This window comes from Pseudomonas acericola (SeqCode) (genome assembly GCF_053456465.1).
Map to the genome: position 1 here is coordinate 17,029 of NZ_JBRFJB010000013.1, position 57,671 is coordinate 74,699.

Annotated in this window: 47 protein-coding genes, 1 tRNA gene, 2 pseudogenes and 1 riboswitch (1 of these 51 running past the window's edge); of the genes and pseudogenes, 15 read left to right on the forward strand and 35 right to left on the reverse strand. The window is 61.8% G+C overall.

From position 1 onward, the window contains the following. The first annotated feature begins 2 nt into the window (after positions 1–2). Positions 3–89: transfer RNA gene (locus ACU688_RS27345), tRNA-Leu, on the forward strand. A 46-nt stretch (positions 90–135) separates the two neighbouring features. Here ACU688_RS27345 and ACU688_RS27350 read toward each other — a convergent pair. From ACU688_RS27350 to ACU688_RS27360, 3 genes are read right to left on the reverse strand one after another with little or no spacing between them, the layout of a single operon-like run. After that, positions 136–1,671: a surface lipoprotein assembly modifier gene (locus tag ACU688_RS27350; protein ID WP_448187129.1), complete on the reverse strand. Its 1,536-nt coding sequence runs from the start codon at positions 1,669–1,671 to the stop codon at positions 136–138. A 28-nt stretch (positions 1,672–1,699) separates the two neighbouring features. Further along, a complete protein-coding gene (locus ACU688_RS27355) occupies positions 1,700–2,533 on the reverse strand; it encodes a Slam-dependent surface lipoprotein (protein ID WP_448187130.1) in 834 nt (277 codons plus the stop codon). A gap of 58 nt (positions 2,534–2,591) precedes the next feature. Then, on the reverse strand, positions 2,592–5,669 hold the full coding sequence (locus tag ACU688_RS27360) for a TonB-dependent receptor domain-containing protein (protein WP_448187131.1): 3,078 nt from the start codon (positions 5,667–5,669) through the stop codon (positions 2,592–2,594). 211 nt (positions 5,670–5,880) lie between these two features. On the opposite strand from ACU688_RS27360, the gene ACU688_RS27365 reads away from it, so the two are divergent. Together ACU688_RS27365 and ACU688_RS27370 are read left to right on the forward strand one after the other, a co-directional pair. Beyond that, entirely contained in the window at positions 5,881–6,894 is a 1,014-nt protein-coding gene (locus tag ACU688_RS27365) for an extracellular solute-binding protein (RefSeq protein WP_017734966.1), read from the forward strand. After that, on the forward strand, positions 6,894–8,459 hold the full coding sequence (locus ACU688_RS27370) for an ABC transporter permease (protein ID WP_448187132.1): 1,566 nt from the start codon (positions 6,894–6,896) through the stop codon (positions 8,457–8,459). The genes ACU688_RS27365 and ACU688_RS27370 overlap by 1 nt, the downstream gene beginning before the upstream one ends. A gap of 99 nt (positions 8,460–8,558) precedes the next feature. On the opposite strand, the pseudogene ACU688_RS27375 reads toward ACU688_RS27370, so the two are convergent. The 13 genes and pseudogenes from ACU688_RS27375 to ACU688_RS27435 all read right to left on the reverse strand — a co-directional run. Beyond that, a pseudogene (locus ACU688_RS27375) lies at positions 8,559–9,074 on the reverse strand (methyl-accepting chemotaxis protein); the annotation flags it as partial. A 390-nt stretch (positions 9,075–9,464) separates the two neighbouring features. Next, a pseudogene (locus tag ACU688_RS27380) lies at positions 9,465–10,520 on the reverse strand (methyl-accepting chemotaxis protein); the annotation flags it as partial. Between the two features lie 112 nt (positions 10,521–10,632). Next, the gene (locus ACU688_RS27385; protein WP_124525554.1) at positions 10,633–11,922 is read right to left on the reverse strand and encodes an adenylosuccinate synthase; all 1,290 of its coding nucleotides are present in this window, start codon (positions 11,920–11,922) and stop codon (positions 10,633–10,635) included. Between the two features lie 54 nt (positions 11,923–11,976). Further along, positions 11,977–13,164, reverse strand: a complete 1,188-nt coding sequence (locus ACU688_RS27390) for an ATP phosphoribosyltransferase regulatory subunit (RefSeq protein ID WP_448187133.1) — start codon at positions 13,162–13,164, stop codon at positions 11,977–11,979. Positions 13,165–13,457: 293 nt separating this feature from the next. After that, entirely contained in the window at positions 13,458–14,324 is an 867-nt protein-coding gene (gene hflC, locus ACU688_RS27395; RefSeq protein ID WP_448187134.1) for a protease modulator HflC, read from the reverse strand. Then, on the reverse strand, positions 14,324–15,499 hold the full coding sequence (gene hflK, locus ACU688_RS27400; protein ID WP_017734960.1) for an FtsH protease activity modulator HflK: 1,176 nt from the start codon (positions 15,497–15,499) through the stop codon (positions 14,324–14,326). Before hflK ends, hflC begins: the two co-directional genes overlap by 1 nt. Before the next feature lie 96 nt (positions 15,500–15,595). After that, positions 15,596–16,897 (reverse strand): ribosome rescue GTPase HflX, encoded by a 1,302-nt coding sequence (gene hflX / locus ACU688_RS27405; protein ID WP_017734959.1) that lies wholly within the window; start codon positions 16,895–16,897, stop codon positions 15,596–15,598. A gap of 12 nt (positions 16,898–16,909) precedes the next feature. Beyond that, positions 16,910–17,170 carry an RNA chaperone Hfq gene (gene hfq, locus ACU688_RS27410; protein WP_016976904.1) on the reverse strand — a complete coding sequence of 87 codons (261 nt, stop codon included), beginning with the start codon at positions 17,168–17,170 and terminating at the stop codon, positions 16,910–16,912. 94 nt (positions 17,171–17,264) lie between these two features. Continuing rightward, complete coding sequence (gene miaA, locus ACU688_RS27415; RefSeq protein WP_207041114.1) at positions 17,265–18,236, reverse strand: tRNA (adenosine(37)-N6)-dimethylallyltransferase MiaA; 972 nt, start codon at positions 18,234–18,236, stop codon at positions 17,265–17,267. Continuing rightward, positions 18,236–20,152 carry a DNA mismatch repair endonuclease MutL gene (gene mutL / locus ACU688_RS27420; RefSeq protein WP_448187135.1) on the reverse strand — a complete coding sequence of 639 codons (1,917 nt, stop codon included), beginning with the start codon at positions 20,150–20,152 and terminating at the stop codon, positions 18,236–18,238. The genes miaA and mutL overlap by 1 nt, the downstream gene beginning before the upstream one ends. Continuing rightward, on the reverse strand, positions 20,152–21,573 hold the full coding sequence (locus tag ACU688_RS27425; protein WP_026136555.1) for an N-acetylmuramoyl-L-alanine amidase: 1,422 nt from the start codon (positions 21,571–21,573) through the stop codon (positions 20,152–20,154). Before ACU688_RS27425 ends, mutL begins: the two co-directional genes overlap by 1 nt. 15 nt (positions 21,574–21,588) lie before the next feature. Next, positions 21,589–22,059 carry a tRNA (adenosine(37)-N6)-threonylcarbamoyltransferase complex ATPase subunit type 1 TsaE gene (gene tsaE / locus ACU688_RS27430; RefSeq protein WP_448187136.1) on the reverse strand — a complete coding sequence of 157 codons (471 nt, stop codon included), beginning with the start codon at positions 22,057–22,059 and terminating at the stop codon, positions 21,589–21,591. Then, positions 22,047–22,907, reverse strand: coding sequence for an NAD(P)H-hydrate dehydratase (locus ACU688_RS27435; protein WP_448187137.1), 861 nt, complete (start codon positions 22,905–22,907; stop codon positions 22,047–22,049). Before ACU688_RS27435 ends, tsaE begins: the two co-directional genes overlap by 13 nt. Positions 22,908–22,970: 63 nt before the next feature. On the opposite strand from ACU688_RS27435, the gene queG reads away from it, so the two are divergent. Next, positions 22,971–24,035, forward strand: coding sequence for a tRNA epoxyqueuosine(34) reductase QueG (gene queG, locus ACU688_RS27440; RefSeq protein WP_448187138.1), 1,065 nt, complete (start codon positions 22,971–22,973; stop codon positions 24,033–24,035). On the opposite strand, the gene ACU688_RS27445 is transcribed toward queG, so the two are convergent. Together ACU688_RS27445 and orn are read right to left on the reverse strand one after the other, a co-directional pair. After that, complete coding sequence (locus ACU688_RS27445) at positions 24,032–24,649, reverse strand: TRIC cation channel family protein (protein WP_207041344.1); 618 nt, start codon at positions 24,647–24,649, stop codon at positions 24,032–24,034. The genes queG and ACU688_RS27445 overlap by 4 nt on opposite strands. A 181-nt stretch (positions 24,650–24,830) precedes the next feature. Beyond that, positions 24,831–25,373, reverse strand: coding sequence for an oligoribonuclease (orn, locus tag ACU688_RS27450; RefSeq protein WP_099583682.1), 543 nt, complete (start codon positions 25,371–25,373; stop codon positions 24,831–24,833). Between the two features lie 109 nt (positions 25,374–25,482). Between orn and rsgA the strand changes: the two genes are divergently transcribed. Further along, positions 25,483–26,514, forward strand: coding sequence for a small ribosomal subunit biogenesis GTPase RsgA (gene rsgA, locus ACU688_RS27455; protein WP_448187139.1), 1,032 nt, complete (start codon positions 25,483–25,485; stop codon positions 26,512–26,514). Between the two features lie 92 nt (positions 26,515–26,606). Here the strand turns inward: rsgA and motB are convergent, their stop codons facing one another. Both motB and motA read right to left on the reverse strand, forming a co-directional pair. Beyond that, a complete protein-coding gene (gene motB, locus ACU688_RS27460; protein WP_207041122.1) occupies positions 26,607–27,623 on the reverse strand; it encodes a flagellar motor protein MotB in 1,017 nt (338 codons plus the stop codon). Positions 27,624–27,626: 3 nt separating this feature from the next. Beyond that, a complete protein-coding gene (gene motA, locus ACU688_RS27465; protein ID WP_010213623.1) occupies positions 27,627–28,478 on the reverse strand; it encodes a flagellar motor stator protein MotA in 852 nt (283 codons plus the stop codon). A gap of 167 nt (positions 28,479–28,645) precedes the next feature. Here motA and ACU688_RS27470 point away from each other — a divergent pair, with 167 nt between their 5' ends. Genes ACU688_RS27470 through asd form a run of 3 tightly spaced genes read left to right on the forward strand, consistent with a single transcriptional unit; the run spans position 28,646 to position 31,931 of the window. Next, entirely contained in the window at positions 28,646–30,181 is a 1,536-nt protein-coding gene (locus ACU688_RS27470) for an HDOD domain-containing protein (protein WP_124525543.1), read from the forward strand. Between the two features lie 57 nt (positions 30,182–30,238). Further along, positions 30,239–31,054, forward strand: a complete 816-nt coding sequence (locus ACU688_RS27475; protein ID WP_448187140.1) for a rhodanese-like domain-containing protein — start codon at positions 30,239–30,241, stop codon at positions 31,052–31,054. Between the two features lie 16 nt (positions 31,055–31,070). Further along, on the forward strand, positions 31,071–31,931 hold the full coding sequence (gene asd / locus ACU688_RS27480; protein WP_448187141.1) for an archaetidylserine decarboxylase: 861 nt from the start codon (positions 31,071–31,073) through the stop codon (positions 31,929–31,931). 137 nt (positions 31,932–32,068) lie between these two features. On the opposite strand, the gene serB is transcribed toward asd, so the two are convergent. Beyond that, positions 32,069–33,283: a phosphoserine phosphatase SerB gene (serB, locus tag ACU688_RS27485; RefSeq protein WP_017734945.1), complete on the reverse strand. Its 1,215-nt coding sequence runs from the start codon at positions 33,281–33,283 to the stop codon at positions 32,069–32,071. A gap of 133 nt (positions 33,284–33,416) precedes the next feature. Between serB and ACU688_RS27490 the strand changes: the two genes are divergently transcribed. Further along, the gene (locus ACU688_RS27490; protein ID WP_448187142.1) at positions 33,417–34,925 is read left to right on the forward strand and encodes an AhpA/YtjB family protein; all 1,509 of its coding nucleotides are present in this window, start codon (positions 33,417–33,419) and stop codon (positions 34,923–34,925) included. Positions 34,926–35,112: 187 nt separating this feature from the next. On the opposite strand, the gene ACU688_RS27495 is transcribed toward ACU688_RS27490, so the two are convergent. The 8 genes from ACU688_RS27495 to ACU688_RS27530 form a co-directional block, all read right to left on the reverse strand. Further along, a complete protein-coding gene (locus ACU688_RS27495) occupies positions 35,113–35,823 on the reverse strand; it encodes a PqiC family protein (RefSeq protein ID WP_026136553.1) in 711 nt (236 codons plus the stop codon). Positions 35,824–35,998: 175 nt separating this feature from the next. Next, a complete protein-coding gene (parC, locus tag ACU688_RS27500; RefSeq protein ID WP_448187143.1) occupies positions 35,999–38,263 on the reverse strand; it encodes a DNA topoisomerase IV subunit A in 2,265 nt (754 codons plus the stop codon). 70 nt (positions 38,264–38,333) lie between these two features. Further along, the gene (locus ACU688_RS27505) at positions 38,334–39,329 is read right to left on the reverse strand and encodes an esterase-like activity of phytase family protein (RefSeq protein WP_448187144.1); all 996 of its coding nucleotides are present in this window, start codon (positions 39,327–39,329) and stop codon (positions 38,334–38,336) included. After that, complete coding sequence (parE, locus tag ACU688_RS27510) at positions 39,329–41,233, reverse strand: DNA topoisomerase IV subunit B (protein WP_017734940.1); 1,905 nt, start codon at positions 41,231–41,233, stop codon at positions 39,329–39,331. Before parE ends, ACU688_RS27505 begins: the two co-directional genes overlap by 1 nt. Before the next feature lie 45 nt (positions 41,234–41,278). Further along, the gene (locus ACU688_RS27515) at positions 41,279–41,887 is read right to left on the reverse strand and encodes a YqiA/YcfP family alpha/beta fold hydrolase (protein ID WP_207041141.1); all 609 of its coding nucleotides are present in this window, start codon (positions 41,885–41,887) and stop codon (positions 41,279–41,281) included. A gap of 190 nt (positions 41,888–42,077) precedes the next feature. After that, positions 42,078–42,893, reverse strand: a complete 816-nt coding sequence (gene cpdA, locus ACU688_RS27520; RefSeq protein WP_448187145.1) for a 3',5'-cyclic-AMP phosphodiesterase — start codon at positions 42,891–42,893, stop codon at positions 42,078–42,080. Between the two features lie 98 nt (positions 42,894–42,991). Further along, positions 42,992–43,441, reverse strand: coding sequence for a DUF1249 domain-containing protein (locus ACU688_RS27525; protein WP_448187146.1), 450 nt, complete (start codon positions 43,439–43,441; stop codon positions 42,992–42,994). Next, positions 43,432–44,049: an NUDIX domain-containing protein gene (locus tag ACU688_RS27530; RefSeq protein ID WP_448187147.1), complete on the reverse strand. Its 618-nt coding sequence runs from the start codon at positions 44,047–44,049 to the stop codon at positions 43,432–43,434. Before ACU688_RS27530 ends, ACU688_RS27525 begins: the two co-directional genes overlap by 10 nt. Before the next feature lie 191 nt (positions 44,050–44,240). Between ACU688_RS27530 and ACU688_RS27535 the strand changes: the two genes are divergently transcribed. Beyond that, on the forward strand, positions 44,241–44,978 hold the full coding sequence (locus ACU688_RS27535) for an RsiV family protein (protein ID WP_448187148.1): 738 nt from the start codon (positions 44,241–44,243) through the stop codon (positions 44,976–44,978). On the opposite strand, the gene cytX is transcribed toward ACU688_RS27535, so the two are convergent. Further along, positions 44,947–46,236: a putative hydroxymethylpyrimidine transporter CytX gene (cytX, locus tag ACU688_RS27540; RefSeq protein ID WP_448187149.1), complete on the reverse strand. Its 1,290-nt coding sequence runs from the start codon at positions 46,234–46,236 to the stop codon at positions 44,947–44,949. The two genes, ACU688_RS27535 and cytX, sit on opposite strands and share 32 nt — an antisense overlap. A gap of 144 nt (positions 46,237–46,380) precedes the next feature. Then, positions 46,381–48,270 carry a phosphomethylpyrimidine synthase ThiC gene (gene thiC, locus ACU688_RS27545; protein ID WP_448187150.1) on the reverse strand — a complete coding sequence of 630 codons (1,890 nt, stop codon included), beginning with the start codon at positions 48,268–48,270 and terminating at the stop codon, positions 46,381–46,383. Between the two features lie 149 nt (positions 48,271–48,419). Continuing rightward, positions 48,420–48,525, reverse strand: a riboswitch (TPP riboswitch). Between the two features lie 196 nt (positions 48,526–48,721). On the opposite strand from thiC, the gene ACU688_RS27550 reads away from it, so the two are divergent. Continuing rightward, positions 48,722–50,161 carry a TolC family outer membrane protein gene (locus tag ACU688_RS27550; protein WP_026136551.1) on the forward strand — a complete coding sequence of 480 codons (1,440 nt, stop codon included), beginning with the start codon at positions 48,722–48,724 and terminating at the stop codon, positions 50,159–50,161. A gap of 137 nt (positions 50,162–50,298) precedes the next feature. On the opposite strand, the gene waaA is transcribed toward ACU688_RS27550, so the two are convergent. Together waaA and ACU688_RS27560 are read right to left on the reverse strand one after the other, a co-directional pair. After that, on the reverse strand, positions 50,299–51,576 hold the full coding sequence (waaA, locus tag ACU688_RS27555) for a lipid IV(A) 3-deoxy-D-manno-octulosonic acid transferase (RefSeq protein ID WP_448187151.1): 1,278 nt from the start codon (positions 51,574–51,576) through the stop codon (positions 50,299–50,301). 23 nt (positions 51,577–51,599) lie between these two features. Continuing rightward, the gene (locus tag ACU688_RS27560; protein WP_192298270.1) at positions 51,600–52,490 is read right to left on the reverse strand and encodes a LysR family transcriptional regulator; all 891 of its coding nucleotides are present in this window, start codon (positions 52,488–52,490) and stop codon (positions 51,600–51,602) included. 103 nt (positions 52,491–52,593) lie between these two features. On the opposite strand from ACU688_RS27560, the gene ACU688_RS27565 reads away from it, so the two are divergent. The 4 genes from ACU688_RS27565 to ACU688_RS27580 all read left to right on the forward strand — a co-directional run bounded on the left by ACU688_RS27565 (position 52,594) and on the right by ACU688_RS27580 (position 56,050). Then, entirely contained in the window at positions 52,594–52,929 is a 336-nt protein-coding gene (locus tag ACU688_RS27565) for a DMT family transporter (protein WP_017734929.1), read from the forward strand. A 141-nt stretch (positions 52,930–53,070) separates the two neighbouring features. Continuing rightward, positions 53,071–54,240, forward strand: a complete 1,170-nt coding sequence (locus tag ACU688_RS27570; protein WP_448187152.1) for an NAD(P)/FAD-dependent oxidoreductase — start codon at positions 53,071–53,073, stop codon at positions 54,238–54,240. Beyond that, positions 54,237–55,049, forward strand: a complete 813-nt coding sequence (locus ACU688_RS27575) for an aldo/keto reductase (protein WP_448187153.1) — start codon at positions 54,237–54,239, stop codon at positions 55,047–55,049. The genes ACU688_RS27570 and ACU688_RS27575 overlap by 4 nt, the downstream gene beginning before the upstream one ends. Positions 55,050–55,090: 41 nt before the next feature. After that, a complete protein-coding gene (locus tag ACU688_RS27580; protein WP_448187154.1) occupies positions 55,091–56,050 on the forward strand; it encodes a metal ABC transporter ATPase in 960 nt (319 codons plus the stop codon). 112 nt (positions 56,051–56,162) lie between these two features. Here the strand turns inward: ACU688_RS27580 and ACU688_RS27585 are convergent, their stop codons facing one another. After that, positions 56,163–57,089 carry an NAD-dependent epimerase/dehydratase family protein gene (locus ACU688_RS27585; RefSeq protein ID WP_448187155.1) on the reverse strand — a complete coding sequence of 309 codons (927 nt, stop codon included), beginning with the start codon at positions 57,087–57,089 and terminating at the stop codon, positions 56,163–56,165. Then, on the reverse strand, positions 57,082–57,671 hold the 3' end of the coding sequence (gene hldE / locus ACU688_RS27590; RefSeq protein WP_448187156.1) for a bifunctional D-glycero-beta-D-manno-heptose-7-phosphate kinase/D-glycero-beta-D-manno-heptose 1-phosphate adenylyltransferase HldE. It continues 835 nt past the right edge of the window; only the last 590 of its 1,425 coding nucleotides appear in the window; its start codon lies off the right edge, out of view; its stop codon occupies positions 57,082–57,084. Before hldE ends, ACU688_RS27585 begins: the two co-directional genes overlap by 8 nt.

Sequence of the window (57,671 nt, forward strand, 5' to 3'; positions counted from 1 at the left end):
ATGCCCAGGTGGTGAAATTGGTAGACACGCCAGCTTCAGGTGCTGGTGATCGCAAGGTCGTGGAAGTTCGAGTCTTCTCCTGGGCACCAAATTCAGATCAAACCCGCGAAAGCGGGTTTTTTCGTTTCTGACCTCCTAAAAACTCTTTTCTACTTTGAGTGCCACTTCGGTCTGGCGGTAGGTGTATGCCCAGTCGATGCTGCTCGCATTGACCGTGCGCTTGACGTAAAGGCTGGGCACCAGGCCGGCGAACTTGAAACGCGGCACAGCCAGGTTGGCGATATAGATCTGCTGGCGATCCTCACGCAGGCCGCCGAGAAAAGAGTCCGCCTCGTCATAACGCGTACGCCGGTACAGCGCGGTAGCATTCAGATTGATCCCCACATCAAACATCCGATACAGACCCAGGCTGGCCATGTACTCCTTGTTGCTGGCCGACTCCTGCGGTTGGGTGCGCCGCGTGTAGGTCAGGCCGCCGTAGACCAGGGTATGGCTGCCCAGCAGGTAGGACGCGGAACCGCCCACCATGCGCTCGTCGTAATTCTCGAAATAATCCCGCTCTTCGCCCTGGAAACGAAAATGCTTCTGTTGCGCCTGGGCGGTAAGTTGCAGGCGCTCGGTCAGGGTGTGCTTCCACTCGGTGCGCAGGCCCGTCGCTTGGTACTTGTTATGCCGGTCACCCCAGTAACTTTCGAACAGCGGTGAGACCGACACATCATCCAGCGCACTCAGGTAGTTGTAGCCGACGTAGATCACGCTGGTGTTGTCGTCGTAGTAGGTCTGCGGTTCGTCTTCCTTGTGCCGATGGTAGTAATTGCCGTAACTCAGCCCGCGCACCAGCAGGTGGTGGTTGCCCTCGATCTGGAAGCGCCGCTCGGCCACGGCGTCATACACCAGGCTGGAGGATTTGATTGGCACGGGCATCTTGCGGTTGGTCTCGATGCACTCGAAAAAACTACACACCTGAGTACGCGTGGTCATGCCGTTGCCCTGGTTGATATTGCTGTTGTAGCCAGTACCCATCGACACCGAACCATGCCAACTGTCGCGCTCGCGCAGTGCGCCTTGATACCCCTCCAGCACCGGCACCACCTGTTCGGGCACCGTGCTTTGCGCCACTTCTTCAAACAACGCCTTGGCTTCGCGGGACTGATTATCTTCGAACAACGCCCGCGCCAGCTCCAGCTTCGCCCGGGCGAATGACGGGTTTTGCGCCACCGCCCTGCGCAGGCTGGCAATCGCCTGACGGTAATGCTTCTCCTGACGGGCCAACATGCCCTCGGCCATCGACACCAACGCCGGCTCATGGCCGGGCAACTGCCGGTAGCGCTCGACGAACTGGCGCACCTTGGACCACTGCTGCAGGTTCAGCGTGACGTAGATCGCAGGGCCGAGGTCTTCCAGGGTGTTCTGTACGTTGTAGGTACGGCCCTCAATGGTGATCAGCGAGGCGTTGTCCTTGGCCGGGTCGGTATCCACCAGATGGGCGCGCTCGCGCTCGGCCATGGTGCGATCGATCTTGTTCAGCAGTTGCCGGGTGTCGTCTTCATCGGCCCAAGCGGTGCAGGCCAATGAACTGAGGAATAGGGTTAAAGCAAGCCGCAGGGGCAGGCACAGGGGCATGTGGGTCAGATCCAGCGAAGGGACGATGATGAAAAAGGGAGAGATCAACTCTCCCTTTTCTGACGCGGGGTTTTAGTTATTGCTTCTTGCCGCCGAAGGCGACGCTGGCGGAGGCCGTGCCGTTGTTGTAGATGCCGGCCAGCGCCTCAGCACCCGAACCGTAGAACTGCCCCTTGATGTAACCGGAAGCGTTCTGGAAGGAGCCGTTGGACGCGATATTGGTACCGGTAAAGTTGACCGTACCTGCGCCACCAGCAATGGAGCCCGCCAGCGTACCGCTGCTGCCGCCATAGTTAGCGGTCAGAGTGCCCGAAGAAACGCTTGGCGCACTTGGATCAAACCGCTTGATCCCGACCACGTCGTACTTGGCGTTAACCAAGGTCGGCATAGCGGTAGTCGCGTTTTCACCGGCGTAGAACACCGTACGGTTGGCGCTGGTCAGGTTCAGATCCGTGCTGTTATCGGGCTGAACGCCGGTTTTACGCGGAGCCCATTCACCGAAGTACACTTCGACACCTGGCACCTTGGCGATCACTTCACCGCCAAACTGCGGGAAGTTAGGCAGCGGGTCGGAGATCTGGCGGTAGGAATACACTTGCGTGCCGTAGGCGACGGAAGATTTCCAAGTTTCGGAGATCTTCACGTTGTTCATCACGATGTGCGCGGATGTAGTGCCGGCTGTCGGAATCAAAGCGTTGGTTTGAGCGATGGGGCCGCTTTTGAAACTGACAATTTTGCTGGAGTCAGCCGTGCCACCCACAACAGTTGGCATCGCGATTCCAACTTCGCCAGCACCTTGCAAGTTAGACGGACCCACCGACACATAAGTCGTGGAAGACCCGCCCGTCACAGCAGCAAAACTGGTCGAAGTGGCAAGTGCCAGAGCAGTAAACATAAACAGCTTTTTCATAACAACTTCCTAGTTAGAATGATAAAAACCACTGTTTTTGATTAAAAACAGCAAAAAATCAGAATCGCGCGGTCAAACCAAGTTTCATGGTTCGACCTGGCGCCGGCATCATGACGCGAGCCAAAGGATCTATGTAATAGCGATTGGTCAGGTTATTGACACCAAAATCCACATCTAAATTCTTGTTTACGCGATAACTGGCGTAAGTATCAAACACCCAAATGGGATGCCAATTAAATGGCCGGTTATAACCATCTACATACTGCACGCCATTGCGAATCCAATCTTCTTCATCTTTGTTCACGGCACTGCTGTGATAAACCATGCGCCCGCCCAACTCGAGACGCTCGTTGAACAATCGCACACCGCTGTCTAGGTTCAGCGAGTACGTCGGCTGCATACTGCTGCGCGAGAAGGTGGTCGGGAAACCGGCGGTCACGCAAGTTGAGATGGCCGTATTGTAATAAGGGTCCAGTGTTGCCGCGTAATCCTTGTCGCACAACTTTTGTTTCAGACGATAACTTGCAGAAAAATTACTGAAATACCTGCCACTGTCAAAGCGTGTTTGCAACTCAATACCCGAGTACATTTTCTTGTCATATTGAACAATCGCAAAATTGTAGTCACGATCAACGAAGTCTCGAATGGTATTGTCGTAATAATTTATTTTGAAGTCGGCGTGGCGTAAACTTTTAAAGAAACCGGTCAAATCGTGCACATAACCCACTTCCCAATTATAGGAATGTTCTGGACGCATTGCGTTATTCGACGCGCTCGAACCGAAAGAACTCCCCCCGTAAGCTTGCGTATCCTCGTAAATGGACGCGAAACGGACAAACTCTGTATAGCGCGCATAAATCCGCGCACGCTCACTCAAAAAAATCGTCGCCCCAGCCATAGGGGCCCAAGCGCTGTCCTTGCGCTTTTTAGGAAGAGCCCATCTGTTCGTAGGCGGCTCACTCGGGATGACAATGCCTGAATTGCCTTTATTGACTACATACTTGGCATAGTCCCCAGAGCTGCCTTGGGGGTCAGTCACTTTTTCCTGAAGATTAATGGTGCCATTCAAAAAAGGATTATTTGAGCGATCCAACGTAAATCCATTAAAGGGCACCTCGACAACTTCTTCTGTATAACGCACCCCATTGATCGTGTCCTTGGCGAGCATCCCCGGAAGGTACTCCTCTGACTCAATACCGTCGGCGATAGATTGATAGACAATATCCAGATATCGCTGATTCTCGGCATCCGTCATAACCCGCTGATACGTAAAACTCTTCGTAACCGCGCTTCCATTAACTTGCCAACCCTGATCCTGATTCTCCCGATGCTTCTTAAGCCCCGTATCCATCGAGTTGTAATCGCTATACCGCGCCCCCGCCGTCAACAACAACCACGGCGTCGGCGTCCAATCGGCACTGAACGCAAAGTTATACTGCTGCCGCTCACCACTGCGCGGCCCCATATAGCGATTGCCATACGTGAATTGAGTTGACGAGCGCCCTTGCGATGCATCGGTCTGATCCAGCTTCTCTTCGCTGAAATCGCTGGACAGCGTCAACGCTACATCATCGCTCAACTGCAACTTGTTGCTCACATTCACGCCCCAGCGATCATGCTGGGAAACTTGCAGGGCCTTGGCGTAAATCGAATAACGCCCATCGGTGTTCGGCAACTTTTCCGGCGCAGTTCCGCAACGGCTGGGGTTGGCGCCGGCCTGGCACTGCACATAGTTATTCCACGCCACGTCCTGGTCTCGCACATCGTGGGCCGAGATGCCGTAGACGTCGTCGCCGTTCTGATGCCGCCGCGTATTGCTGCGAGTCATCCACAGCCCGGTCTTCAGATCGATCAGCGGATTTTCCGGGTTCCAGTTGTAAGTCAGGTTATAGGTGTCTTGCTTGAGTTCGCTGTAGGGCATTTGCAGGCCGATGTTGTTATCACCGGCCTTGGCCAGCCCCACGTAATAATTGACCAAGTAAGGCGAACTCTCACCGTACTCCGACTCGTTGTGCATATATGAGAGCTTCAGACTTTGCTCATCGGACAGGTAGAAAGTGCCCTTGAGCAATGTTGTGCGCATCTCGCTGGAGGTGTTGGCGACTTCGTGACCAGGCAGGTACAGATTTGCCATGTAGGCCTGCTGGTTGGGGTTTCCCGAGGACGAGTTGGCATCGGCCTTGGCGTCGCTGAACCAACTGTCGGTCTTGTAGCGCTTGGCCCCGCCCTTGCCACTGAAGTAATTGCCCTTGCTGCGGTAGCTGTAGGCCGCGAACAGGTCGAAGTTCTCCTGGCGTGTCCCGGTAGCCAGTCGAAACGCGTTGTCTTCAAAGTTGAAGTTGCCGGAGTGCTTGCCGGTATTCGGGCTGAATTCAGTACCGCCGCCGCCCTGGGTGAAGACCAGGTTGCCGTCGTAGCCCGCATAGGCGCCCGGAATATCGCGATAATCACGCCCGAGAGTCTTTATTGCGGTCTCGTCGGGCTTCACCGAATTAGTCCCGGTTTCCGTCTTGAGCTCTAGCGCAAAGGTTTCACCGGGCCGCAGGATGTCATCCAGGTCGAGGGTCTTGATCTCCACCGAACCACCCACGCCGCTCTTGATATCCGGGTTGAGCGAAGGCCCCTTCTCCACCGAAATACTACCGATCATGTTCGGATCGATGTAATTGCGGTTGGCCACGCCCGCCGAGCCCATCCACACCGCCGTGGCCTGCTCGGTGCCATCAACGGTGACCGGAATACGCCCTTCGCCCTGGATGCCCCGGATGTTCGGGTCCAGCGCGCCGCTGTTGCGCGAGTCACCGCTGTACACGCCGTTGAGGCCCTGGAACACATCCGCCACGCTGGTGCCCTTGTAGTGCTCCAACTCGGTCTTGCCGACATAGACGTTGGACACATCCTTGGCGAACACGTTGTTCTGCCCGCGCTCATCCTTGGTTTCAAACTCGCCGTTGACTTCGATGGCTTGCAGTTCGTGCTCGGCCTTCTCTTCGACGCCGCCGGGCAACTCAATCGGGGTGGAACCCATCTTGATCGGCGTATCAGCGCAGACATACGGCGCGGAAAACGCCAACACAATCGAGCAAGCCAAAGGCTTCAAACGGCTTAAGGACGGGGGTGGGCCAAAGGCGGACATAGCGGGAACCTGTAGTGGTCATGCACTGCGATAGGCCCTCTCGGGCGACGCAGTGATACTACTCACAGATACGAATCAATCTCACTTGGCTTTGTATGCAGAACGAAGTAATTCCTATGCGGTCGGTGGTTTTCCCTCGGAACGGCCCTTGAGAAACAATATCGTTTATCATTGTTTCCAGATATGTAGCCGTAAGCGAGGATGTACCCGCATGACGATTCGCAACAAACCCCTTCTGCGCGGCCTGGCCGCTTCTCTGCTGAGCCTGGTGCTTGGCGCCTCCACCGCAATGGCCGCCGACCCGGTCACCCTCACGCTCTACAACGGTCAGCACAAGGAAGTCGGCGATGAACTCGCCAAAGCCTTCGAAGCCAAGACCGGCATTCACGTCAACGTGCGCAAAGGCAGCAGCAACCAGCTGGCCAGCCAGGTCGTCGAAGAAGGCGCGCGCTCCCCGGCCGATGTGATCTACACCGAAGAATCACCGCCGCTGAACAAACTCGGCGAGCAGGGCATTCTGGCCAAGATCGACGCCAGCACCCTCGACGTATTGCCCAAGGACTACGTCGGCGCCAATGGCGACTGGATGGGCGTGACCGCGCGCACCCGCGTCGTGGCCTTCAACCCGAAACTCATCGCCGAGAAAGACCTGCCCAAGTCGGTGCTGGATTTCGCCGGCCCCGAGTGGCAAGGCAAGGTCGGTTTCGTGCCCACCAGCGGCGCGTTCCAGGAACAGGCCGTGGCGATCATCAAGCTGCACGGGCGCGACGCCGCCGAAGAATGGCTGACCGGCCTGCGCGCCTTCGGCAAGGTGTACAGCAACAATATGGTCGCCCTCAAAGCCGTGGAGAACGGCGAAGTGGCCACCGTTCTGGTGAACAACTACTACTGGTTTGCCCTGAAAAAGGAAAAGACCAATCTGGATTCGCAACTGCACTACTTCACCGATGGCGACGTCGGCGGCCTGATCACCGTGTCCTCGGCGGCGGCGCTCAAATCCAGCAAGCACCCCAAGGAAGCCCAGCAACTGCTGGCATTCATGGCCAGTGAAGAAGGCCAGCGCGTGATCACCAACACCTCGGCCGAATACCCGCTGCGCAAGGGCATGGAATCCAGCCGTGGCCTCAAGCCATTTAGCGAGCTGCAACCGCCAAAAGTCACCCCCGCCGACCTGGGCAACGCCGAAGAAGCCCTGGACCTGGAACGTGACGTTGGCTTGAACTGATGAACCCATCGCTCTCCGCCCCCGCCCTGCGCGGGGGTTTCAGCCCACGGCGCAAACGGCCGTCGATCTGGCTGCTGTTGCCCGTGCTGTTCCTGGTGGGCCTGAGCCTGCTGCCGCTGGCGTATGTCGGGCTCAAGGCTTGGCAGGCAGGCTGGGCCGAGGCCGTGCATCTGTTGTGGCGCCCGTATGTGTTTGGCCTGCTGCGCAACACCCTGGCGCTGATGGTGGGCGTGACGCTGACGTGCGGCGTGGTCGGGCTGTCGCTGGCGTGGTTGCTGGAGCGCAGTAACTTGCCGGGGCGACGCGTCTGGGGGGTGATCCTGTGCCTGCCGTTTGCGGTGCCGGCGTTTGTCAGCAGTTTTACCTGGGTGTCGCTGAGCGCCAGCTTCGAAGGGCTCGGCGGCGCGATCCTGGTGATGAGCCTGTCAAAGTACCCGCTGGTGTTTCTGCCGGTGGCGGCGACGCTGCGCAATCTTGATCCGTCCCTGGAAGAGTCCGCGCGCACCCTGGGGTTGAATCGCTGGGGCGTGTTCTGGCGCGTCACCCTGCCCTTGTTGTGGCCATCGCTACTGGCCGGGGCGCTGTTGATTGCGTTGCATATGTTGGTGGAGTTCGGTGCGCTGTCGATCATTGGCTTGCAGACATTCACCACCGCGATCTACCAGCAATTCGAACTGGAATTCAGCAACGCCAATGCGGCGATGCTCTCCGCAGTGCTGCTGGTGATGTGCCTGACGCTGCTGTGGCTGGAGCTGCGCGTACGCGGCAAGGGCCGGCACGTGCGCATCGGCCAGGGCGCGGCGCGGCATGCCGAGCAGGTACGCTTGGGCAAGTGGGCGCCGTTGGGGCAAGTCTATTGCCTGGCGCTGGCGATCATCGGCAGTGGCATTCCGCTGGGGATGCTCGGCTATTGGCTGGCGGTCGGTTCGTCGGCAGCGTTTCCCGTGGCCGCGATCAGTGAGGCGCTGCTGTCCTCCCTGGCGCTGTCCCTCGGCGGCGCGGCACTGTGCCTGGTGCTGGCGGTGCCGGTCGGGTTGCTGGTGGTGCGTTACAAAGGCCAGTTGGCGATATGGGCCGAGCGCTTGCCGTACCTGCTGCACGCCCTGCCCGGCCTGGTGATTGCGTTGACGCTGGTGTATTTCGCGCTGCACTACGTGCCGGCGCTGTACCAGACGTCGGCGTTGTTGCTGATTGCGTATGCGCTGCTGTTTTTGCCCTTGGCCCAGGCGCCGATCCGTACGGCGCTGAACAAGGCCGCACCGCAATTGGAAGAGGCCGCGCGCACGTTGGGCGCGTCGTCGTTCGGCGCATTTTGCCGGGTGACCTTGCCGATCATCTTTCCGGCGCTGGGGGCGGCGTTTGCGTTGGTGTTTCTGGATGCGATGAAGGAATTGACCGCGACCTTGCTGCTGAGTCCGACGGGGTTGAATACCCTGGCGACGGCGGTGTGGGCGCATACGTCGAATGTGGAGTTTGCGGCGGCTGCGCCGTATGCGGCGTTGTTGATTTTGGTGTCGGGGTTGCCGGTTTATTTGCTGACGACGCGGATGTATCTGAGTCGCTGAGACCGCTATCGCAGGCAAGCCAGCTCCCACATTTTGATTTGTGAACACAGTCAAATGTGGGAGCTGGCTTGCCTGCGATAGGGCCGGAACAGACGAACTTTAAGCCCGAAACTGCCCCAGGCTGGCCTTCAACTGCGCCGCCAACCCATCCAGCACCTTGCCACTGGCCGTGGTCTCCACCACCGCCTGCGCAGCACGCTCAGCCTGGGCATGAATCACCTCGACCCGCCCACGCACAGCATGCGCGCCCTGGGCCTGATGCTCCGCCGCCCGCGTCGCCAACCCAATCGCTGCATGCACTTGTTCCACCGACGCCTGCACCGTCTGCTGCAAACGCACACTGTCGCGCAGCACCAACAGACCTTCATTGGCCTGACGCCCGGCCTTGCCGATGGTTTCCACCGCTTCCCGCGCGCCTTGCTGCAACGCGACGATATGCGCCTGGATATCACCGGTGGAGCTCTGGGTCTTGCTGGCCAGCGCACGCACTTCGTCCGCCACCACCGCAAAACCACGCCCGGTCTCGCCAGCACGTGCCGCTTCAATCGCGGCGTTGAGGGCCAGCAAATTGGTTTGCTCGGCGATGCCGTGGATCACCGTCAGCACCACTTCAATCTGCTCGCTCTGCTGCGCAAGGCGCTCGATCACCTTGGAGCCAGCCTGCACCTGCCCCGCCAGCGCTTCGATCAGCTCGCCCACTTCGGTGGAGGTGCGGGAGTTTTCATCCGTGGCCTGGCGAATATCCACCACCTGCTGCAATGCAGCCTGCATGGCATGGCTTTCGGCCTGGGCCTCGTCGGCCATTTGCGACAGCGCGCGCAGGCTCTCGGCAACCTCGTCGCGCTGCAAACCGGCGGCCGCGTCGGCGCCGGCGTTGCGCAGGGTCATGGCGCCGATTTCCACGCCAGTGCGCTGGGCCACATCGCCCGCTTCACGCACGATGGGCTGCAACTTATCCACAAAGCGATTGACCGCCGAGGCCATGTCGCCGATTTCGTCCTTGCTGCTGATTTGCACACGCTTGGTGAGGTCGCCCTCGCCCGCCGCCAGGTCGTCCATGGCGGCAATCAACAGCTTTAGGCGATTGACCACACGACGGCCGAGCACGATGGCGATCAGCAGCAATACGCCCAAGCCAACCAGGGCCAGGCCCATGCCGATGCGCCAGCGCAGGGTGCCGGCGGCCTCTTGTACGGCGCTGCTGGTGTTGGCGGTCATCTGGGTGGCGGTGGCTTGCGCCGATTGCAGGCGTGCGCCCATGGCGGTCGCGCTGTCGGCGGCGGCGCCCTTGAGGCTGTCGCCCACCAGTTGGTCGCCGCTGGCGATCAAGGCGGCGAAACGCTTGTCCAGCGCTTGCAGGTCGGCCTCTACCGAAGCGGTCGAGACACCCATGAGGACCTTGCCGATTTCCACGCCGTTGGGGCTGATCGACGCCTCGACGTAGTACACCGACGGGTCGTTTTTGGCGGCATTCAAGACCTTGTCCAAAGCGCGGTCGCCCTGGCCTTTTTCCAGCAACGCCTTGTTGATCGGGTTTTCCCGGTTCAGGTAGCGGGTCAGGTGCTCACCCGCCGCGTCGTCGTAGACCACAAACAATACGTTGGGATTGCGTTGGGCACGCCGGGCGAATTCCGACAACGTCGGCACATCGCTGTCCCACATGGCGCGCGGCGCCACCGAGGCCAGCAGTTGAGCCATGTCATTGGCGGAGTCTTTCAGGTCTTTTTCCAGGGTCGCACGCAGTTGCTTCTGCTCTTCCTGCAGGCGCGTCGACAATCCTGCCGTCAGACGCTGGCGCGTGCTGGTGGACAAGCTGTCGAGGCTGGACGTGACTTCCTTGCCGGCCTGGGCCAATTCGCCAGAGAGTTTCTGGCTGTCGATACCCAGGCGATTGCTCAAATCAGCTTCCAGCGCGGTCACGGTGCTCCGCGTCAGAGCGACGGCCACCAGCACTTGCACCAAAAGGGCGATACCTAGGGTAACGAACACCGGCCGCAACAGACGGCTTTGTAACAATGAGAGAACGGCAGACATCGGGAATCCCTCCACCACGGGTGCCATTAAATTGATAGCACCGCGAAAGAGACAACCGAAGCAAAGGTCGTGCCGCCCGGACGGCAGAAACGACAAAGGGCTCCCGAAGGAGCCCTTTGCTTTTTACATCAACAGCTTATTACGCGAACGGGTGACGCAGAACGATGGTCTCGTTGCGGTCCGGGCCCGTCGAAATAATGTCGATCGGCGCGCCGATCAGCGCTTCAACACGCTTGATGTAGGCACGGGCGTTAGCCGGCAGTTCTTCCAGGGTCTTGGCGCCCACGGTCGATTCGGTCCAGCCCGGCACTTCTTCGTACACAGGCTGCAGGCCTACGTAGCTGTCGGCGTCGGTCGGCGCCACATCATTACCGTTGGCGTCTTTGTAGCCGACGCAGATATTGATGGTTTCCAGGCCGTCGAGTACGTCCAGCTTGGTCAGGCAGATGCCCGAGATGCTGTTCACATCGATAGCGCGACGCAGGATAACGGCATCGAACCAGCCGCAACGACGGGCACGGCCGGTGGTTGCGCCGAACTCGTGGCCTTGCTTGGCCAGGTGCGCGCCGACTTCGTCGAACAGCTCAGTCGGGAACGGACCCGAACCTACGCGAGTGGTGTAGGCCTTGGTGATGCCGAGGATGTAGTCCAGGAACATCGGGCCAACGCCGGAACCGGTGGCAACGCCGCCAGCGGTGGTGTTGGAGCTGGTCACGTACGGGTAGGTGCCGTGGTCGATGTCCAGCAGGGAGCCTTGGGCGCCTTCGAACATGATGTCTTTGCCAGCGCGACGCAGGTCGTGCAGCTCAGCGGTCACGTCCAGCATCAGCGGCTTGAGCAGCTCGGCGTATTCCTTGCACTCGGCCAGGGTCTTGTCGAACTCGATGGCCGGCTCTTTGTAGTAACCGACCAGCATGAAGTTGTGGTAATCCACCAGTTCACGCAGCTTGTCTTCAAAGCGCGGCATGTTGAGCAGGTCGCCCACACGCAGGCCACGACGAGCAACCTTGTCTTCGTATGCCGGGCCGATGCCGCGACCGGTAGTACCGATCTTCAGCTCGCCACGGGCCTTTTCACGGGCCTGGTCCAGCGCAACGTGGAAGGACAGGATCAGCGGGCAGGACGGGCTGATACGCAGGCGCTCGCGCACCGGTACGCCTTTCTCTTCCAGCTTGATGATCTCGCGCAGCAGGGCGTCAGGTGCAACCACCACGCCGTTGCCGATCAGGCACTGCACGCCTTCGCGCAGCACGCCCGACGGGATTAGGTGCAAGACGGTTTTTTCGCCATCGATGACCAGGGTGTGGCCAGCGTTGTGGCCACCTTGGTAGCGCACTACGGCGGCAGCATGTTCGGTCAGCAGATCAACGATCTTGCCTTTGCCCTCATCACCCCATTGGGTGCCCAGGACTACGACATTCTTACCCATAACACTTGTCCTCATTCGCGCAAACTTGGTGCCGGCGATGGCCGGCAGGAAAACTCAAGAAGCCAGTGGCGATACTTGCCAAAGCCCGTTCTGCTGAATCAATTGCCGGTCGCAGTCCGCTTCACGGGCGGCGGCCAATGGCTGCCCAGGCAAGGCCTGGACGACACGCTGACCCTCACTGCGCAACTGGCAAACCTGCTGCCAGAGTGCTGCGTCCGTACTGTCGGGCATCCAGATGCCACCAGACGGTAGCTCGACCTCAGCACGCCCCAGGGTCACCAGGGTTTTCAAATCGGTAGAGAAGCCAGTCGCCGGACGGGCGCGACCGAAATCGGCGCCGATGTCGTCATAACGACCGCCCTGGGCGATGGCTTGGCCAACGCCCGGTACAAACACCGCGAACACCACACCGGTGTGGTAGTGGTAGCCGCGCAACTCACCCAGGTCAAAGTACAGCGGCAGCTCTGGGAAGCGTGCCGACAACCGCTCGGCAATCGCCAGCACGTCGTCCAGCGCAGCCAGTACCGGCGCCGGCGCCTTGGCCAGACGCTCACGCGCCGCCACCAGCACTTCACGACCGCCGCACAGGTTCACCAGTGCACGCAGCATCTCGGCCAAGTCCGCCGGCACGCCTTCGGTCAAGGCGATCACTTCATCGATGGCCTTGCGTTGCAGGGCATCGAACAGCTGTTGTTCCACTTCACCGGACAAGCCGGCCGCACGCGCCAGGCCACGGTAGATACCGACGTGGCCAAGGTCCATGTGGACATCCGGCACGTCAGCCAGTTGCAGCATGGCCAGCATCAAGCTGATCACTTCAACGTCACTGCTCGGGCTCGCATCACCGTACAACTCTGCGCCCAGCTGGATCGGGCTACGGGAAGACGACAATGCACGCGGCTGTGCATGCAGCACGCTGCCGGCGTAGCACAAGCGGCTCGGGCCTTCGCGACGCAGGGTGTGCGCATCGATGCGCGCCACTTGCGGCGTGATGTCGGCACGGAAACCCATTTGCCGGCCCGATTGCGGGTCGATGACCTTGAAGGTGCGCAGATCCAGGTCCTGGCCCGCGCCGGTCAGCAGGGATTCCAGGTACTCGATATGGGGGGTCACGACAAACTCGTAACCCCAGCTCTGGAACAGATCCAACACCTGGCGACGCGCTACTTCAATGCGCGCAGCTTCTGGTGGCAGTACTTCTTCGATGCCATCTGGCAGCAGCCAGCGGTCTACCGTTGCCATTACGCCAATCCCCTTTGATCCGGGCGGCCAGCCCTCGGCCGAGCCTTGAGTGAAGCAGAAAATACCCGTCTCCTGCATAAACCACGCGCAAGAGCGACGTGACGAACGGCCTGTAATCGGCCTCGTCAGGCACTTTCCTCGAAAAACCTGTCACGCCTGCCGAATCAAACATGCAGACGCAAAAAAGCCGGGAATTTCCCGGCTGCCGCATCATACACCCGTTTTCTGAAAGGATCACCCCGCCAGGCGTTTTAGCCGCCCGACGGAGTGTGTCCTAACCAGTGACGAGCTGATTACTTGGCTTTTTCCAGGTAGCGGAAGAAATCGCTACTTGGGTCCAGCACCATGACGTCGGTTTTGTTCGCGAAGCTTTCACGGTAGGCACGCAGGCTACGATAGAACGCGTAGAACTCCTGGTCCTGGCCGTAGGCCTTGGCGTAGATCGCTGCGGCCTGGGCATCACCATCACCACGGGCCACTTCGGACTCGCGATAGGCTTCTGCCAGCAGTACACGGCGCTGACGATCGGCATCCGCACGGATACCCTCGGCCAGCTCGTTACCCTTGGCGCGGTGCTCACGAGCTTCACGCTCACGCTCAGTGCTCATACGCTCAAAGACGCTGCGGTTCACTTCCTTCGGCAGATCAATGGCCTTGACCCGGACATCAACCACTTCGATGCCCAGCTCTTTTTCCGCCATTGCATTCAACGAACGCGTGATGTCAGCCATCAGCGCGTCACGTTCACCGGACACCACCTCGTGCAGGGTGCGCTTACCAAACTGGTCACGCAGGCCCGACTCAAGACGGCGCGACAAACGATCGTCGGCGACAGGCTTGCTACCAGAAGTTGCCGTATAGAAACGCTCGGCATCCTTGACGCGCCACTTGGCGTAGGCGTCAACCATCACGGCTTTCTTTTCCAGGGTCAGGAAGCGCTGTGTCGGTGCATCCAGGGTCATCAGGCGAGCGTCAAACTTGCGCACCTGGTTGACGAAGGGGACTTTCACATGCAGACCCGGCTGGACATCCGCCTGGACCACGCGACCGAATTGCAGCATCACCGCGCGCTCGGTCTGAGACACGATGTAGAAGCAGTTCCAGGCCGCGATGACCACGACGACGCCCACAATCAGGGCGGTCAGCGATTTATTGCTCATCAACGACTCTCCCTGCTACGTGTTTGCTGTTGCAGCAAGTCAGCGGCCGCACGGGCGCTTGCTTCGTTGGCAGCGGCTGTCGAACCGGTAGCCGGTGCGCTGGTGCTGCTACGACCACCTTCGATCATCTTGTCCAGCGGCAGGTACAGAAGGTTGTTCTGCCCACCTTTGTTGCCGGTCACGAGAACCTTGCTGGTGTTGCTGAAGACTTCCTGCATGGTGTCCAGGTACAGACGCTCACGGGTAACTTCCGGTGCCTTGCGGTACTCGGCGACCAGCTTGGTAAAGCGATCCGCCTCACCCTTGGCGCGGGAGACCACTTCGTCACGGTAACCGTTGGCATCCTCGAGGATACGCTGGGCCTGGCCACGGGCTTCCGGCACGACGCCGTTGGCGTAGGTTTCAGCCTGGTTGCGCGAACGCTGCTCGTCTTCACGCGCGCGGATCACGTCATCGAAGGCTTCCTGCACTTCACGCGGTGCCGCTGCGCTCTGTACGTTCACCTGGGTCACGGTGATACCGGTGCGATAGGTATCGAGGAAGCGCTGCAGGCGTTCCTTGATTTCGCTGGCCATCAGTTCACGGCCTTCGGTCAGCACCTGGTCCATGGCGGTGGAACCCACCACATGGCGCAGGGCGCTTTCGGTCGCGTGCTGCAGGCTGACTTCAGGCTGATCAACGTTCAGCACGAAGTCTTGCAGGTTGCTGATCTTGTACTGCACGGTCAGCGGCACTTCGACGATGTTCTCGTCTTCGGTCAGCATCTGGCCCTGCTTGGTATAGGCACGCTCACGCGTGACGTTTTCCATGTACTTCTTGTCGATCGGCGGGAAGTAGATGTTCAGGCCCGGACCGACAGTCTCGTAGTACTTGCCGAAGCGCAGCACCACGGCTTGTTCCTGCTCGTCCACGACATAGACGGCGCTGTACAGCCAGACGGACGCCAGCACGACAAGACCCAGGCCCAGCAGGCCGTAGCCGCCGCCCTTGCTTGTGCGACCGCCGTCGTCACCACCACGTTTTTTTCCACCACCGAACAACCCATTCAGGCTTTCCTGCAGCTTTCGGAAGGCCTCGTCGAGATCTGGTGGCCCCTTGCGGTCGCCATTATTGCGGCGTTTACCACCCCAAGGATCCTGATTATTCGAGTTGCCACCCGGCTCATTCCAAGCCATAGCGCTCTCCATCTGATAAAGCAAAGACGCACCCACGGCGCGCCGACCAATGCTACAGAATGCCTGCTACTGCGGCACAACCGCTTTCGGAGGCTTTTATTGCAAAGTGTGTTGTTCGATGAACTCTGTCGGTACAACGCCTTCACGACTGACCAGCCGATTAAGCTCCGTGCGCGGCAATCGAACGGCCAGCAAGCTGACACCTTCTTCGTCGTATTCTTCTTTCTGTACTGCGCCCAGCTCGAAGAACTGTGCACGCAGTCGAGCAAAACGCTGGGGCAAGCGCAAGGTGCCGACGAACAAATCACTGCCCAGCAACTCGGCAATGGCTTGTTCAAGCAGCTCCAGGCCACTGCCATCACGCGCCGACAGCCAGACCCGCTGGGGCTTGCCGTTCTCATCGCGCTGGATTTGTGGCTCAACGCCTTCAAGCAAATCGAGTTTGTTATAGACCTCGAGGATCGGCAAGTCCTGGGCACCAATCTCGCCCAGCACCAGCATCACCTGCTCGATCTGCAACATGCGATCCGGTTCGGCCGCGTCGATCACGTGCAACAGCAGGTCGGAATTGCTCGACTCTTCGAGCGTAGACCGAAATGCCTCGACCAGCTTGTGGGGCAAGTGGCGAATGAAACCCACGGTGTCGGCCAGGACAATCGGCCCCAGGTCGTCAAGATCCAGACGACGCAGGGTCGGATCGAGCGTGGCGAACAACTGGTCGGCCGCATAGACGTCGGATTTGGTCACGTTGTTGAACAGCGTGGACTTGCCGGCGTTGGTATACCCCACCAGGGACACGGTAGGGATATCTGCGCGGGAACGGCCACGGCGCGATTGCTCGCGCTGGCTGCGCACTTTTTCGAGGCGGCCCTTGATCTGGCGCAGGCGCACCCGCAGCAGACGGCGGTCGGTTTCCAGCTGGGTTTCACCCGGGCCACGCATGCCGATACCGCCACCTTGACGTTCAAGGTGAGTCCAGCCGCGAACCAGCCGGGTGCTCATGTGGTCAAGCTGGGCCAGTTCAACCTGGAGCTTGCCTTCATGGGTACGGGCGCGCTGGGCGAAAATATCGAGAATCAGACCGGTACGGTCGATCACGCGACACTCGAACACACGTTCGAGGTTACGTTCCTGACTGGGCGTGAGGACGTGATTGAAGATCACCAGATCGGCTTCTTCGGCGTGGACCAGGTCGCGCAGTTCCTCGACCTTGCCGCTGCCAATCAGGAATTTGGCGGTTGGCCGATGACGCGGTACGTTAAAAAACGCAACGGTCTCGGCGCCGGCCGAATTCGCCAACTCCTGAAACTCCTGCGGATCTTCGCGCGCCTCAGGGTCCTGTCCATCCAAGTGAACGAGGATTACCCGCTCACCACCACCGTGGCGCTCAAAGAACAAAGGAGACTCCTATCAGGCGTTACCTGGCTCAGCGTCAGCTGCTTCATCACCCGCTGCACTTGGCAGACGGATTGGACGCACTGGAACGACTGTCGAGATAGCGTGCTTGTAGACCATCTGGCTGACGGTGTTTTTCAGCAGGATCACGAACTGGTCGAACGACTCGATCGTGCCTTGCAACTTGATACCGTTGACCAGGTAGATGGAAACCCCCACTTTCTCTTTACGTAAAGTATTCAAGTAAGGGTCTTGTAGCGAATGCCCTTTTGACATGTGCCGCACTCCTTTAAGGATCAATAATAAAAAATCGGAAAATAGATAGCTCAAGGCCGTCACACCCCCAAGGATAGACGGCAATTGCAAGGACTCAGCTCAATATGGAGACCGTTCCCAAGTATTTCAAGGCGCGTGACAGATTGTCGCTGTCCAGGCTGTCCAGCCAGTGCAAATCGCTCCAGCTGCGCAGCCAGGTGAACTGGCGCTTCGCCAATTGGCGCGTGGCAATGATGCCGCGCTCCTGCATTTCGGCTGACGTCAGCTTGCCATCCAGATGCTCCCAAACTTGGCGATAGCCTACAGCACGTATCGAAGGCAACCCTAGATGCAGGTCACCTCTGGAACGCAGTGCTACGACCTCGTCCACGAACCCCTGTTCCAACATAATTGTGAATCTTTGTGCAATACGGTCATGCAGCACCTGGCGATTCGCCGGGGCAATGGCCAGATTCGCCACAGTATAGGGCAATTGTGACCGTCCAGATGCGCCTGCGTCGGCACTTTGCGCAGTTTGTTTCAGCCGATGTTCAGTCATGGTCTGGCCGCTCACACGCCAGACTTCCAACGCGCGGCTGAGGCGCTGCGGATCATTGGGGTGAATGCGCGCGGCGGATACCGGGTCAATGGCCGCCAATTGGTCGTGCAAGGCTTGCCAGCCAAGGCGTGCAGCCTCTTCCTCAAGCTCGGCGCGCACCTGGGCGTCGGCCGCCGGCATATCCGCCAGGCCTTCCTGCAAAGCCTTGTAATAGAGCATCGTGCCGCCCACCAGCAGCGGAATATTGCCGCGCGCGGTGATCTCGGCCATGGCGGCCAGGGCGTCGGTGCGGAAATCCGCCGCCGAATAGCTCTCGGCCGGGTCGATGATGTCGATCAACTTGTGCGGATACTCGGCCAGCAGCGCTTTGGAAGGCTTGGCCGTGCCGATGTCCATGTCCCGGTAAACCAGGGCAGAGTCGACGCTGATCAACTCGCAGGGCAGCACTTTGCTCAGCTCGATGGCCAAGTCGGTCTTGCCTGCGGCCGTGGGGCCCATCAGGAAGATCGCGGGGGGCAAGGCACTCATCAGCGACCGCGCAAGAACAGTTTGTCCAGATCGTCCAGGCCCATTTGGGTCCAGGTCGGTCGGCCATGGTTGCATTGCCCGCTGCGCTCGGTGTTTTCCATGTCGCGCAGCAGGCCGTTCATCTCCGGCAGTGCCAGGCGGCGGTTGGCGCGGATGGCACCGTGGCAGGCCATGGTGCCGAGTAGCTCATTGATATGCGCCTGCACGCGGTCGCTGGTGCCGTATTCCATCAGGTCGGCGAGCACGTCGGCGACCAGACGGTTGGCTTCGGCCTGCTTGAGCAGCGCCGGGATCTGGCGGATGGCCAGGGTTTCCGGGCCCAGGCGTTGCAGCTCAAAGCCGAGTTTCTGGAACACGCCGGCATGCTCTTCGGCGCAATCGGCTTCGCGCTGGCTGACCGCCAGGGATTCCGGCACCAGCAGCGGCTGGCCGCTGAGGCCTTCGCTGGCCATGGCAATCTTGAGGCGCTCGTACATGATCCGCTCGTGGGCGGCGTGCATGTCGACCAACACCAGGCCGTGGGCGTTTTCCGCAAGGATATAGATGCCCTTGAGCTGCGCCAGTGCGTAGCCCAGCGGCGGAATATCACCGCCACCTTCCGGCAAGGCAACCGCAGCACCCGGCTCGGCGCCCGGCAGCGGCGCGAAAAACTCGCGATACGCCGCCTGCGCTTCAGCCACCGGCACTGCCGATTGCGGACGCGGCGTGTATTGATATTGATAGCCCGCACCCGCGCCAGAACCCGGCGCGGCGAACGACGGCTGCGGCGGCGTCGATTGCAGCAGGTTGCCGGCCAGGCTCATTTCGCCCTGCGGGCCAAACTCGCCCGCCTCCGGCCCACTCGGCCGCACCACGGCCGTGACGATCGGCGCACCCAGATGATCATCCGGGCGCACATCGCCCAAGGTGCGGTGCAAGGTGCCATAGAGGAAGTCATGCACCATGCGCCCATCGCGGAAGCGTACTTCGTGCTTGGTCGGGTGCACATTGACGTCCACCACCGAGGGGTCGACCTCGAAGAACAGTACAAACGTCGGGTGCCGCCCGTTGAACAGCACGTCGCGATAGGCCTGGCGCACCGCGTGGGCCACCAGTTTGTCGCGCACCGCGCGGCCGTTCACGAAGAAGTACTGCAAGTCCGCCTGGCTGCGGGAGAACGTCGGCAAGCCAACCCAGCCCCACAGGCGCAAACCGTTGCGCTCGATTTCAATCGGCAGCGCCTGCTCCAAAAAGCCCGCGCCACAAATCGCCGACACCCGGCGCGCACGCGCGGCTTCGTCGTGGGCTTCGTGCAGGCTGAGGATGGTCTTGCCGTTGTGGCGCAAATGAAACGCCACATCGAAACGCGCCAGGGCCAGGCGCTTGATGACTTCTTGCAGGTGATCGAATTCGGTTTTTTCGGCCTTGAGGAATTTGCGCCGCGCCGGGGTGTTGAAGAACAGGTCGCGCACTTCCACCGAAGTGCCCACCGGATGCGCCGCCGGCTGGACCCGGGGCGCCATGTCGCGGCCTTCGGTTTCCACCTGCCAGGCCTGTTCGGCACTGCGGGTGCGCGAGGTCAAGGTCAGGCGCGCCACCGAACTGATGGACGCCAACGCCTCGCCACGAAAACCCAGGCTCATCACCCGTTCAAGGTCTTCGAGGTCGCGGATCTTGCTGGTGGCGTGACGCGCCAGGGCCAGCGGCAGGTCATCGGAAGAGATGCCGCTGCCGTCATCGCGCACCCGCAGCAGCTTGACGCCGCCCTGTTCCACGTCCACGTCGATGCGCTTGGCGCCGGAGTCGATGCTGTTTTCCAGCAACTCCTTGATCACCGAGGCCGGGCGCTCAACCACCTCACCGGCGGCAATCTGGTTGGCCAGGCGAGGGCTGAGCAGCTCGATACGCGAGCCGTTGTTCAAGACTGATTCACTCATTACTGTGCTGCCAATTCGGTGCCGGGGATGGTCAACACCTGGCCGACTTTCAACTCATCGGTCTTCAGGCTGTTGGCGCTGCGCAACGTCGCGGCCGAGACTTGGAAACGCACGGCCAGCATGGCCAGGGTGTCGCCCGGTTGCACGCGATGGTCACGCGGGCCCTGGGCGATCTTGCCGGAGTCGCGCAGCCAGGCGATATACGTACCCGGCGGCGGGTTTTGCTGGAAGAACTGGCGGATACCCGCGCTGATCGAACGCGCCAAGGCCTGCTGGTGACTGGCGCTGGCCAGCTTCGAGGCTTCGTTGGCGTTGGAGATAAACCCGGTTTCCACCAGGATCGACGGGATGTCCGGCGACTTCAACACCATGAACCCGGCCTGCTCCACGCGCTGTTTGTGCAACGACGTGACCCGGCCGATGTTGCTCAGGACTTTCTGGCCGACGTTCAGGCTGGAAGTCAGCGAGGCGGTCATCGACAGGTCGAGCAGCACGCCCGCGAGCATTTTATCCTTGTCATCGAGGGACACGTTGCCGGCCCCGCCGATCAAGTCGGAACGGTTTTCGCTGTCGGCCAGCCAACGGGCGGTCTCCGACGTGGCGCCACGGTCAGACAGGGCAAACACCGAAGCACCAAACGCGGCGGTGGAAGGTGCGGCGTCGGCGTGGATCGAGACGAACAGGTCGGCGCCCTTCTTGCGGGCGATTTCGGTACGTCCACGCAGCGGGATGAAATAGTCGCCGGTGCGGGTCAGCTCGGCGCGGTAGCCCTTCATACCGTTGACCTGGCGTTGCAGTTCGCGGGCAATGGCCAGCACCACGTCTTTTTCATGCTGGCCGCGCGAGCCGGAGGCACCCGGGTCTTCGCCGCCGTGGCCGGCGTCGATCACCACGATAATGTCGCGCTTGCCCGCCGGGGCAGGTGGCAGCGGCGGCAGCTTGACCTGCGGCTGTGTCGGGTTGACCGGCACCGCAGGCACCGTAGCGACGCTCGGCGGTGGCGCTGGCGGCGGGTTGGCATCGGCGGCGTTGTCGAACAGGTCGACCACCAGGCGGTTGCCGTACTGGGCGTTCGGCGCCAGCACAAAGCTTTTCGGGGTGACGGTCTTTTTCAGGTCGATGACCACCCGCAGGTCGGTCGGCGTACGCTGGGCCGAGCGCATGGCGGTAATCGGCGTGTTGGCGGTGGAGACTTTCAGCGGCGCGGCCAGGGTCGCACCGTTGATGTCGATCACCAGGCGATCGGGCGCCGTCAGGGTAAAGACGCTGTGCTGGACCGGGCCAGACAGGTCGAACACCAGTCGCGTGTTATCCGGCGCTCGCCACAGGCGCACACTTTTTACCTGTGAAGCAGCCAGAGCATTGACAGTCATTGCCGCAAGCAACACCCCTACGACAGCAACCAACGCGCGAAAGCGCATACCTAACCCCACCAATTATTTGAATTCCAATGCCAAAGCGGCGCACCACGACTGGCCGCGCGCGCTCTGGGGCAACAACTTCAGCTGACGTCCTGTGTCATGCGGCGTAATGGTAATGGTCAGGTCCGGCTTTGGCAAAAAGCCTGTGCCTTTATCTGGCCACTCGATCAGGCACAACGCATCCTCATCGAAATAATCGCGGATGCCCATGTACTCCAGCTCTTCGGGGTCCACCAAGCGGTAGAGGTCGAAGTGAAAGGCGCGGATGGCACCAATCTCGTAGGGCTCTACCAAGGTGAACGTCGGGCTTTTTACCGCGCCCGTATGGCCCAAGCCGCGAATGATTCCCCGGGACAACGTGGTCTTGCCCGCCCCCAGGTCGCCTTCGAGAAAGATCAGCCCCGCGCCGGCCGTCACTTGGGCGATACGCTGACCCAACGCGACCATCGCGTCTTCATCGGCGAGGAAAAGAACTACTTCAGACACGGTGACTGCTCCTCCAGCAATTGACGAATGGCGGGTATCAGGTCGCTGGCCGCCAGCCCGCGACCAAAGCTGCCCTGGCGGTCGCCCGCCGTGGCGTGCAACCACACGGCCAGGCAGCTGGCCTCATAAGCGGGCATACCCTGGGCCAGCAACGCCCCGACCAGACCGGCCAGCACATCACCGAGCCCGGCCGTGGCCATCGCCGGATGGCCCTGGTCACAGCGCGCAATACGTCCGTCCGGACTGGCAATCAAACTGCCAGCCCCCTTGAGAATAGCCACTGCATTGAATTTCTGGCTCAACGCGCGCGCCACCTTAAGGCGATCGGCCTGAACCTCGGCTGTCGAGAGGTCCAACAAGCGCGCGGCTTCGCCCGGATGCGGGGTAATCACCGAGTTGGCTGGCAAGCCGATGCTACCCGTGGCCAGTTGGTTCAAGGCGTCGGCGTCCCAGACTTGTGGCTGGCGCGCGTTGGCGGCGACCGACAGCAGGCTTTTGCCCCAGGCGGCATCGCCCAGGCCCGGGCCAATGACGATGACCGAGATTTTTTCCAGCAGGCCCATCAGTTGGTTGGCCGAACTCACGCCCACGGTCATGACTTCCGGCAAGCGCGCCAACGCGGCAGGCACGTGCTCCGGGCGCGTCGCCAGGGAGACCAGGCCGGCGCCACTGCGCAACGCGCTTTCGGCGCTCAGCAGCGCTGCGCCGCCCAGGCCACGGTCGCCGCCGATCACCAGCAGGTGGCCGAACTGACCTTTATGGGCATCCGGGGAACGCGCAGCCAGTTGCGTTAAATCGCCAGGCAACAGGGGCTGAACGTCGGTAATTGGGTGTTTTGTCTGCGGCATGCGTCTTCAAGCTCCGATGTCTGGCAGAATTATACGCATCTAACCTGTGGTTTCCCGTGTCTCATGCCTGCTATTACCTCCGATCTGCCCGCCCTCGCCCAATCGATCAAAGACTGGGGCCGCGAACTGGGCTTTCAACAAGTCGGCATCAGCGGCCTGGACCTGGCCGAGCATGAGCAGCACCTGCAACGCTGGCTCGATGCCGGCTACCACGGCGAGATGGACTACATGGGCGCCCACGGCAGTAAGCGCTCTCACCCGGACGAACTGGTGCCCGGCACGCTGCGCGTGGTCTCGCTGCGCATGGACTACCTGCCCGGCGACACGCAAATGGCGCAACTGCTGGCCAAACCGGAAAAAGCCTACATCTCCCGCTACGCCCTCGGCCGCGACTACCACAAGCTGATCCGCAAGCGCGTGCAGCAACTGGCCGACCGCATCCAGGCGCAAATCGGCCCGTTCGGCTTTCGCGCCTTTGTCGACAGCGCGCCGGTGCTGGAAAAAGCCATCGCCGAACAAGCCGGCCTGGGGTGGATCGGCAAAAACACGCTGGTACTCAATCGCAAGGCCGGCAGTTATTTCTTCCTCAGCGAGCTGTTTGTCGATTTGCCGCTACCGGTGGACGCGCCCCACAGCACCGAACATTGCGGGCGCTGCACCGCGTGTCTGGACATCTGCCCCACCAATGCCTTCGTCGGCCCTTACGTGCTGGATGCGCGGCGCTGCATTTCCTACCTGACCATCGAACTCAAGAGCGCGATCCCCGAAGACCTGCGCCCACTGATCGGCAACCGCGTGTTCGGCTGCGATGACTGCCAGATCGTCTGCCCGTGGAACCGCTTCGCCCGCGCCACTGGCGAAAGCGACTTCAAGCCACGCCACAACCTGGACAACGCCGAGCTGGCCGAACTGTTTATGTGGGATGAGGATAAATTCCTCAGCAGCACCGAGGGCTCGCCCCTACGCCGCGCCGGTTATGAGCGCTGGCTGCGCAACCTGGCGGTGGGCCTGGGCAATGCGCCGTCGAGCATTCCGGTGCTGGAAGCCTTGAAGGCGCGGCGGGAGTATCCGTCGGAGCTGGTGCGCGAACACGTGGAATGGGCACTGAACCAGCACGCGACGCGCTAGTGCACGTCGTCGTTGTAGACGAACTTGGGCATTTCCCAGTGAAAACGGATCGCCAGCAGGCGTAAGAGAAAGCCGCTGAACAGGGTCAGCAGAATCGATTGCTCGCTGGGCAGCTCAAGGTACAGGCACAGCAAGTAGAACCAGGCGGCGAGGAACGACACGCTGGCGTACAGCTCACGGCGGAAGATCAGCGGGATGTCGTTGCAGAAGATATCCCGCAGGATGCCGCCGAACACGCCGGTGATCACCCCGCTGACCGATGCCACCAGCATGCCGTGGCCCATTTCCAGGGCGGTCATGCAGCCGATCAAGGTGAAGGCCACCAGACCCACGGCGTCCAGCGCCAGGAACAGCGAACGCAGGTGGCGCATCAGCGGGGCGATAAAGATCGTCACCAGCGCCGCGACCGAGGTCAGCACCAGGTATTCCGGGTGTTTGACCCAGGTCAGCGGGTAATGCCCCAGCAGCACGTCACGCACCGAACCGCCCCCCAACGCCGTCACGCAGGCGATCAGCACCACGCCAAACCAGTCCATGCCACGCCGCCCGGCGGACAGGGCGCCGGTCATGGCTTCGGCGGTGATGGCGATGAGGTAGAGCATCAACAGCATGATGGCGATCCTTGCAGAGAGGCGCGCAGTCTAATCATTTGGTGATGGCACCAAAAGGGGGCGCTTGGCGAAAGACCGCGTCGCCTCTATCGCAGGCAAGCCAGCTCCCACATTTTGATTTGCGAATGCAGTCAACTGTGGGAGCTGGCTTGCCTGCGATGGCGCCAGTTCAGGCGCCGCCCATTCAAGCCTTGATGAAATGCTTACGGTAATGCTGCAACTCGGCGATCGACTCGCGAATATCATCCAACGCCAAATGCGTGCTGCCTTTATGGAAGCTGTCTTTGACTTCCGGCGCCCAACGCGCGGCCAGCTCTTTCAAGGTGGACACATCCAGGTTGCGGTAGTGGAAGTAGCTTTCCAGCTCCTTCATGTGGGTATAAAGGAAGCGACGATCCTGGCAGATGCTGTTGCCGCAGATCGGCGACTTGCCCTTCGGTACCCATTTTTCCAGGAAGGCGATGGTCTCGGCTTCGGCTTCAGCCATGCTGATACGGCTGTCGCGCACGCGCTGGGTCAAGCCAGAGTTGCCGTGGGTGCGGGTGTTCCACTCATCCATGGTGGCGAGTACGGCGTCGCTGTGGTGAATGGCGATCACCGGACCTTCGGCCAAGGTGTTGAGGTTGCTGTCGGTGACAATGGTCGCCATCTCGATGATGACGTCGGTGTCAGGGTTCAGACCGGTCATTTCCAGATCGATCCAAATCAGGTTCTGTGGGTTTTGCATGGCTTGATTCTCTTGGCACCTTGGCGTAGCTGCGCAGTTTAGCAGGCAGCGGCATGCTAGACTCGCGACCGTTTTACCTATTCCTTTGCATTATCGACACGGAACACCAATGGCCAAACGCCAGCTCAATCGTCGCCAAAACTGGCGCATCGAAAAGATTCAAGGTGAACGCGCCGCTCGCGCCGCCAAACGTGAATCCTCCGCCGTGGAAGCGCTTGAGGGCGGCGACCTGGGCCCCGAGCAAACGGGCCTGGTGATCGCGCACTTTGGTGTGCAGGTCGAAGTCGAGGCGCTGGAAGGCGAACTCGCGGGCCAGGTGTTCCGCTGCCACTTGCGCGCCAACCTGCCGGCGCTGGTCACCGGCGACAAAGTGGTCTGGCGTGCCGGCAACCAGGGCATCGGCGTGATCGTCGCCCAACTGCCGCGCACCACCGAACTGCGTCGCCCCGACAGCCGTGGCCAGCTCAAGCCAGTCGCGGCCAACGTTGACATGATCGTGATCGTGTTCGCGCCGCTGCCCGAGCCCCATGCCAACCTGATCGACCGCTACCTGGTGGCGGCCGAGCATGCCGGCATCCGCCCGCTGTTGCTGCTAAACAAATTCGACCTGATCGACGAGCAGAACGCACCGGCGCTGAACGCGCTGCTGGCGGTCTACCGCACGCTGGGCTACCCGGTGCTGGAAGTTTCGGCCCATCACGGTAACGGCATGGAACAGCTGCAACAGCAGTTGGACGGGCGCATCAGCGTGTTTGTCGGCCAGTCCGGCGTGGGTAAATCCTCGCTGGTCAACAGCCTGCTACCGGAAGTCGACACCCGTGTGGGCCCGCTGTCGGAACTGTCCGGCCAGGGCACCCACACCACCACCACGGCGCGCTTGTTCCACTTCCCTGGCGGCGGCGAGCTGATCGACTCCCCGGGCATCCGTGAGTTCGGCCTCGGCCACGTCAGCCGCAGCGATGTGGAAGCGGGCTTTATCGAGTTCAACGACCTGATCGGCACCTGCCGCTTCCGCGACTGCAAACACGACCGCGAGCCGGGTTGTGCGTTGCTCAAGGCGCTCGAAGATGGACGCGTGCAGCAGCAGCGGATGAATAGCTATCGGTCGATTATTGCGAGTCTTCCTGAAAGCACTTACTGATCCTTGTGGCGAGGGAGCAAGCTCCCTAGCCACAGAAAGCTCACTCACATACAACAAGGCCGCGATGATCGCGGCCTTTTTGTATGTGCAGCTTAAGAACCAGCCTTAGGCACCGTAGGATCTTTCACCCCACCATCATCAAACAGGTTCAACTTCTGCCGCAACTCATGGGCCGGCAACGGCTCCTGCCCTGGCGGGATCGCATTCGGATCAGCCGGCACTTCACCCGGCGCACCCGCACCCGGTGTCGGCGCTGGCTTGGGCTGGTCACCTTCAATCGCACGCTGGGCCTTTTTGGTCAGCACCACGATGTCGATGCGGCGGTTGATCGGGTTGAACGGGTCTTCGTGATCAAACAGCTGCGACGAGGCAAACCCCACCACGCGCGCCACTTGCGGGTCCGGGTAGCTGCCGGCCACCAGCGCGCGGCGGGCGGCGTTGGCGCGGTTGGCCGAGAGCTCCCAGTTGCCGAAGTCGCCCTGGCCCGAGTACGGCTTGGCGTCGGTGTGGCCGCTGATGCTGATCTTGTTCGGCACCGCCTTGATGGTGTCGGCCATGGCCAGCAGGATGTCTTCAAAGTACGGCTTCAGGCGCGCGCTGCCGGAGTCGAACATCGGCCGGTTGGCCGCGTCGGTGATCTGGATGCGCAGGCCGTCCGGGGTAATCTCGAACGAAATCTGGTCCTTGAATTTCAGCAGTTGCGGGTTCTCGTCGACCTTGGTCTGCAACTCTTGCAGCAACAGCTCCAGGCGTTCCTGCTCGACCTGCTCGGCCATGGCTTCGACGGTATCGCGCTCGATCGGGATATTTTCCTGCGGCGACTCGGTCTTGATCTCGGGGTTGATGGTGCGCTCCGGCGCCAACTGCGGCGAGCCGCCGAGGTCGATCACGAAGGGTGTGCCGCTTTCCGAGAAACCAATCGGGTCCTTGAAGTAACCGGCGATGGCGATCTTTTGTTCCGGTGTGGCGGTGGACATCAGCCACAGCACCAGGAAGAACGCCATCATCGCCGTCGCAAAGTCGGCGAAGGCGATTTTCCAGGCACCGCCATGGTGCCCCGCAGCGAAGCGCTTGACGCGCTTGATGATTATCGGCTGGTTGTTTTCCATGGCTTAGCGACCGCGAACCGCTTGTTCCAGCTCGGCGAAGCTTGGGCGATGCTTCGGGTACAAAACCTTGCGACCGAATTCCACCGCCAGCGATGGCGGCATGCCGGAAGCGGACGCTACCAGGCTGGCCTTGATCGATTCGTACAGGTTGATTTCTTCCTTGGCGTCGTGGGCCAGGGAGGTGGCCAACGGACCGAAGAAGCCGTAGGCCGCGAGAATACCGAAGAAGGTACCCACCAGCGCCGCACCTACGTGCATGCCGATGGCCGCCTGGTCGCCTTCGCCCAGGGAGGCCATGGTCACCACGATACCGAGTACCGCCGCGACGATACCAAAGCCGGGCATGCCGTCGGCGATGCCGGTCACGGCGTGGGATGGGTGCTCCAGCTCTTCCTTGAGGCTGAACAATTCCATGTCGAACAGGCCTTCCAGCTCATGGGGGGCCATGTTGCCGGAGGACATGATGCGCAGGTAATCGCAGATGTAGGCGGTCATGCGCTCATCTTTGAGCACGGCCGGGTACTTAGCGAAAATCGGGCTCGCCGCGGCGTCTTCGATGTCGGCCTCGATGGCCATCATGCCTTCGCGGCGGCTCTTGTTGAGGATCTCGTACACCAGCCCCAACACTTCCAGGTAGAAGGTGTGGGTGAAGCGCGAACCGAACATACCCAGCGACTTTTTGATCACGTGCATGGTCATGTAGCCGGGGTTCGCTTGCAGGAACGCGCCCAACGCCGCACCACCGATAATCATCACCTCGAAAGGCTGGATCAGCGCGGCAATTTTACCGTGGGACAGGACGTACCCGCCGAGCACGCTTGCGAAGACGACGATGATGCCGATAATTTTAGCCATAGGGGATCTGTACTTGCGCCGTCGGGTTCATGGACATATTTGGTGGAACTGAAAAACTCTTGTTCTACTTATCGGCAAAACTGCGCCAGACTATAGGCCGTTAAGGCGAAAAGCCAGTTCGGCCCGATCCGGGCGTGTTGACCGCAAGTGATGATCGCGCCCCAATCATGGCTAATGAAACGACAGTCCCAACTGCAAAACCCACTTCTCTCGCCGCTTGGATCAAGCGCCTGGACGATGTGCTGCTGCCCGTCCCCCAGGCCAGTCACGAGCGCGTGTGCAAAGGCATCCGCGATAGCCGCAGTTCGTTGCGAGATATTGCCGAGCTGATGCAGAACAGCCCCGCGCTGGTGCTCAGCGTGATGCGCGAGGCCAACAGCCATACCCATGGCAGTTTCACGGAGCCTGCGGAAAACCTCGAAGTGGCGCTCAACCGCCTCGGCCTGAAACGCGCCGAGGAGCTGCTGGCCCGCTTGCCGTCGGTGCCGGCCCATGAAATCCCCGTGGCCTTGCGCCAGTTGCTGCTAGTCAGCCAGCACGCCTCGCAACAGGCCAACGGCTTGTTCGCCAGCCGCCTGGCGCGCTTGTGGCAGGACATCCACTGGGGCAGCCTGCTGTTTCTGTCGCCGCTGTGGCCGATGGCGGTCGCCTACCCCAAGCTCCTCGAAGAATGGGAACTGCGGGTGATCCACAAAGGCCAGTCGGCGCGCCAGGTCGAGCAGGAATTGTTCGGCGTACGCCTGCTGGACCTGTGCCTGGGTCTGACCGAAGCCTGGCACCTGCCGATCTGGGTCTCCCAGGGCTACAACCTGCTGCTCAAGGAACAGCGCTTGCTGGTCAAGGCGCTGCACATCGCCCGCGAAGACGACGCCTTGCGCCAGCAGCAATTGCTCGACGCCGAGCCCAACCTGCGACGCTGGCTGAACCAGCCGGCCAACACCGTGCTGCTGGCCAACGGCCTGGCGATGTCGGCTCAGGAATCCTGGACTTGCCCGCACACCGAGCGCTGGCAATACCTCACCGCGCTGTACCTGCAACAGCCGCTGGGCGATGTGCAGCAGCAAGTCCACCAGCAAGCCGTGACCAGCGCGCGCACCACGCTGATGCCAGATCTGTGGCACCCGGCGTTGTCGCTGATCTGGCCGTGGCATGTGCAAAAAATCCATCGCGGCCTGCTGCCCGCACCGCCGCCCACCGCCGAATCCCTGGCCGTCTGGCGCAAGCGCTGCACCGAATTGCTGGTGGAGCCAAGCCGCTTTGCCAACGCCATGCACCTGACCACTTGCGCCAAGGAAGCCCTGGTGGCCAGTGGCATGCAGCGGGTCATGCTGCTGATGACCGACCGCGCCCAAAGCACCTTGCGTGTGCATCAGGCCGACGGTTTGCCGAAGGACGCCGCCAACCTCAGCCTGGACGTGACCAACAGCACCCTGCTGCAACGCCTGCTGGAGAAGTCCGCGCAAGTGCGCCTCACCCCGGACAACCACGCGCAATTCTCGGCCTTGCTGCCGCCGATCCTGCGCCGCCTGTTCACCGGCGAACACCTGCTGCTGCGTTCCTTGAGCTGCAACGGCAAGGTGGTGATGCTGATGGTGGCCGACCAAGGCGGCGGGCCGTTCTCGGAAACCACCGTGCAGGCCTTCGGCAAAACCGCGCAATGCATCGAGAAAGCCCTGCACTGCTTTACCAACCGCAGCGCCTGATGCTTGCGCTACAATCGCGGTCCTTTATCGCCAACATTTGTGCCCAGGAGACCTCACATGCCTGACTTCTCTGGCTTGCCGCTGGTGATCGAATCCAGCGACCTGCAAGGTCGCCTTGATGCCGAACACCTGATTCTGGTGGACCTCACCAGCGCCGCCCGCTACGCCCAGGGGCATATCCCCGGCGCGCATTTCGTTGACCCCAAGCGCACCCAACTGGGCCAGCCGCCTGCTCCTGGCCTGCTGCCCCACAAGGCCGACCTGGAAAAACTCTTCGGCGAACTGGGCCACACCCCGGACGCGACCTACGTGGTCTACGACGACGAAGGCGGCGGCTGGGCGGGGCGTTTCATCTGGATGCTCGACGTGATCGGCCATCAGAAATACCACTACCTCGACGGCGGCCTGCTGGCCTGGCTGGAAGGCCAGCACCCGGTCAGCACCGACGCGCCCGCACCGGTCGGCGGCCCGGTCAGCCTGACGCTGCACGACGGCCCCACCGCCACCCGCGAATACCTGCAAAGTCGCCTCGGCGCGGCCGACCTCGGTATCTGGGACGCACGCGGCCCACTGGAGTATTCCGGCGAAAAAGTCCTCGCCGCCAAAGGTGGGCACATCCCCGGCGCCGTGAACTTCGAATGGACGGCCGGCATGGACCCGGCGCGCAACCTGCGCATCCGCCGTGACATGCCGCAGATCCTCGAAGACCTCGGGCTGACCCGCGACAAAGAAATCATCACCCACTGCCAGACTCACCACCGCTCTGGCTTCACCTACCTGGTGGCCAAGGCGCTCGGTTATCCGCGAGTCAAAGGTTATGCCGGTTCCTGGGGCGAATGGGGCAACCACCCCGACACCCCCGTTGAGATTTAAGGTTTAAGGACAGTAAATGAAAAAGCAGTTGTTTATCCTCAGCCAGTACTTGCTGCCGCACCACCTGCTGTCGCGCTTGGCCGGCTGCATTGCCGAGTGCCGCGTGCGCTGGTTCAAGAACGCCTTCACCAGCTGGTTCGCCAAGCGCTATCAAGTGGACATGTCCCAGGCCCTGGTTGAAGACGTGACCGCCTACGAGCACTTCAACGCGTTCTTCACCCGCGCCTTGAAAGACGGCGCCCGCCCGCTGGATCAAACCCCAGGCGCGATCTTGAGCCCCGCCGATGGCGCGATCAGCCAGTTGGGCCCAATCGAACATGGTCGCGTGTTCCAGGCCAAGGGCCACAGCTTCAGCGTGCTGGAACTGCTGGGCGGTGATTCCGCCGTGGCGGCGCCCTTCATGGGCGGTGATTTTGCGACGGTGTACCTGTCGCCGAAGGACTACCACCGCGTGCACATGCCGCTGGCCGGCACCCTGCGCGAGATGATCTACATCCCGGGACGCATCTTCTCGGTCAACCAGACCACCGCCGAAAACGTGCCGGAGCTGTTCGCCCGTAACGAACGTGTTGCCTGCATTTTCGACACCGAACGCGGCCCGATGGCCGTGGTGTTGGTGGGCGCGATGATTGTGGCGTCGATTGAAACCGTGTGGGCTGGCTTGGTGACACCGCCGAAGCGCGAGCTGAAAACCTTCCGTTATGACGAAGCCGCGCGTGCGCCGATTCACCTGGAGAAAGGTGCGGAGCTGGGTCGCTTCAAGCTGGGTTCGACCGCGATCGTGTTGTTCGGGCCGGATCAGGTGAAGTGGGCTGAAGAGCTGGCAGCGGGCACTCCGGTGCAGATGGGCCAGGGCATGGCACTGCCAAAAGCCTGATTCACAATAGATTTAAAGCTGGAACCCGATCAATGTGGGAGCTGGCTTGCCTGCGATGACGGCGGTGAATCCAACACCGCTATCGCAGGCAAGCCAGCTCCCACATTTTTGATCCCATTCCAGCAGGGGAAGGAGAGTTACAGCTGACCGTCGCGGTCGCGAAAGCCCAGCAGATACAACACCCCATCCAAGCCCAGCGTCGAAATCGCCTGCTTCGCCGACTGCTTCACCAGCGGCTTGGCGCGGAACGCCACACCCAACCCGGCAATCGCCAGCATCGGCAGGTCATTCGCACCGTCGCCGACCGCAATGGTCTGCTCCAGACGCAAACCTTCCTTGTGCGCCAATTCCTTCAGCAAGTCCGCCTTGCGCTGCGCATCGACAATCGGCTCGACCGCCACGCCGGTCACCTTGCCATCCACCACTTCCAGCTCGTTGGCGAACACGTAGTCGATGCCCAACTTGGCCTGCAATTGCTTGGCGAAATAGGTAAAGCCACCGGACAGGATTGCGGTCTTGTAGCCCAGACGCTTGAGTTCGGCGAACAGGGTTTCGGCGCCTTCGGTCAGGCGCAGCGAGGCGCCGATGGAGTCCAGCACACTCACATCCAGGCCTTTGAGCAGCGCCAGGCGCTCCTTGAAGCTCGCGCGGAAATCCAGCTCACCGGCCATGGCGCGCTCGGTGATCTCGGAGACCTGCTCGCCCACGCCGGCCGCCTTGGCCAACTCGTCGATGACTTCCGCTTCGATCAGCGTGGAGTCCATGTCGAACACCGCCAGGCGACGGTTGCGGCGGAACAGCGAGTCCTCCTGGAAGGCGATATCGACATTCAGCTCCTGAGCCACGCTGAGAAACTCGGCGCGCAGGGCTTGCGGATCAGCCGGCTCGCCGCGCACGGAGAACTCGATGCAGCCCTTGCCCTTGTCGGCCGGGGTGTCCAGCGGCATACGACCCGACAGACGGTCAATGTGATCGATATTCAAGCCGTATTGCGCGGTAATCGAGCTGACACGCTGCAGTTGCTCAGCCGTGACCTTGCGGGTCAGCAGCGTGACGATGTGGCGTTTCTTGCCCTGGCCGGCCACCCAATGCTGGTAATCGGCTTCGGACACCGGCGTGAAACGCACCTGTTGATCAAGCTTGTACGCCGTAAACAAGATGTCCTTGAGCACCGAGGACGCCTGTTCAGTGCTCGGGATCTCGACCAGGATGCCGAACGACAGCGTGTCGTGGATCACCGCCTGGCCGATGTCGAGAATGTTCACACCACCCTGGGCCAGAACGCCGGTAATCGCCGCCGTCAGACCCGGGCGATCTTCACCGGTGATGTTTATCAGGACAATTTCGCGCAAGGCGCACCCCCAGGCTGGAAAAAAACCGCATTCTACCCACTTTCAGTGACCATCGGGCACAGCCAGCGCTTTGACGCTCTGGGGCCTGTCGCTATACTGCGCGTCAACTTCACGGACCAAGAGCCGAGCGCAAGTGAACCGGCCCACGCCAGTAAAAACCGATAACTTCTTCCTGCTGATCTTCCGGGCACTGCGCCACCGCCGTGTACCGATCGCATTACGCATCGCCAGCCATAACGTGATCCTGGTCGCCCTGGCCCTGGTGATCTACGCCTGCGTGATGGGTTTGCAGTTCAAGCAGGCCATGCACGAACAGGCCGACGCCCTGGGCGAGAGCCTGACCACGCAAACCGCCACCTCGGCGACCGAGCTGTTGGTGTCCAATGACATCCTCAGCCTCAACGTGCTGCTCAACAACCTGACCAAGAACCCGCTGGTGGCCCACGCCGCCATCTACAGCGTGGACAACCGGATCATGGCCGAAGCCGGGCAACGCCCGAAGAACGGCCTGCTGGGCGAAGCCGAAGGGTTGTACCAGAGCAACATCACGTTCCAGGACGTGAAGGCCGGCCAACTGCGCATCAGCCTGGACATGCAGCAATTCCAGCAGCCGATGACCATCAGCCTGCAAAGCATGGGCATCCTCAGCGCGATCCTGTTGGCCCTGGCCTTGGCCCTGAGCCTGCGCCTGGGTCGGCATATCTCCACGCCACTGATGCAACTGCGCATCTGGCTGCGGGACATCGACGAACACACCCCGGCCACCGACCGCCAGGATGAAATCGGCGACCTCGCCCGCCAGTTGCACGCCAGCTTCGCCCCGGAGCCAACCGTGCGCGCGCCGGAGCCCGAGCCGGAGTACGACGACGAGCCCGAGTTCGACGTGGGTGAGCCGGGTTTTGCCGAAAATACACCGGTCGCCGGCCTCAAGCCTGCCACCCGCAAGGCGATCCAGGCCGACGAAGACGAGTTGGACGACGAAGACCCGTTCGCCGACCTGCGCGACACCGCGGCCAACAGCCCGGCCGTCGCGCCTGCGCCCGCCCCGACGAAGAACGCCGAGCCCCAGCACAGTGCGGTCCTGGCCGTACAACTGGGCTCCCAGGATCAACTGCGCCGCCTGCCCCGCACCCGCCTGACGGAACTGCTGGAGCGCTACCGCGACTGCCTCGACCAGGCCGCCTCGCTGTACCAGAGCGAACTGCACACCCTGAACGACGGCAGCACGCTGATGCTGTTCCACAGCGAAGACAGCGGCGAAGACTACCTGACCAACGCTATCTGCTGCGGCGAGCTGCTGCGCGCCCTGGGCCATGCCCTGCAGATCGAAGTGGCGGACAGCGGCATCACCCTGCAACTGCAACTGGGCCTGACGGTGAGCGACGACCTGTTTGGCATGAGCCAGATCGACCTGCTGCTCACCGAGAGCGCGCAGGATGCCCTGGCCTTGTCGCAACACAGCCGCAACCTGCTGCTGGTGGAGCGCAAGATCAGTGAAGACACGTTGATCCGCCAGCGCGCACGCATCCGCCCGATTGCCAGCCCTGAGGGGGCAAGCTGCGTGGAGCGGTTGATGGAGCCGTATCCTTCGATGCTGGAGCGTCAGTTGGCCCGTATGCACGAGACCCGCACCAAGATTTAAGACACTGCACAAACACCTGTGGGAGCGGGCTTGCCCGCGATGGCGGTGGTTCAGCCAAGGATGTGTAGGCTGATACTCCGCTATCGCGGGCAAGCCCGCTCCCACAGGTGATCTTCAGCGCTACCCAAATCGTGCATAAAAAAGGCCCGCTGAATAAGCGGGCCTTTTTTTGTGGCGGCGATTCAGGTCAGAACCTGAACACTTCCATATCCGTACGAATCGGCGTTGCCATCGGCATCTTCGGCTTCTGCGGTTCAGCCGGCTTGGCCGCCTGCACCGGCGCCTGTTTGCGCGGCGCTTCGGCAATCGGCGGCTGGTTGGCCAATGGCTTGAGGGCCACCGACAACTGCTCGGCCAAATGCTGCAACAGCACGCCCTGGGCCTGGACCTGGGACGCGGTGGTGCCGGCGTGCTCTTCCTGCAAGTGCACGATGCGGCTGTCACGTACCTGGCCACGGCGGTCGATCAAGCGCCACTGGGCATCCAGGATCGCCGGCTGCGAGGTGCCGGAGTCCAGGCGCGTGATGGTCAGCAAGACCTGCACATCCGGGCTGAACGCGGCAGGCGCAGGCGCGAGCACCACACGCTGGCTGTCCAGATGACCGGCCACTTGGCGCAACATCAACTGGTTGATGTCGGACGACAAACTGCCCGCCCAACGACCATCGGTGGAACCTTGCAGGCTGCCGTCGTTCTGACGTTGCAGCAGGGTTTCGCGTTGCAGGTAGTCCGCCACGACGACCGGGCCGAGCAATACCGCCATGCCGGCAGCCTGGGCGGGCTGCGCCGGGCTGCCGCTGTCCAGCTGGTACAGCGACACCGGCTGGTGCGTGCTGCAACCCGCCAACCCCAAGAGGCCAGCGAGCATCAAAAATAAAGGAACGCGTGGAGCGGTCATCATCCCATCCAGGTGGCTGCCACAAGGCGAACCACAACTAATACTGAAAAAACCCTAAACACGCGCGGCCACGCCGGCGCTAGAAAGGCCATATCATCCGTGAATATGCGCCATGACTCCAGCGCCAAAGCGTCGATCTACGCGTTAAACCGTAGATCGAGGCCTCTAATACGCGTTAAACCGGCGTTTCTACCAGCAACGCGTCCACGCGCTGGAAGCCACGTGGCAGTTTGTTACCGCGCCGGCCACGCTCGCCCTTGTAATGCTCAAGGTCGTCAGGACGCAGCGACAGCGTGCGCTTGCCGGCCTGCAACACCAGCGTCGCGCCTTCCGGGATCACCGCGATGTCGGTCACGTACTCTTCGCGACTGGCCACGCGCTCGCCAGGAATGCCGATGATCTTGTTGCCCTTGCCCTTGCCCAGCTGCGGCAGGTCGCTGATCTTGAACACCAGCAAACGCCCCTCGGTGGTCACCGAGGCCAGCCAGTTGCTCTCGCGATCCTCCACTGGTCGCGGCAGGATCACCTTGGCGTTGTTCGGCAGGCTCAACAGCGCCTTGCCCGCCTTGTTCTTGGCCTGCAGGTCTTCACCCTTGACCACGAAACCGTAACCCGCATCCGACGCGATGACGTACAGCGAATCGTCATCCGGCAGCAGCACGCACTCGAAGTTAGCCCCCGGCGGTGGCGTCAGGCGCCCGGTCAGCGGCTCGCCCTGGCCCCGTGCAGACGGCAAAGTGTGGGCCGGCACCGAATAACTGCGCCCGGTGGAGTCGATAAACACCGCAAACTGGTTGGAACGCCCAGCCGCAGCGGTCTTGAAGCCGTCGCCAGCCTTGTACGACAGGCCAGTGGCGTCAATATCATGCCCCTTGGCCGAACGAACCCAACCCTTTTCCGACAGAACGACGGTAATTTTCTCGTTTGGCAGCAGCTCGGTTTCCGTCAGCGCCTTGGCTTCAGCACGCTGGACGATTGGCGAGCGGCGGTCGTCGCCATAGGTTTCGGCGTCTTTGATCAGCTCGGTGCGCACCAGCTTTTTCAGCTTGGCTTCGCTGCCCAGCAGGGCTTGCAGCTTGGCTTGTTCCTTGAGCAGCGCGTCTTGCTCGTCGCGCAGCTTCATTTCTTCCAGTCGCGCCAACTGGCGCAAGCGGGTGTCGAGGATGTAGTCGGCCTGGATCTCGCTGAGTTGGAAACGCGCGATCAACTCGGCTTTCGGGTGCTCGGCGGTGCGGATGATATGGATCACTTCATCCAGGTTGAGGTAGGCAATCAGCAAACCGTCCAACAGGTGCAAGCGACGCTCGACCTTGTCGAGGCGGAATTGCAGGCGGCGACGCACGGTCTGCACGCGGAACTCCAGCCATTCCACCAACAGGTTGCGCAGGTTTTTCAGCTGCGGCTTGCCGTCCAGGCCGATGATGTTGACGTTGACCCGGTAGCTCGACTCCAGGTCGGTGCTGGCGAACAGATGCTGCATCAGCACTTCGTGATCGACCCGGCTGTTGGTCGGAATGATCACAATTCGGCATGGGTTTTCGTGGTCGGATTCGTCACGCAGGTCGGCGACCTGCGGCAATTTCGACGGCTTGGCCTGCATCAGTGCAGCGATTTGTTCCAGCACCTTGGCGCCAGACACCTGGTGCGGCAGCGCGGTGACAATAATGTCGCCATCTTCGATGTGGTACACGGCGCGCATGCGCACCGAGCCCTTGCCGGTTTCGTACATCTTCAGCAGGTCGGCGCGCGGTGTGATGATTTCCGCTTCGGTCGGGTAGTCCGGGCCCTGGATATGCTCGCAGAGCTGTTCGACCGTGGCCTTGGGCTCATCGAGCAAGCGCACGCACGCCGTGGCCACTTCACGCAGGTTATGCGGCGGCACGTCGGTGGCCATGCCCACGGCGATGCCGGTGGTGCCGTTAAGCAGGATATTCGGCAAACGTGCCGGCAACACCAGCGGTTCGTCGAGCGTGCCGTCGAAGTTCGGGCCCCAATCGGCGGTGCCCTGCCCCAGCTCGCTCAGCAGTACTTCCGAGTAACGCGACAGGCGCGCCTCGGTGTAACGCATGGCGGCGAAGGACTTCGGATCATCGGGCGCACCCCAGTTGCCCTGGCCGTCCACCAGCGTGTAGCGGTAGCTGAACGGCTGGGCCATCAGCACCATGGCTTCGTAGCAGGCGGAGTCTCCGTGGGGGTGGAACTTGCCGAGCACGTCGCCGACGGTACGCGCCGACTTCTTGTGCTTGGAATCAGCGTCCAGGCCCAACTCACTCATGGCGTAGATGATGCGCCGTTGCACGGGCTTCAGGCCGTCGCCGATATGCGGCAAGGCACGGTCCATGATCACGTACATGGAGTAGTTGAGGTAGGCACTTTCGGTGAAGTCAGCCAGCGACCGGCGTTCTACGCCATCTAAGCTGTCTGCGAGGATGTCACTCATGCGGGCCTCATCATTGGGTAAGGCGCGGCGGAAATGCCGCGGCGCCGGGTCAATTCAAAAAATTCAGGGTTCATGGCTGGGCACTCCAGCCACCGGCCGGGGCGGCGAAACGATAGACCACCGGGCGTTTTTCACCATCGGCGCGGGGGCCGAAGTTGTTGTCGATGCCCAACCAGGCACCGTCTGCGTCCACCACCAGGGCTTCGGCCAGGCCATAGGCCTGAGGATAGCGCCGCTCAGGCGTCAGGGTTTCGTCGGCAAACGACCAGCACAGCTCGACCTTGGCCGTGACTGCATCGCGCCGGCAGATCTGGAACGCATTGCGCTCCAGAGTAAACAACTTGCCGTTGAACCACGCCAGGTCGGAGAAATCCTTGGACACGGCCTTGGCATTGGTGAACTTGACCGGCTGCACTTCCTGGCCGGCCTCGCTCAGCAATACACAGGGGCCGTCACAATCCCACAGGCTTTGCGGGCGTTTGATCGAGATTAGGCCGCGTCTTTCGCGCTCGGCTGCCAGCCAAATCTGATTGCCTTCCGGATTTATCGCCAGCCCTTCAAACAACGCATTGAAGTGCAGCAACATGCCACTGGCCCGCGCTTCACGCACCATGCCGGGGGCGATCTTCAACCACTCGGGCGCACCGTTCACCGGCACTTGCAGCACCGCCGCATGGGCTTCGCTGACGATATAGCGGTTGCCCGCGGCATCGCAGCTGATGCCTTCAAAATCCAGGTCGCCACCACGAATGAACGAAGCGGCCTTGGTGCGCGAACGCAACCCCCAAGGCAAGCCGGACTCCGGCACCGGCGGCACGTCGATCTTCACCGTTTCGGCCTGCCAGGTCGGCGCGCTGATATCCAGGCGATAGATCTGGTCGTCATCACGGTCGGAAACCGTCCACAACGCCTTGCCACACAAGGCCAGACCCGACAGGTTACCGCCGCGCATGCCGTCCACCGCGTGCTCGGAGACGAGTTTCAGCTCAGCCACGGGCGCGGCCGCTACCGAGGTAGCCGCCAACCCGCTCAACATCAGGATCGCCAGGGCGAAACCTGTGCGCATCAGCCCAGCACCTCGGCAAGGTTGCCTTTGGACTCCAGCCAGGACTTGCGGTCCGGCGCGCGTTTTTTCGCCAGCAGCATGTCCATCATTTCCGACGTCGCGGCGTAGTCTTCCAGGGTCAACTGCACCAGGCGCCGGGTGTTTGGGTCCATGGTGGTTTCGCGCAGTTGCGGCGGGTTCATTTCACCCAGGCCTTTGAATCGCGTGACCTGTGGCTTGCCGCGTTTCTTCTCGGCCACCAGGCGGTCGAGGATGCCGTCGCGTTCGGCTTCGTCGAGGGCGTAGAAGATCTCTTTGCCCAGGTCGATGCGGTACAGCGGCGGCATGGCGACGTAGACGTGACCGGCATCCACCAACGGGCGGAAGTGCTGGACGAACAACGCGCACAGCAAGGTGGCGATGTGCAGGCCGTCGGAGTCGGCGTCGGCGAGGATGCAGATCTTGCCGTAGCGCAGCTGGCTCATGTCCGCCGCGCCCGGGTCGACGCCGATGGCCACGGCGATGTTGTGCACTTCCTGGCTGGCCAGGACTTCGCTGCCATCGACTTCCCAGGTGTTGAGGATCTTGCCGCGCAACGGCAGGATCGCCTGGAACTCTTTATCCCGCGCTTGCTTGGCGGAACCACCGGCGGAATCACCTTCCACCAGGAACAGCTCGGAGCGCATCGGATCTTGCCCGGCGCAATCGGCCAGCTTGCCCGGCAGTGCCGGGCCCGCAGTGATGCGCTTGCGTTCGACCTTCTTGCTGGCCTTCAAGCGACGGCCGGCGTTGTTGATCGCCAGCTCGGCCAGGGCCAGGCCCAGCTCAGGATGTTCGTTGAGCCACAGGCTGAACGCATCCTTGACCACGCCGGAGACAAATGCCGCCGCCTCGCGGGACGACAGGCGCTCTTTGGTCTGGCCGGAGAATTGCGGCTCCTGCATTTTCATCGACAGCACGAACGCAATGCGCTCCCACACGTCTTCCGGCGCCAGCTTCACGCCGCGCGGCAGCAGGCTGCGGTATTCGCAGAATTCGCGCATGGCATCCAGCAAGCCCTGGCGCAAACCGTTGACGTGGGTACCGCCCTGGGCGGTGGGGATCAGGTTGACGTAGCTTTCCTGCACACTGTCGCCGCCTTCGGGCAACCACAACAGCGCCCAATCGACGGCTTCTTTATTACCGGCCAGGCTGCCGCAGAACGGCTCGTTGGGCAGGCGTTCGAAGTCGCTGACGGAGTCTTCCAGGTAGGAGCGCAGGCCGTCTTCGTAGTGCCACTCGACCTTCTCGCCGGTGCCTTTGTCTTCAAAGGTGACGAGCAGGCCCGGGCACAGCACAGCCTTGGCCTTGAGCACGTGCTTGAGGCGGCTGATGGAGAATTTCGGCGAATCGAAGTATTTCGGGTCCGGCGCGAAGTACACGCTGGTACCGGTGTTGCGCTTGCCAACGGTGCCGATCACGGCCAGGTCGGTGGCTTTGTAGCCATCGGCGAAGGTCATCTCGTATTCGTTGCCATCGCGCTTGACCCTGACCCGCACCAGCGTGGACAGAGCGTTGACCACCGAAATACCCACGCCGTGCAAGCCACCGGAAAACTGGTAGTTCTTGTTGGAGAACTTGCCGCCGGCATGCAGCTTGGTAAGGATCAGCTCGACGCCCGGCACGCCCTCTTCCGGGTGGATGTCCACCGGCATGCCGCGGCCGTCGTCGGACACTTCCAGGGAGTGGTCAGCGTGAAGAATGACATGCACCGACTTGGCGTGGCCGGCCAGGGCTTCGTCGACGCTGTTGTCGATGACTTCCTGGGCAAGGTGGTTCGGCCGGCTGGTGTCGGTGTACATGCCGGGGCGTTTGCGCACCGGGTCGAGGCCCGAGAGGACTTCGATGGCGTCGGCGTTATAAGAGCTAGCGCTGGGAGTGGCCATGGGGTCTCGTCGTGAGTCGTTCGATTAAAAAGTGACCTGCGATTTTCACAGTGACGAAAAATCGAAGGATTGATACTGATCTGCGCCAATGCCGGCAAAGCTGAGCAGTGCCGGCAATTGCCCGGCGAAGCCTTGGTAACCATGGTCGCCACCGGCCTGGATGCGCAAGGCACAGGCCCGGTAGTACTGCTGGGCGAGGCGATAATCCAGGGTTTCATCGCCGGTCTGCAACCACACCTGGTAACGCCCGGCGTCCTGGGGCGCCGCCACTTCCAGCTCGGCCAGGGCCGTGACGTGGTCGTGGGTCAATTCCCAGGTTTCATCGGTGTAGAGGTTCTTCTGGGTGCCCAGGTAACCGTCGAACATCCGATGAGGACTGACCGCCGGATTGACCAGCAGCGCCTTGAGGCCATGGCGCTCGGCAAGATGGGTTGCATAGTAGCCGCCGAGTGAGCTGCCGACCAGCAGCGGGCGCCCCAGTTCAGCGATAGCCGCTTCCAACTGGGGAATTGCCTGACGCGGGTGGTGATGCAGGGCCGGCACGCGCAGTTGCTCGGCCAGGCCAAGGGCGCCCATCACGGTGATCAACTGGCTGGCCTTGTTGGACGCCGGCGCACTGTTGAAACCGTGGATATACAGGATCGAAGCGGACATGCCGGGCTCTCCATGACGTGGGCCAAAGAGGCGCAGTTTACAGGGATCGGGGTGGTATCTACAGGAGATAGGCGAACCAATGTGGGAGCTGGCTTGCCTGCGATGCAGGCGACTCGGTACATCAGGCATACCGAGGTGATGCTATCGCAGGCAAGCCAGCTCCCCCATTTTTGATCAGTGTTTGCAGCTTTTAATAGCCGTTGCTGCCGTAATCCACCGTGAATTCGAAGTCCTGGACCCGCTCTACACCCGTCTCCAACCGCCCGTCGGCATGCAACCGCAACCAGCGATACCCCGGCGCCTGCTCGCTGACCTTGAAATCCTCGCTGCCCGGCGCGAACTGGATGCAGGTGGACGGCGAGGCCAACAACCGCACGCCGTTGCGCTCGTGGTCGATTTCCTGGTGCACATGCCCCCAGAGCACCGCCTTGACCTGCGGGAAGCGATCCAGCACGGCAAACAGCGCGTCAGGATTGCGCAGGCCGATGGGCTCCATCCAGGCACAGCCGATGGACACCGGATGATGGTGGAAACACACCAGGTGATGGCGGCTTGGCGCTTCGCTCAGGGCCTGGGCGAGCAATTGCAGTTGCTGGTCTTGCAGGTAACCCGGCACCGAGCCGGGCACGGCGGAATCCAGCAGGGTGATGCGCCAGTTGCCGATATCGACCACCGGTTCCAGCAGATCACTGCGCATGGCGGCGAGGGCCATGACCTGGGGTTCGTCGTGATTACCGGGAATCCAGCGCGCCGGCGCGTCGATCTGCCGGGTCAGGTCGCGAAATTGCTGGTAGGACGCCAACGTGCCGTCCTGGGACAAGTCCCCCGTGGCCAGCATCAAGTCGATTCGCGGCTGCTGCACGCGCACCAGCTCGATCACCCGTTGCAGGCTGTCACGGGTGTTCATGCCCAGCAGCGTGCCGTCGGCCTCGGCAAACAGGTGGCTGTCGGACAGTTGCACCAGCAACGCCGGTGCATCGGGGTTCACGGTGGATACGCTCGGCAAGGCGCTCTCCCAAGGCAATCACAGGAATGGACGAATAGCGCGATTATGCTGGGGCAGGACACAAAGAGGAAACCCAAGGAAGCAGACGCAGTTCACATCTACCGCACCGCTTCGAACTCATGGCCCAAGGCCAGGCAGTGGCTCAACCATTCACCGAGGAACACATTGAGCTGTGCTTTCTCATCGGGCTGGTGCATGAACACATTCGGATAAGGATAGATGCTGCGAAAGCGCCGCGCATGTTCGGCGCTGATCACTTCGGCCATGCGGGCGTCGTGGTACACCTGCACTTCCAGTTGCGGCACCGGCAGCCACGGCAGGCTGTGTTCCTGGCGCACGCGCAGGGTGGTGGTGTACGGGCAGTTGACGATGACTTCCAGGGTCAGTACGCCGAGCATCTGGTCGCCATGGCTCACGCCGATGCGCCGCGCCGCCGGGGCTTGGCGCATGTCGGGGAGCAGGCGCATCAGCCGCGCATAGTTGGCCTCGCAGGCTGCTTGCAGCCCGATCAGGTCAACCCGGTAACGTTCCCGTGCCTTTACTGCCATAACCCCCTCACTTCCGCGCGATTAAGCGCAAGCCATTGCAGGGCGATAATGCTGGCTGCGTTGGAAATCTTGCCGTCGCGCACCGCTTGCAGGGCATCTTCGAAGGCCCAGGTGGTGACGCGGATGTCTTCCGCCTCTTCTTCCAATCCATGGACGCCACCTACGCCTGTGCTGTCGCAACGGCCCAGGTACAAGTGGACAAATTCGGTACTGCCGCCGGGCGATGGGAAATATTTGGTGATCGGCCACAACGCGGAGAAGGTCAGCCCAGCTTCCTCCTCGGCTTCACGGTGTGCAACTTCCTCCGGTTGCTCGTCCTTGTCGATCAGGCCGGCGACCATTTCGATCAGCCATGGGTTGTCGGTACGGCCCATGGCGCCGATGCGGAACTGCTCGTTCAAGACCACTTCGTCACGTTGTGGATCGTAGGGCAATACACACACGGCATCATGACGAACGAAGACTTCGCGGTTGATCACCCGGCTCATGCCGCCGTCGAATTTCTCGTGGCGCAGTTGCAGGCGATCAAGCTGATAGAAGCCCTTGAAAGCAGTCTCGCGCTGAACAACTTCGATCGTGCTCGGCGTCGATTTCGCAATGTCCGTCATACCCTTCCTCGTTAAGCCTGTGCAATTCGCGCCATCCTAACGCGCCCGCAGCGGTTGGTGCAGCCCCTTTCCGGTTGCCGGGATAGACGGCGAACGTCAAACTCACTCTAATCAGCTTAGTGGCGAACTGACTGCCGCGCCGGTAGTCGAAGCTGCACTGTTTCGCTCTTATCGTTAGACGAAGGACACCCATGTCGCTTTTAAAAATCGCCTCCGTGGCCTGCATTGCACTGACCCTGGGTGCCTGCCAAAGCCTGTTTCAACCGAGCTGGCGCACGCCACTGGAAGCCACCCGCGACTCCACCGAGCAAAGCAAGCCGGGTTGCGCCAGCGCCGACTGCCCGCTGGTGAATATCGACACCGTGCACTTCGCCAAGGAGCCCAAGCTGGATGCCTTGATCGAACAACGCCTGCTGGAAATGACCCAGGCCGACCCGCTGCCCACCAGCTTGGCGACGTACAGCGAACAATTCCTGCGCAGCGCCGCGCCACGCAACAGCATGTACTTGCAAGCCAAGGTACGCGAGCAGCATGACGGCTTGGTGATCATCGAGCTGTCCAGCTACCTGGACCAGGGCGCCACCCACGGCGAGCCGGGCCGCGCGTTCATCAACTATTCGCGCCAGCAGCAAAAAGCCCTGTCGTTGACCGACATGCTGCTGCCCGGCAAGGAAGACGCGTTCTGGAAAGCGGCCCAGGTTGCCCACAACAGCTGGCTGATCAGCACCCGCCTGAGCCTGGAGCCGGAGTTCGTGAAGACCTACCCCTTCCAGAAAACCCCGAACGTGGCGCTGACCTACGGTGGCGTGATCCTCAAGTACCCGACCACCACCATCGCGCCGTACGCCTTGGGCCACGTCGAGTTGCAGATTCCCTACTCGCGCCTGGAAGGCATCCTCAAGCCTGAACTGGTGCCCGCGCGCCGCTGAAGACGCGGCCAAGGATGAGTTGCAACAGCCCTGCCAGCACCAGCGCCGGCAGGGTCGCACCGACATCCGGGTACAGATTGGCCAGCAAATGGTAAGTAGCGATGCCGCCCAGCCAGGCCACCAGCGCCGGCCAACGCAGCGCGGCGACCACACCCTGGCCACGGCGGCGCAGGATGAAGTGATCCACCAACACCACGCCAAACAGCGGTGCAAACACCGAACCGATCAGCAGCAGGAAGTTCTGGTACTGGGCCAACGGCGCAAAGCAGGCGATCAGCGTACAGATCACGCCAATCGCCAGGGCCAGGTGCTCGACCTTCAAACGCAACAGAATGCCGCTGGACACCGCCGCCGAGTGAATATCGGCAAAGGCGTTTTCCGATTCATCCAACAGGATCAACAACAGCGGAATCCCCAGGCCGGCACCGGCCAGCGCCAGCAACAGCGCATTCACTTCACCGCTGGGCGCAAACGCCAGGGTGTAGGCCACGCCCAGGCTCATCAGCCAGAAGTTACCGATAAAGAACCCCAACGCAGTGCCGCCGAACACGCTCTTGGCGCGCTTGCCGAAGCGTGAGTAATCGGCGATCAGCGGCAGCCACGACAGCGGCATGGCGATGGCAATGTCGAAACCCACCGCAAACGGCAGCGAACCGTCACCGGCCTGGGCCCAGAGCGCGGCGAGGTCGGCCTTGGCGAACAGGTTCCAGGTCAGCCACAGGCAGGCGGCGAGCAGCAGCCAGATGCCCCATTTGCGCAGGATCTGGCGCACGAAGGTCAGCGGGCCACTCACGGCCAGCAAGGTCGCCAAACCGCCGAAAAACAGCGTCCACAGCAACGGGCTGGCCAACAGGCTGCCGTCGCTGAACGCCCGCGCGCCCAACAGGCTGGCGGCGTCGCGCATCACGATGATTTCGAACGAGCCCCAGCCGATCAGCTGCAGCAGGTTGAGCAGCGCCGGCAGGCTTGCGCCTTTGGCGCCGAGGCTGAGTTTCAGCGCGGCCATGGCGGACAGACCGGTGTCACTGCCGATCACACCGACGGCGGCCAGCAGCAACACGCCGACCAGGGTGCCGAGGAAGATTGCCAGCAACGAACCCGGCAAGCCCAGGCCCGGCGCGAGCAAGGCGCCGGTTTGCAGGACCATCAGGCCGATGCCAAGGGAGAACCACAGGGAGAACAGGTCGCGGGCGCCGAAGACTCGTTTGTCGCTCGGCACTGCTATATCAGGGGAGTAGGTACTCGATTGAATGCTCAAGGGTGTTATCTCTGAGGGGCATTTTTTGTTTGGGAGATTGCTATCGCGGGCAAGCCCGCTCCCACACTTGAATGTATTCACAATTCAAAATGTGGGAGCGGGCTTGCCCGCGATGGCGGCGGCACAGTCACCGCCGCCCTTGGATCAGACCTTCTTGTACAGCTGGCTACCTTCCTGCTTGAACCGCTCCGCCTGCTCCGCCAAGCCTTTCGCCACATCCACATCCACCGCGTCAATGCGCTGGTTGGCCGCGTACTCACGCACTTCCTGGGTGATCTTCATCGAGCAGAACTTCGGCCCGCACATCGAGCAGAAATGCGCGACCTTGGCCGAATCCTTCGGCAGCGTTTCATCGTGGTACGAGCGCGCGGTGTCCGGGTCCAGACCAAGGTTGAACTGGTCTTCCCAACGGAACTCGAAGCGCGCCTTGCTCAAGGCGTTGTCGCGGATCTGCGCGCCCGGATGCCCTTTGGCCAAGTCCGCCGCATGGGCCGCGATCTTGTAAGTGATGATCCCGGTCTTCACGTCATCCTTGTTCGGCAGGCCCAAATGCTCCTTCGGCGTCACGTAGCAGAGCATCGCGCAACCGAACCAGCCGATCATCGCCGCGCCGATACCGGAGGTGATGTGGTCGTAGCCTGGCGCAATGTCGGTGGTCAGCGGGCCGAGGGTGTAGAACGGCGCTTCGTCGCAGCACTCCAGCTGCTTGTCCATGTTCTCCTTGATCAACTGCATCGGCACGTGGCCCGGGCCTTCGATCATGGTTTGCACGTCGTGCTTCCAGGCGGTTTTGGTCAGCTCGCCAAGGGTTTCCAGCTCGCCGAATTGCGCGGCGTCGTTGGCGTCGGCAATCGAGCCCGGACGCAGGCCGTCGCCGAGGGAGAAGCTGACGTCATAGGCCTTCATGATTTCGCAGATTTCGTCGAAATGCGTGTAGGTGAAGTTCTCTTTGTGGTGCGCCAGGCACCACTTGGCCATGATCGAACCACCACGGGACACGATCCCGGTGACGCGCTTGGCGGTCAGCGGCACGTAGCGCAGCAACACACCGGCGTGGATGGTGAAGTAATCGACGCCCTGCTCGGCCTGCTCCACCAGGGTGTCGCGGAACAGCTCCCAGGTCAGGTCTTCCGCGGCCCCACCGACTTTTTCCAGGGCCTGGTAGATCGGCACGGTGCCGATCGGCACCGGCGAGTTGCGGATGATCCACTCGCGGGTTTCGTGGATGTGCTTGCCGGTGGACAGGTCCATCACGGTATCCGAACCCCAGCGAATGCCCCAGGTCAGTTTCGCCACTTCTTCTTCGATGGACGAACCCAGGGCGCTGTTGCCAATGTTGCCGTTGATCTTCACCAGGAAGTTACGGCCGATGATCATCGGTTCCAGTTCGGTGTGGTTGATGTTGGCCGGGATGATGGCGCGGCCACGGGCGATTTCTTCACGCACGAATTCCGGGGTGATGATCTTCGGCACGCTGGCACCGAAGCTGTGGCCGGCGTGTTGCGGGGTCAACAGGCCAGCGGCACGGGCTTCTTCCAGCTTCATGTTTTCCCGGATGGCGACGTATTCCATCTCGGCGGTGATGATGCCTTTGCGCGCGTAGTGCATCTGCGTGACGTTGGCGCCGGCCTTGGCACGGCGCGGGTTCTTCACGTGGGCAAAACGCAGCGCGGTCAGCTCGGCATCGCTGAGGCGCTGTTGGCCAAAGTGCGAGCTGAGGCCCGAGAGGCGCTCGGTGTCGTTACGCACTTCGATCCACGGCGAGCGCACATCGGCCAGGCCTTTGCGCACGTCGATGATCACGTTGGGGTCGGTGTAGGGGCCGGAGGTGTCATAAACCACCACGGGCGCGTTGATTTCACCGCCGAAATCGGTGGGGGTCACGTCCAGGCTGATTTCGCGCATCGGCACGCGGATGTCCGGGCGAGTGCCCTGCACGTAGACTTTTTGCGAGCGGGTAAAGGGCTGCACGGAGCCAGAGTCGACCTTGGCCGATTCACTCAGGTGCACGGTATTTTTTGGTTTTGTACTCATCACGGGCTCTCCAACTTATCCAGGCGGTGGATTTTTGTCGGAGCGAACCTGTGACGGATGGACGCACTGAAACCAGTGCTGTGCTTGGCGCACGAGGGCTGTTCGATGGTCGAACAGCATCCCGGACGAAGCACAAGAGGACTCGCCGGGTGACGAGAAATCTTGTTCCCTACGCAGGCGCTAACCTGATCAGGTTCAACGGGATCCGGTATTTACCGATCTCAGCCTTCCAACAAGGCACCCCGACAAGAACGCGGCTAGTCTAGACCATGGCGTGGGCAAATTGCCAATGGCGGTGCATTCAGCGTGATGAATGGCGTAATTGCAGGATTGTTGTGCAGTGATCGCGCCACTACACTCGGGGACTGCCTCAAGGCTTGACGCCAGGATTGGCCAGCCTTAGCCTTGGGCGCTAAATTATCGCCGTAATATTCAATCTAGGGAACGCCTCATGCTGCGCAAACTCTCACTGGCTCTTGCCGTGTCTTGTGCGACCAATGGAATGGTTTGGGCAGCAGAAGCGCCCTTGTCCGCCAACACCGACTTGGTCAGCGTCTACCAGGAAGCGGTGAACAACAACGCCGACCTGGCCGCCGCCCGCGCCCAATACGGCGCACAAAAAGAAGTGGTGCCCCAGGCCCGCGCCGGTTTGCTGCCGAACCTGTCGGCCGGTGCCGACAGCAACAACGTGCGCACCCAGCTCGCGCAGCCGGCCGGCACTGCCAATCGTGATGCGCATTCGTGGCGCGCGACCTTGAGCCAGCCGCTGTTCCGCGCCGACCGCTGGTTCCAACTGCAAGCCGCCGAAGCCGTCAACGAGCAGGCCGCCCTGCAACTGTCGGCCACCGAACAGAATTTGATCCTGCAAAGCGCCGAAAACTACTTCGCCGTGCTGCGCGCCCAGGACAACCTGGCCTCTACCAAGGCCGAAGAAAATGCCTTCAAGCGCCAGCTGGACCAATCCAACGAACGCTTCGACGTCGGCCTGTCGGACAAGACCGACGTCCTGCAATCCCAGGCCAGCTACGACACCGCCCGCGCCAACCGCATCCTCGCCCAGCGCCAGGTGGAAGACGCGTTTGAAGCGCTGATCACCCTGACCAATCGCCAATACAACTCGATCCAGGGCATCGTCCACAGCCTGCCGGTGCTGCCGCCGCTGCCGAACGACGCCAAGTCCTGGGTCGACACCGCCGGCCGTCAGAACCTCAACCTGCTGGCCAGCAACTTCGCCGTGACTGCCGCCGAAGAAACCCTCAAGCAGCGCAAGGCCGGCCACGCGCCGACCCTCGACGCCGTGGCGCAGTACGAACGCGGCGACAATGACGCCCTCGGTTTCAGCAACCCGAATGCCTTTGGCACGCCGTACCGTGGCGATGTCGAACAACGCACCGTCGGCCTGCGCTTGAACATCCCGCTGTACAGCGGCGGCCTGACCAGCTCGCAAGTGCGCGAATCCTACTCACGCCTGGACCAGACCGAGCAGCAACGCGAAGGCCTGCGCCGCCAGGTGGTGGAAAACACGCGCAACCTGCACCGCGCGGTGAACACCGATGTGGAACAGGTACAGGCGCGCCGCCAGTCGATCATCTCCAACCAGAGCGCGGTGGAAGCCACGGAAATCGGCTATCAGGTGGGTACGCGCAACATCGTCGATGTGCTGGATTCACAGCGCCAGCTGTACTCGTCGGTGCGCAATTACAACAACAGCCGGTATGACTACATCCTCGACAACCTGCGCTTGAAGCAGGCGGCGGGGACGTTGAACCCGGGGGATTTGCAAGAGTTGGCGCGGTATCTGAAGGCGGACTACAACCCGGATCGGGATTTCCTGCCGCCGGATCTGGCCAAAGCCGCTGCCGAGCAACTAAAAGCCCGACCGAGTTACTAAGCACACCGCATAACCCATGTGATACCGGGCTTGTGTGGGAGCTGGCTTGCCTGCGATAGCATCACCTTGGTATGTCTGATGTACCGAGGCGCCTGCATCGCAGGCAAGCCAGCTCCCACATTTAGTTCAGTGTTGGGTCAGAGGTTCAGGAGTCTGCTCAAACCATCCAGCAAGCGCTTCAAAGCACCTTGGTTAGCCTGCATCACCTTCAGCCCCGCCTGCCCCATCCTGCGCGCATCCTGCGGCAGCTCGAACAACTGGCGCACAGCCTCGGCCAATCCTTGCGCATCATCCACCTGCCGCAACGCCCCGGCCTCTCGCATCATCGCGGTGATTTCGAGGAAGTTGAACACGTGCGGCCCCATGATCACCGGTTTTGCCAACGCCGCCGGCTCCAGCGGATTGTGCCCACCGGTCGCCACCAGGCTGCCGCCGACAAAGGCGCTGTCGGCCAAGGCATACAGAAACAGCAATTCGCCCATGGTGTCGCCGAGCAACACCGACGTTTGCGCGGTAACCGGCTCGCCCGTGGAGCGACGCACCGCAGCGAAACCTTGCTGCCCGCACAGCTCGAACATCGGCCCGAAACGCTCCTGATGGCGCGGTACCAGGATCAGCAGTGCATTGGGATAGCTGTCGAGCAACTGGCGATGGGCGGCCAGCACCACTTCATCTTCACCTTCATGGGTACTGGCAGCGATCCACACCGGACGCTCCGTCGCACCCCATTGCTCACGCAACGCGGCGGCGCGCTGTGGCAGTTCGGGGTCGATGGTCAGGTCGAACTTGATCGAGCCCGTAACGTCGACGGTTTCAACGCGCGCGCCCAGGCTGCGGAAACGCTCGGCTTCAGTCTCGGTCTGCACCGCGAGCAGGCTCATTTCAGCCAGCATCGGCGCCGTCAGCTTGGCGAAACGCCCGTAGCCCTTGGCCGAACGTGCCGACAACCGTCCATTGGCCAATGCCACGGGAATCCCGCGCTGGGCGCAGGCGTGGATATGGTTGGGCCACAGCTCGGTCTCCATGATCACCGCCAGTTTCGGCTGCACGCGATCAAGAAAGCGCCTGGCCGCGCACGGCAAGTCGTAGGGCAAATAGCAGTGCTGGACGCGCGGCTCATTGGCGAACAACGCCAGGATCCGCTCGGAGCCGGTGGGCGTCATGCAGGTGACGGTGATCGGCAGCGTCGGATAACGCTCCAGCAACCCGCGCACCATGGGCGCTGCGGCGATGCTCTCGCCCACCGACACCGCGTGCACCCAGATCCCGCCCGGCTGTAACACCGGCAAGCCATACGAGAAGCGCTCGCTCACCCGCTTGGCATACGCCGGCGCCTTGCGCGCGCGCAGCCACAGACGTAAAGCCACCAACGGCAGCGCCAGGTAAAACAGACAGCTATAGAGAGTTCTATTCATGGCGGCGGAGTTTATCGGCTTTTTCAGTCAATCGCGCGTAGGCACTCGGCAAAACGTTCCGCCAAAAACCGCGCGGCCGGGCCGAGGGGCTCGTCGCGCCGCCACACCAGTTCTACCACCAGCGCTGGCGGGGTCCATTCGCTGTCGAGTTCGACCATCTGGTTCTGGTAGGTCGGGTACTGCACCACATGCCGCGGCAACCACGCCCAGCCGAGGCCACGGGTCAACCATTCGGCCAGCACGTAGAAGCTGTCGGCCCGCCACACCTGCGGGCTGGCGGCCTCGCTGCCGGGGTAGACGCTGGTCTGGGTCGACATCAGCAACTGGCGGTACTGCGCCAGGCCCTGGCAATCCACGGTTTTTTGCCGGGCCAGCGGATGATTGCGCCCGCACACGGTGACCATCTCCACACTGCCCACCACCCGCCGCTCCAACGCTTCGGGGATTTGATCGTGGTAGAACAACATGCCCAGGTCTGCCTTGCGCTCCACCAGCTTGCGTGCGACATCGCCTTGGGCGGCGCTGGAAATCTGCACTTCCAGATTGGGAAACTGCCCAGCCAGGGCATCCAGGCTGTCGAGCACCGGCTGATACAGCATCGCCTCATCCTGGGCCAGCCGCAGGCAGGCTTCCTCGCCGCGCATCAGCGACAGCGCCCGGCCGTTGAGGCGCTCGCACTGGCGCAGCACTTCCCGCGCTTCTTCCAGCAACACCGTGCCGGCTTCGGTCAGGCGTGGCTGGCGGCCGCTGCTACGCTCGAACAGGCTCACGCCCAAATCGGCTTCCAGCAGCGCAATACCATTGCTCACCGCCGACTGCGCCTTGCGCTGCCCGCGCGCCACCGCCGAAAACGAACGTTGCTCGGCGACGCTGACAAACAGGCGCATCTGTTCCAGGTTCCATTGCACGCTCATGACTAAACCCATCTCTAATTCGGATAGGTAATGACTTTACCCCATCTGATAAAGCCCTAAAATGCCGACCTTATCAAAAGCGCTTCACACCGAGGATTACCCCATGAACCCTGCCTACTACTACTTGGCCATCGCCATCTGCTCGGAAGTGATCGCCACCGTTTCCATGAAAGCCATCAAGGGCTGGAGCACCCCGATTCCCCTGGCGCTGGTGATCGTCGGCTACGGCGTCGCCTTCTGGATGCTGACCCTGGTGGTGCGCACCGTGCCGGTGGGCGTGGCCTACGCGGTGTGGGCCGGGATGGGCATTGTGATGGTGAGCATCGCCGCGCTGTTTATCTATGGGCAGAAACTCGACCTGCCGGCGATGCTCGGCATGGGCTTGATTGTGTTGGGGGTTGTGGTGATACAGCTTTTTTCGAAAACGGCAGGGCATTGAGGCGGTAGACGGCGGCAAGTTTCAAGCTACAAGCCGTAAGAAAGAGCGGCATGAACCGCTCCAAACTTGCCGCTTGCCGCTACAGACTTGTAGCTGCACGTTATACTACGCGCCCTTTTCCAACGCCGAGGTCCCGCGCGCATGCCTATTTCCACCGACGTTCTGATTGTCGGCGCCGGGGTTGCCGGCCTCTGGCTGAATGCGCGCCTGCGCCGCCAGGGGTTTTCCACGGTGTTGGTGGAAAGCGCCACCTTGGGTGGCGGGCAAAGCGTGAAGTCCCAGGGGATCATTCACGGCGGTGCGAAATACGCCCTGCACGGCGCCCTCACCGGTGCCTCCGAAGCCATCGCCGACATGCCGCGCCGCTGGCGCGAAGCCTTGGCCGGCAATGGCGAGCTGGACCTGACGGGCGTGCGCCTGTTGTCCGAAGCCCATTACCTGTGGTCCCCCGGCACTCTCGCCGGCAACCTCACCAGCTTCTTCGCCAGCAAGGCCGTGCGCGGGCGCGTCGATCAGGTCAAGGGCGACGACCTGCCGCCGGCCCTGCAAGACCGCCGCTTCAAGGGCAAGGTCTATCGCCTGGCCGAACTGGTGGTGGACGTGCCAAGCCTGATCGAACGCCTCGCGCAATTGGCCGGCGACGGCCTGCTCGCCGGGCAGCACATCACACCGCTGCTGGAAGGCAACAAGCTGGTGGGTTTGACGGTCGATGGCCGTGCGATCCGTGCGCAACGCATCGTGTTGAGCGCCGGCGGCGGCACGGCGGATTTGCTGACCGACCTGGGCCTGAGCAAGCCGGCGATGCAAAAACGCCCGCTGCACATGATCATCGCTAAAGGCCCCGGCCTGAAACCGCTGTACGCCCACTGCCTGGGCGGCGGCACCAAGCCGCGCATCACCGTCACCACGCACCCGGCCGCCGATGGCAACTGGGTGTGGTACATGGGCGGCGATATTGCCGAAGCCGATGGTGTGGCGCGCACACCGCAAGAGCAGATCGCCACTGCCCAGCAAGAGCTGGCGCAGTTGCTGCCGTGGATCGACATGAGCCAGACCCAATGGGCCACGCTGCGCGTCGACCGCGCCGAGCCCCTGCAAACCGGCCTGAGCCGCCCCGACAACGCCTTTGTCTTTGAGGACGGTCGCCTGCTGGTGGGCTGGCCGACCAAGCTGGCCTTGGCGCCGGACTTCGCCGATAGGGTAATCAACGCCCTCGAACGCGACGGCATCCGCCCAAGCGCAAGCGAACCCTTGCCGGAGCTGCCAAAACCCGCCCTTGGCGTGCCGGCCTGGGAGCAACTGCTGCCATGAGCCTGCCGACCCTGCACGATTTGCATCGCCCTTTGGGCAGCACCGGCCTACTGGTCTCGCCGCTGGGCCTGGGCACCGTCAAGCTGGGCCGTGACCAAGGGGTGAAGTACCCCAATGGCTTCCAGATCCCCGATGACGATGCCGCGCGCATGCTGCTGCGCCAGGCCCGCGAGCTGGGCATCAACCTGATCGACACCGCGCCGGCCTATGGCATGAGCGAGGAGCGCCTGGGCCCGCTGTTGCGTGGCCAGCGCCAGGACTGGGTGATTGTCAGCAAGGTCGGCGAAGAGTTCGACAATGGCGTGTCCCGCCACGACTTCAGTGCGGCCCACACGCGCTTGTCGATTGAACGCAGCTTGAAACGACTGGAAACGGATTTTATCGACCTGGTGCTGGTGCATTCCGACGGCAACGACCTGCACATCCTCAACGATTGCGAGGTCTACCAGACCCTGGCCGAGCTGAAACAAGAGGGCAAGGTTCGCGGTTTCGGCTTTTCCGGCAAGACCGTCGAAGGCGGCGTGAAGGCTCTGGAACAGGGTGATTGCGCGATGGTCACCTACAATTTGAACGAACAGGCCGAGAAAGCCGTCATTGAGTATGCGGCGGCCCATGGCAAGGGCATCCTCGTGAAGAAGGCCCTGGCCAGTGGCCACGTTTGCCTCGAACCTGGAGTGGATCCAATACACGCCAGTTTCATGTTGTTGTTTGCGCAAACCGGCGTTGCCAGTGCTATTGTCGGGACCATCAATCCGCTGCACCTGGCCCATAACGTGGCGACCGCTGCCCGGGTCATCCGTCAACTCTGATGCCGCCGACGCGGCCGACCCCGTCGCAAGAAGGAGCCGACATGCCGCGCACGCTCATTAGAAAAAACCCCAGCAACTTCAAGACACTGCCGCTGCACGTCGAAGCCACCCCCGAAGGCCTGAACTACCAGAGCGTCGGCATGCCGCTCAACTTCGCCCAGACCCTGCAACGGCGCAAGCCGGTGGAGGTGGCCGACCCCGAGCGTTTTGTGCTGGAACTGGCGAATCTCGGCGTGTCGGTGCGCCTGACCCTGCATTGGCAGAACAAGGATTACTGGGTGCTGGTGCGCCAGCGCCGCCAGGACCGTGGCGACGTGGTGCTCAAGCTGATCTCCGGCTACGTACCGGCCCACGAACTGAACCTGCCGCTGCACACCGCGATCCAGGAAATTGCCGAAGAATGCCTGCTGGAGACGCCTGAAGGCTGGCTTGGCGGGCGTTTCAACGACACCTGGCTGCCGGCGCCCTACTCCGCTGCGCTGCATTATCGCGAAGCGCTGCCGTTTCGCCTCAGCCCGCTGTCCGGCGCCGCGCGCCCGGTGCGCTGCGCCACCACCCAATTGATCGAACGCCCACGGGCCTACGTGCACCTGCCCACCGCATCGCTGCAACTGATCTATGACTTGCGCCTGGAAGTGCCGAAGGAAGCCAAGTCCCTGAGCCTGTTCCATGTGGACGAACGCCTGGAAGGCGACCAGTTGGTGGCACGTCTCGACCGCCAGCGCCCGGACCTGTACCTGATGCCGCTGAAAGACGGCCAGCCGCTGGCCGAGCTGTACACCGTCAAAAAGGATCAGCTGTACCCGGCCAGTACGCGCGGGTTGTACCTGGCGGAGAGCTTCGCCCAGCAGGAAGGCTGGCTGGTGCGTGAAGAGCGGATTCGCTGGAAGGATTGGCTGCGCCAGCAGGGCTTGGCGGAGCCGGAGAAAGAGTCGAAGTTGAAGCGTTTGGCACAGCGGGTGCTGCGCAAGATTGTGCCCAAGAAACAACGCAGCACTTGAGCGAACTCATGTGGCGAGGGAGCTTGCTCCCGCTGGAGCGCGCAGCGCTCCCAAAATCTTTGGGGCTGCTTCGCAGCCCCGCGGGAGCAAGCTCCCTCGCCACAGAAGCGGTTTAGCCTTTGAGCAAGCGTTCCAAGCCGACTTTCAGCGGGGTTGGCTCGGGCAACTTGAAGCTCGCCAACAACCGCTGATTATTCGCCCGCGAGTGCCGAATATCCCCCGAACGCGCCGGGCCGTAAGTCACCGCCGGCAAAGTGCCGACAATCTCTTCCAACGCCTGCAACACCTGCTTGAGCGTAGTCGTGCGATTCCAGCCCACATTGATCGCGCCCAACGGCGCGTCCGGCGCTTCAATGGCTTGCACCAGCACGTCTACCAGGTCTTCCACGTACATGAAGTCACGGGTCTGCTCGCCATCACCAAACACGGCAATCGGCACGCCGTGCTGCACGCGCTCGCTGAAGATGCTGATAACCCCGGAATACGGCGAGGACGGGTCCTGGCGTGGGCCGAAGATATTGAAGAAGCGGAAAATTACCGGCTCCAGGCCATGCTGGCGGCGGTAGAAATCAAAGTAGTGTTCGCCGGCCAACTTGTCGGACGCATACGGCGTCAACGGCGCCTTGGTGGTCTCTTCGTCAATCGAAGCGCCCTCGCCGTTGTTGCCGTACACCGCCGCGCTGGAGGCGAAGACCACGCGCTTCACACCCGCCTTGCGCATGGCTTCGCACACATTCAAGGTGCCGACAAAATTGCTCTGGTGCGTGCTGACCGGATCATCCACCGACGCCTGCACCGACGCCACCGCCGCCAGATGAACCACCGCCGCCGTGCCGACGGCGGCACGCGCCACCAGTTCGGCGTCGGCCACATCGCCTTCCAGCAACTCGACACGCGGGTTGTCCAACGCCAGGTTGCTGCGCTTGCCGGTGGACAGGTTGTCCAACACGCGCACGCCGTAACCCTTGGCCAGCAAGGCATCGACCAGGTGCGAGCCGATAAAGCCCGCACCGCCGGTAATCAACACACACTTACTCATTGTTGCGGATCTTCTCGACAATGGCCGTAGTCGAGCTGTTTTCAACCAGCCCCAGCACTTTGACCGTGCCGCCGTAGGCGCTGACGATGTCGGCACCGACCACTTGGTCGACGGAATAGTCGCCGCCCTTGACCAGCACATCGGGCTTGACCTGGGCCAGCAGGTTTTCCGGGGTGCCTTCAGGGAAGCTGATTACCCAGTCCACTGCACCCAAGCCAGCCAGTACGGCCATGCGCCGGTCAACGCTGTTGATCGGCCGGCCTGGGCCTTTCAGGCGGCTGACCGAGGCGTCGTCGTTGACCGCAACAATCAGGCGATCGCCTTGGGCACGCGCCTGCTCCAGGTACGTCACGTGGCCGGCATGCAGGATGTCGAAGCAGCCGTTGGTGAATACAATGCTTTCGTTGTGGGCACGGGCATCGTCAATCGCCAGCAGCAATTGCTCGATTCCCAGCACGCCGCGCTCGGAGCCTTCGGAGCGCTGGATCGCGCGGCGCAGTTCCGGCGCGCTGATGGCAGCGGTACCCAACTTGCCCACCACAATGCCCGCCGCCAGGTTGGCTAGGGCCACGGCGTGGGGCA

Coding starts and splice junctions, on each gene's coding strand:
- miaA (WP_207041114.1), bottom strand. CDS start 18,236: ATGAGTGCCTTGCCCCCCGCGATCTTCCTGATGGGCCCCACGGCCGCA.
- ACU688_RS27355 (WP_448187130.1), bottom strand. CDS start 2,533: ATGAAAAAGCTGTTTATGTTTACTGCTCTGGCACTTGCCACTTCGACC.
- ACU688_RS27570 (WP_448187152.1), top strand. CDS start 53,071: ATGCCTATTTCCACCGACGTTCTGATTGTCGGCGCCGGGGTTGCCGGC.
- ACU688_RS27370 (WP_448187132.1), top strand. CDS start 6,894: ATGAACCCATCGCTCTCCGCCCCCGCCCTGCGCGGGGGTTTCAGCCCA.
- ACU688_RS27580 (WP_448187154.1), top strand. CDS start 55,091: ATGCCGCGCACGCTCATTAGAAAAAACCCCAGCAACTTCAAGACACTG.
- ACU688_RS27475 (WP_448187140.1), top strand. CDS start 30,239: ATGCCTGACTTCTCTGGCTTGCCGCTGGTGATCGAATCCAGCGACCTG.
- ACU688_RS27385 (WP_124525554.1), bottom strand. CDS start 11,922: ATGGGTAAGAATGTCGTAGTCCTGGGCACCCAATGGGGTGATGAGGGC.
- thiC (WP_448187150.1), bottom strand. CDS start 48,270: ATGAGTACAAAACCAAAAAATACCGTGCACCTGAGTGAATCGGCCAAG.
- ACU688_RS27525 (WP_448187146.1), bottom strand. CDS start 43,441: ATGGCAGTAAAGGCACGGGAACGTTACCGGGTTGACCTGATCGGGCTG.
- ACU688_RS27365 (WP_017734966.1), top strand. CDS start 5,881: ATGACGATTCGCAACAAACCCCTTCTGCGCGGCCTGGCCGCTTCTCTG.
- hfq (WP_016976904.1), bottom strand. CDS start 17,170: ATGTCAAAAGGGCATTCGCTACAAGACCCTTACTTGAATACTTTACGT.
- ACU688_RS27565 (WP_017734929.1), top strand. CDS start 52,594: ATGAACCCTGCCTACTACTACTTGGCCATCGCCATCTGCTCGGAAGTG.
- ACU688_RS27495 (WP_026136553.1), bottom strand. CDS start 35,823: ATGACCGCTCCACGCGTTCCTTTATTTTTGATGCTCGCTGGCCTCTTG.
- ACU688_RS27575 (WP_448187153.1), top strand. CDS start 54,237: ATGAGCCTGCCGACCCTGCACGATTTGCATCGCCCTTTGGGCAGCACC.
- ACU688_RS27550 (WP_026136551.1), top strand. CDS start 48,722: ATGCTGCGCAAACTCTCACTGGCTCTTGCCGTGTCTTGTGCGACCAAT.
- ACU688_RS27390 (WP_448187133.1), bottom strand. CDS start 13,164: ATGGCAACGGTAGACCGCTGGCTGCTGCCAGATGGCATCGAAGAAGTA.
- ACU688_RS27435 (WP_448187137.1), bottom strand. CDS start 22,907: ATGCCGCAGACAAAACACCCAATTACCGACGTTCAGCCCCTGTTGCCT.
- ACU688_RS27360 (WP_448187131.1), bottom strand. CDS start 5,669: ATGTCCGCCTTTGGCCCACCCCCGTCCTTAAGCCGTTTGAAGCCTTTG.
- parC (WP_448187143.1), bottom strand. CDS start 38,263: ATGAGTGACATCCTCGCAGACAGCTTAGATGGCGTAGAACGCCGGTCG.
- ACU688_RS27530 (WP_448187147.1), bottom strand. CDS start 44,049: ATGACGGACATTGCGAAATCGACGCCGAGCACGATCGAAGTTGTTCAG.
- ACU688_RS27505 (WP_448187144.1), bottom strand. CDS start 39,329: ATGCGCACAGGTTTCGCCCTGGCGATCCTGATGTTGAGCGGGTTGGCG.
- waaA (WP_448187151.1), bottom strand. CDS start 51,576: ATGAATAGAACTCTCTATAGCTGTCTGTTTTACCTGGCGCTGCCGTTG.
- asd (WP_448187141.1), top strand. CDS start 31,071: ATGAAAAAGCAGTTGTTTATCCTCAGCCAGTACTTGCTGCCGCACCAC.
- motA (WP_010213623.1), bottom strand. CDS start 28,478: ATGGCTAAAATTATCGGCATCATCGTCGTCTTCGCAAGCGTGCTCGGC.
- hflC (WP_448187134.1), bottom strand. CDS start 14,324: ATGAGCAATAAATCGCTGACCGCCCTGATTGTGGGCGTCGTCGTGGTC.
- hflK (WP_017734960.1), bottom strand. CDS start 15,499: ATGGCTTGGAATGAGCCGGGTGGCAACTCGAATAATCAGGATCCTTGG.
- motB (WP_207041122.1), bottom strand. CDS start 27,623: ATGGAAAACAACCAGCCGATAATCATCAAGCGCGTCAAGCGCTTCGCT.
- ACU688_RS27470 (WP_124525543.1), top strand. CDS start 28,646: ATGGCTAATGAAACGACAGTCCCAACTGCAAAACCCACTTCTCTCGCC.
- queG (WP_448187138.1), top strand. CDS start 22,971: ATGCCTGCTATTACCTCCGATCTGCCCGCCCTCGCCCAATCGATCAAA.
- rsgA (WP_448187139.1), top strand. CDS start 25,483: ATGGCCAAACGCCAGCTCAATCGTCGCCAAAACTGGCGCATCGAAAAG.
- mutL (WP_448187135.1), bottom strand. CDS start 20,152: ATGAGTGAATCAGTCTTGAACAACGGCTCGCGTATCGAGCTGCTCAGC.
- ACU688_RS27515 (WP_207041141.1), bottom strand. CDS start 41,887: ATGTCCGCTTCGATCCTGTATATCCACGGTTTCAACAGTGCGCCGGCG.
- ACU688_RS27560 (WP_192298270.1), bottom strand. CDS start 52,490: ATGAGCGTGCAATGGAACCTGGAACAGATGCGCCTGTTTGTCAGCGTC.
- orn (WP_099583682.1), bottom strand. CDS start 25,373: ATGCAAAACCCACAGAACCTGATTTGGATCGATCTGGAAATGACCGGT.
- parE (WP_017734940.1), bottom strand. CDS start 41,233: ATGGCCACTCCCAGCGCTAGCTCTTATAACGCCGACGCCATCGAAGTC.
- ACU688_RS27425 (WP_026136555.1), bottom strand. CDS start 21,573: ATGCGCTTTCGCGCGTTGGTTGCTGTCGTAGGGGTGTTGCTTGCGGCA.
- ACU688_RS27535 (WP_448187148.1), top strand. CDS start 44,241: ATGTCGCTTTTAAAAATCGCCTCCGTGGCCTGCATTGCACTGACCCTG.
- ACU688_RS27585 (WP_448187155.1), bottom strand. CDS start 57,089: ATGAGTAAGTGTGTGTTGATTACCGGCGGTGCGGGCTTTATCGGCTCG.